This is a genomic window from Aliivibrio finisterrensis (genome assembly GCF_008933155.1).
GTDB classification, from domain to species: Bacteria; Pseudomonadota; Gammaproteobacteria; order Enterobacterales; family Vibrionaceae; genus Aliivibrio; species Aliivibrio finisterrensis.
In genome coordinates this window covers 1-41,290 of sequence record NZ_WBVP01000024.1, presented here as the reverse complement: position 1 = coordinate 41,290, position 41,290 = coordinate 1, and the positions used below count along the sequence as shown (strand labels likewise).

Genomic DNA, 41,290 nt, shown 5'->3' with positions numbered 1-41,290 from the left:
TAATGACTCACAAGAGGCAACGATTACCATTGACATCATCCCACAAAATGATGCGCCAACCGGGCAAGACTTTGCATTTGATGTGGATGAAGATTTGAGTCCTGCTGAACTCGCCTTCACGGAGTGGAACGCTATTTTTAACGATATTGACGGTGATAGCTTAGGCGGAATTACCATCACTCAGTTGGCTAGTTTAGGTGATCTGAAACTGAACAACATCACTATTACCTCCGTTCCTCAGCAGATAAGTGCGGCAGCGTTAAGTAATGGTGATTTCACTTTCACTTTCAATAACGATGAAAATGGTAGCCCTTACACCACCTTTACATTTACGGTCAATGATGGGATTGCTAACAGTGTGGAATATACGGCGACATTAAATATTCTAGCCGTCGATGATGCTCCAGTGATAACGGTCAATGTACCCGGTCAAGCTTTTGTAGAAAACGACAACGCTATGGTGGTTGACAGTAACCTCACTATTATTGATGTCGATGCATCCAATATGCAAAGTGCCACCGTCACGATACAAGGCGCAAGCAGCGCTGAGCAGTTAGCCATTCCATCATCTTCTCTACCAAATAATCTCACGCAAAACTATGATCAAGCCACGAACAGGCTTAACGTATCAGGTCAAGGTACGAGCGATGATTATCAAAGCGCGCTACGCGCACTCACTTACCAGCACACTGGCAGTGCGCTGGGCGTTAATAGTCGCGATATCACCTTCACTGTTACTGACAATACTGGACTCAATAGCACGACTAAAACAGTGAACCTGACTCTATTGGGCTTTTATGAGAACATTGCCGCCTTTGCAAATACCAATGACCCAAATCATGCCATATTTCAAACACCTATTCACGAGCACTATACTGGGGTTGGATTGCAGAAAAATACGAATGGCTATTTCGTCGACGGCAGCAATGACACAAGTAAGGTCAATACATTTTTACAAAATGAGTGGAATAACCTCAGTATTAATAATATCGCCACCCTCTCAGCGGCATTAAATGCACAACCTGATAACGATAAAGATGGTCAACCCGCCTACTTTGATGATGATGATACGCTATTCCATGTCAATAGCTCTTTTGTGCTACTACCTGATATAGACCAAACGCTACCAGTAGTAAGTTATGATTACCTTTTCTCCGCTAAGGTTCAGATCGTAGGCCAAGCGATGCGGGAAATCTTCTTCACCCTTGATCACAGTGGATCTAATTACGAATCACATATCTGGCCGAAAATGATTGCCGATGCAATAGAAGCTGAATTTAGCGGTGAAGGCGTTAATGCTTTCGATAGCAACAATGGGGCATCGTCACCAACCGTCTCTTCCACCTATCGAAATGTTATTTCCGGCGTACAGTGGATTGAACTCAGTGATATTGAGCAGTGGCAAGCCATTAATGCTTATCGTGTGGATAGCAACAATACGGTCACGGCTCCGGATGAAGCCGATTACAACATGATCAGTACGACTCAAATCGAAAGTAATCAATTGGATGAGCTTAATAATTTATTAAGAAACAACAATCCATTGGATTACGCCACTACCGTCGAGTTAATTAAAAGTTATGACATCATCTACGAGTATGCGTTAGCCACTAGCTCGCCTATTACCGCCACAAAACCCACGAAAAGTGACTACGGTAATATCGGCATCAACCAAAATTTGGATAATACCAACGCGTTTAACGACTGGCTAAACACAGCTCAACTTGTTAATACAGTCAACATTAACGCCATGATTGAAATCATCAACTTCAGTAACGGTATCCGCATTGGTGGGGTGACACCAGTACTATCCCAATACGCCGAAGCTGGCATTACTGGTACATCGTCCATTGCTCCGGCTCAGCTAACTGACATTGAGAAAGAGCTAGAAAGTTCATCACAAGAAACTTTGGCTGAAGTGCAAGCTATTTTCAACAAATACAACAGCTGGCAAGCATTAATCGATTACGCCAAGGGCGGCGGCTCGACGCCACAACCTTCAACCTATAGCGCTGTCGGTCTTACTAACTTAACGAGTAATGAAATCAGTCAGCTAAATAATTGGTTACGCGAAAAAACATTGGATACCGAGCAAAAAATCACTAGTGCTGTTAACATTGTGACGTATTTCTCAGGTAATGGTGCAAGTCCCCCTTCTGCATCAGATTATCAAAACATTGATATCAGCCAAGATGTCAGCTTAGTGCTCAGTGCGGTTAACGTTCTCACCATTACTACGTCAAATACGATTGCAGATCTCCAGACCCTCATTAATGACATTGATTTCGATAATGATGGCGTCACATTTGCCAGCGATTCAGACGATACCAACCCCTGGACAGACTATGACAGCGATGGCCTTAACGATAAAATGGAAACCGTTTTAACGGGATTTGACCCATTATTTGATAACACTAATACCATTTTAAATGATGGTAATGGCAACGGCATTGCTGATATTTGGGAACAGATGACCGATGTGTCTTCTTCTAATAGCAATAACCGAAATAAAGCAATTGGGTACTTCATTAACGGAGAACTAGCAAACAAAGCCAGTTCAGGTCCACGCACTATCAGCAATATTTCCACCAATCCAGTTTATAGTGAAAATTGGAGTTCAATTGCAGGTAATGCAACTTACGAGTTAGTCGCGTACCTCAACTTTAGTAACGAGGCAGGCACTCAGTATCTTGAAGACGGGATTTTTATTCAATCGGGAAATATGTCTCTACGCTTTGCATCTGAGGGGAAAAAGCAGTTTGCGATCCGCAGCGATGGAGCCGATGACCGTAATGAAACCACACAAACAGGTAGCGCTCACTTCTTTACTGCTACCGACAACCAATCGACTTTGTTCCCTAGTCGTCAATATTTCCACTTGGCATTGACATTCGATAGCGCTTCACAAACCTTTACCTTGTATATCAACGGTAGTGAAGTTGGCAGTGTACAAGACAGTAGCTTCACAGCCCTCAGTTCGGCTAACACCAAAATAGGTGTACATGTACAAGCAATGGTTAGTGGCATATTAACAAATTACATGGCTAATAATGTTATTAGCAGAAATATGGTTACTCATATTCAACATCACGACGCTATTTGGTCACCACAAACCATTCAATCACGAGCGGATAGCATTTTAATAGCCATTGAGGATATCAATCAAAATGGCATATGGGACACCTTTGATCTCGACGCGGACAGTGATGGTCTATTAGTTACAATCGATGATAATGATAACAATAGCTTCTCTGACAAAGATTCAGACGGGTTAAACGATCAATTTGAAACCGCTCTTAGTCTTGATTCTATTACCAATGACGATAGCAACCTGCTCACTGATGATAATGGCAGTCGTGTGGCGGTGCTTTGGGACCAAGTCAAAGTGAGCCCGAATGCCATGGCATCATGGATAAATCAAACGTGGTCGGCCGAGTCTTCAAACTTAAACCCTCGTGTTACCTTGACCCAACCTATCGCTGGGTATGATAACTATGTCTATCCAAATAGAGCGAAAACAGTTGATCTTTCCGTATTGCCAAGCGATCAAGCCAGTTACGAATTTATTGTTAAAATAACGAATGATAATTTCGCGGATCTTGTTTTGCTTGGTCACCATGACGCCACAGACACAATTAATGCGACCTCGTTGACGTTTGAAAACAGTAACTCAAACACATTAGGAGTGATACTCAACAATACAGGAGCGGTCAATCTTACTAACGTGATTGACGATGCTTCACCTTATGGCGATTTCGTGCATCTTGTTTATGTTTACGAGCAAAATGCGGACACTTATACGGTTTATGTCAATGGTCAACAGGCAACCACTGCGCAATCAACTCAACTCAGCGCCATTCGCAGTCCATCGACGCCAATAGGACTCTTTGCTAAGGATGCATCAGGTGACAGCAACATCACCCAACTTGATAGCATGGATGGCATTTATGCGTTCGCGGCTTATCCAACCGCACTCACTGAAAGTGATATCCAGACGCTTGCTAATACGGTAACCACAGTCACGCTCGATAGCGACAATGATGGTGTCTGGGACAGTTTTGACCTCAATAAACATATCCCAACGACAGCGGACATAACACTCAACACTCAAGAAGATAACAACTTAGTATTCACTGAAAATGATTTCGCTTTTTCAGATCAAGATAACGCTGATATAAGAACCTCTGTCACTATTGTGAGTCTACCAGATGCCAATCGTGGGCAATTATTCTTAGGCTCAAGTGCTGTCACAACAAATACAGTAATAAATGTGGCAAACATTGCCAATGGTGAGCTCATTTATCAGCTTGTGGCAGACAGTAATAATCAAGGGGAATTTGAGTTTAGTGTCAGTGATGGTCAAAATAATTCTATAACTGCTCGAATGACCATCACCATCACTCCAGAAAATGATGCGCCTGTGATCTCCGCCACCACGCCAACGCTAAACATTGATGAAGACACATCCTACATATATCAACCTCAAATCACCGATGTGGACAATACCGAGGCACAGTTAACCGTTACGTTAACAGGGCCGACTTGGCTAAACTGGGATGCTACTAATCAACAAGTTATTGGTACGCCAACCAATGCAGATGTCGGCGATCACACTATAAATTTAAACGTCACTGATGGTGATAAGAGTGATGATATACAATGGCTTTTAACCGTCGATAATACTAATGATGCGCCAACAGGCCAGAATGAAAGCATTACCATTAATGAAGACACCTCACCATTTACGTTTGCTGCGTCAGACTTCACGTTTAACGATGTCGACACTGGCGACTCACTTGAAAGCATTATTGTTACAAGCCTACCTAGTAAAGGTGAGCTTAAGTCCAACGGCTCATCGATAACAAGCCTTCCTTCTTCTTTTACGCTAGCTCAATTAAATAATGGTGAGTTGACATTCGTATTTGACGTGGATGAATTTGGCGCTAACTATTCTACTTTTGAATTTAAACTAAATGATGGTGAAGATGACAGTGCGGCATCCTACAAATTCACGGTTAATATTGATAATGTTGAGGACGATCTAAGCATCGACATTGTTCAAGTCAGCCCTATATTGGAAGATGATAACTCGGTTACAACGCCTTATACTTTTGCTACTTTCTCTATAGATGACAAAGGCGAAAATGACGCAAGAAACATTAGACTAACCAATAATAGTAATAGTCATTTCGTCCTTAGCGGTGACTCTCTTCAGTTGACACAAACGGGTATTAATACGATCAATAGTCAACAAACGTTGGATACCTTAACGCTCAGTGTCGATGATAGCGGTAGCGGTAAAACAATTGATAAAAACTGGGCTGTCAACATTACCAATGTCAATGATGGCCCTACAGCAAGTCCTAGAACCGTTGCCCTTAAAGAGGACGCTTCTCATGTGTTTAGTATTGGCAACTTTAGTTTTTCGGATGAGGAAAGCCCTAATTTAAGCGCTATTAAGATCACTCAACTTCCGGCTAATGGTGACTTAATACTCAACAATACAAAAATAACTCAGCTAGACCAAGAGGTGCTTTATAACGAGATTACTAATGGGCAATTGAGTTATCAACCTGTAGCAGACAGCTTCAGCTCTCAGGTATTTTCTTATCAAGTATCAGATGGTCAACAATGGTCAACAGATACGACCCTAACGTTAGACATTCAACCAGTCAACGATGAACCAGTGGCACTGGCCAGTGCCATAACCGTTGATGAAGACGTTCCTTTCACGATAAGTTATGCGAATTTTCAATTTAATGATATTGAGGGTGATGCGCTGACCAAGGTTACTATTACTCAACTACCCAATCAGGGACAACTCCAATTAGATGGCAACGCCATATCAGCGGGTGATGAAATTGCCGTTAGCGACATTAATGCCAATAAACTCACTTATCAAACCGCACTCAATGATGTAAATACCACTTCGTTGAATTTTAAAGTCTTTGACGGTACTGATTTCTCCCAAAATATTGAGACGATGACAATAACCGTCACTAATATTAACGATACTCCTGTTGCCGTTAATCATACCATTAATGTGACTGAAGACATCGAATATGCGTTTTCAACCGCTGTTATTGACCTTATGTTCACCGATGATGACAACAGTGACACTATGGAAAGTCTCATTATTGAAAGCATCCCTAATAATGGTGTAATAAAAGTCAATAATGGCAGTGGTGAAATATCAATCGATAATGCCCAGCTTCCTAAATCGATTTTACGTGGTGATATTAGCCAATTACGTTACTTAAACAACCTCAACAATACGACTCAAACCAGTTTTACTTTTAGCGTGAATGATGGAACCACCACTTCAGCAAATTCAAGTACACTCACCATCAACATTGGCCCTCAAGATGATGCACCTATTGCTGTTGACGGTCATATTGATGTTATTGAAGACACCACAAACTCTTCGTTCAGTTATCTCATCGTGCTAAGCAGCAATACCCCTACCGCAACCAGTGGGCAAATTCTCTATAGGGATCCGGACTACGATGATGACGTTAATGCGACTAGCTTATTCAACTTTACTGAAATATCATTAGAAACCTTACCCGCTCATGGCGAACTGAGCATTAATGGGGCATCTCAGCCACTGTCTATCAATGACACTGTATCAGAAAGTGATATCACGAACTTGATTTATACTCCTGGTAATAACCGAGAAGACAATACCCAGTTCACCTACAAACTAAAAAGTACCGACAAATTCTCACAAAATATCGCAACGATGGTGATAAACATTCAAGCGGTTAACGACTCACCGGATGCGCTCGCGAGTTCAATTCAAGTGGACGAAGATACCCTTTCGCCATTCACTCAGAGCCATTTTGGTTACACCGATCTTGAGAATAACGCCATGGCCAGCGTAGCACTCTATCAACCCGCCAGCGGCAATATCTATGTTGATACGAGTGGCAATTTCAATGGCACTGAAACGATCGTTAGCAGTTACCCCGTCACGATTGTAACCAATGACATTAACCAATATGCCTATAAAACAGATCAAAACCAAGATACTAATGACAGCATGTTGTTCACTGTCAATGATGGTAATAGTGACTCTTCTCAGGCGACGATGACAATTAACGTTAACCCTATCAATGACACTCCGACCATTGATGCGAATTTATCTATAACCATAAATGAGGACACACTCTATACCTTCCAAGCGAGCGATATTACTTATAGTGATCCTGAAAACGACGGGCTAGATAAAATTAAAATAACGGCATTACCTCGTGGCGAGCTGCGTTATAATAATTCGTTAGTGCAAGTCGGTAACGAAATAGACTTTACAGATATTGGTAATTTAACCTATCAAAGTAACTTGAATGATGATCAAGATACGACATTTGAATTCGAAATCATGGATGATGACTCGAGCAGTTACTCCGATGCAGCAACCATGACCATTGATGTTCAACCAGTCAATGACGCGCCGACGATCACTTTAACGCCAATCGTTGGAGGGGTCACCGAAAATAAGGTTAGCCGCCAAACGAACCTTCTGAGTTATCAAATTATCGATCCTGAAAACGATACGTTAACCGTTACTATCATCAACGACCCTAATAATTGGTTTACACTAGATTTAGTTAACCTCAGCGTGAACCCGACGTTGGCTGCAATTGCTGCCATTAATGATGACAATCAAAATCTTACTCAGCTCACTGTTGAATTAGAAGTCAATGACGGCAATCTTAGCACGAATCAGACAGCGACTATTGGCATTACGCGAACCGCTGATATGGACAACTGGTATAGTGTGATTACCTTTGCACCAATTCCTCCCGTCAACACCGTGTCGACAGTCAATTTGGCGCCTGCTAACTCTTCAGAAATCTATGGGCCTCCTCCAGCTAGTGCTGAGTATGATGTAAATTACCGCTATGTATCTAATTTACAACCAAATTCTTCTTACTTAAATCTATCTTTAACTCCAGATGGAACAAGCTCTATCACGGTCTTTGCTGAACAAGTCAGTCGATCTAACCCTGCTATCTATCGTACGTTAGAAAGTGACTTCGCTTTCTCAAGCGATCCGGTCAATCTGGTTCGTGTACTGACCCCATTATTGGACTTTGATAATCCATTAATGACCACGGACACTGTAGATTTATTGAATAAAGACAGTATCTTAACAGATATTGGTAACATAGAAGCTAATGAGCCAGTCGATATTACCTATCAATGGCAACAGCATGATGGTACGAGCTGGCAAGATTTCGGTCCAGAACTGAGTAATTACCAATCACTATCGGGACTTCAAGTTGGCAATAAATACCGTCTCCAAATCCAAGCACAAAATCAAAATACTGTTGCCACGAGTGAAAAATCCTCAGATGAATCGATCAGTGTCACTAATGCAACAACGAATTATGATATTAGCTTTGACAGCTTGGCGATTCCTCAACAAGGCATTGTCCAAAATATTCGTTCCCACTTGCGTGCATCAACTGGTCCAGCGCAATTTAGTGCACGTAACGTCATCTGGCAGCGCGTAAATCTTGATAATAGCCTTACACCATTAACCGCTAACTCTGATGGCAGCTATCTACCAACGCAATTGGATGTGGGTCTAGTATTACGTGTTACCGTCGAGTACCTAAATGGTAATACGCGCTTAATCTCAAGAACTATTATCACCTCACCTGTCGAAGCTCAAGCTAACTCTCAAGAGCTTACGACACTAGCTAACGATTTGAGTCTCTCTATCGCTCCAACATTATTGTCTACAGGTCAAGACGTTGCATTGCTAGACAGCGATATCGTTAAGATCACTGCGCAAAACGCGACCATTCAAACTGAATATCAATGGCAACACAGCGCAGATGGACAGACTTGGACACCGATTAACAGCAATGCCACTGAAGTGCGTTTTGTCACTACAACTAGTGAAGATAATCACTATTTGCGCTTACAAATAACCATGAACCTGATTAGTGACAATACCATCAGATTAAACCCACTTTATACCAATAAAACTGAAAAAATTCAGTCACATACAGGTTCGAAACTCGAAACTCTAGTTTTGGACTTTGATAGCATAAATAATACGCTGGTTCTTTCAGAACGCTCCATGATGTGGCTAGACAACTATCAAAAAGATATTTCAGCCACAAGTGCGCCAAGTTACCAATGGTATCGAATTCCAATGGAAGGTAGTTTTGCTAATAATGCCGAAGCGATCAATGGCGCAACCAATAGCAACTATTCATTAAATGCAAGCTCGGATTCTAACTTTGAGCATATGCTGGTTGTGACGGTAAATAACAACACAAGTCTTTATTCAACTCGAACTAGTGCATGGTTAAACAATAGTGATCCTACCGATACAACGGTGCGTGAACGTTATTACGATGTTGTCACCATCAATAATGGCACCACGCCACTGCAAGATGGACAAATAGTCACGGCTCTGCTATCTGGCAGCTCGCTAATCAAAGATACCATGCCACCAGGGCTCTCTTATCAGTGGCAAAGCCGACTAACGGGGTCGACTGGCACCTGGAGCGACATCGGGCAGGATAGCGCCTCTTATACGCTATCGAGCAGCGAGAGCGGGCAGGATATCCGTGTCTTAGCCGCACGCTCTGATGCAAGTGGTGCAGTATTACCTCAGCTGGTTTCTGCCGAGCGCAACGTCGCATCAACACCAAACCCATTACTGCCGTGGCAGATCAGCCTGACACAAGCCGCTGAATACGTTGTCGGTCAACCGATTTCAGCCACTCATCGCAGCACCACTGACAATGTCACCTACCAGTGGCATCAACTCTCAACGGCAGCAGATTGGACTACCGCAACGCTGATTAGCAATGCTGACGAAGCGGATTATATTCTGCGCACTGATGATATCGGCGGCTTTATCGGTGTTGTGGCGACTATTTCAGATAACAACGGTAATACTCTAAGCGCAAGACAGACTACACCATCGCCAATTAAAGCCAATAACTTTGGTTCTAACGACAGCTATTATCTTGCAGCAACGCTGTCCCCGAGCCCGATATATCAAGACAGCACCTTGTCATACGATCTGTCACTGTATAAAAACAGCCAGTTGGTTGATGACCCTCAGGGCAACGTGACATCTCAGTGGTATCTAATTGATGCACCTGAGCACACAAATAGCCCATCTTTGTGGCAACCACTCAGCAGCACAACTTTAACTAGTGCGGCGGATGGTAAATATGTCTTACTAAAACTTGAATATAATGAAGCGAACTTGACTACACCACTAGAGCTGGTGATCGTCAGTGATGACGCGGTACAAAGCCAGACGACGCCGAATGACTTCGAGACTTGGTACAGTGTCATTGAAATGACGCCGAGCAACCCAATCGATAAGAATTCTCGACCTTCACTTATTGCAGCTAATTCAAATGAAAATGTAGCTGAGAGTGACAATAGCTATAGCGTTGATTATCACTTCAGCCCAAGTGAAGCGCCTTCGAAACAATATAATGATTTAATCTCTTTGCTTGGCGATTACCCAGCAACAGACAGTTTGATAGTGTCAGCCACCCAATACAGAGGTAACGTCAGCAGAGAATTGAGCCCTCGCTCATTCACTTTCTCTTCCGATTTCGTCTACGATATTAGGCACATAATTCCGGTGCTGGATTATAATATTCCGCTGAATATAAGCGATAACATTACGTTACTGAACCAAGTGCAAGTCGAATCGCAAGTGAGTACGCTTGATGCATCAATCAGTGTTAATTATCAGTGGCAATCCAATGATGGTAATGGGTGGGTCGATGTGGGAGCCGCGTCTGCTGCTTATACCAACTTTACTTCCCCACTCACTGCAGGTGTTCAGTACCGTCTGAAACTCATCGCAACGGATGGAAATATAAGCAGCGAAAGCGTCTCAGATGTCACCACTGAGGTACAAAACAACAGCATTAGTTACAGTATTGAGTTTGATTCACTCGCTCAGCCTCAAGAAGGTATCGCCCAATCCGTTGGTGCTCGTTTACTTTCATCAGCACCACCGGCACTATTTACCGATCGTCAGGTAATATGGCAACGTGTAAACGCTGACAACAGCTTAACCATGTTAGCGACAACCGCAAACTATATTCCGACCGACAAAGATGTAAATAATGTATTACGTATTACAATTGAATATCATGATGCGAACGGTTTATTAATCAAACGCAGTGTTGATACCCAAACCGTATCCGCAAAAACAAGTTCAGCAGTATTAGATACATTAGCCAATTCGCTCACTCTGACCATCAGCCCGATCACATTAGCCACTCATTCGAAAGTGTCTCTGTTATCAACAACGGTTGCAGCGATTGATAACGGCATTGCTGCTAATGCGAACCTTGGGGTGAACTACCAATGGCAACGCAGTCAAGATGGATCGACATGGAGCGATAACGTCACAGCTGATAAAACAAGCCATATCACAACGAATACAGATAATGATCATTATTTACGTTTACAAATCACGTTAAACGATGGCTCTGCGGTACTTAATCCACGTTTCAGTAACCAGACAAATAAAGTCAAAACTAATACCGCTACCGCACTAGAAACCTTGGTACTTGATTATGACCCGAACTCAACAAGTTATCACTTATCAGAACGCTCAGCATTATGGCTCGATAAATACCTTTTAAGTAACAGCTTAACGATTCAAGACTATCAATGGTATCGTATGCCTGCCGGTGGTGATTTAATAAACAACGGCGAAGCCATTAATGCAGCAACTAGCGATAACTACGCCCTCGATCCGTCCAGTGATGTCGATTTTGAACATCAATTAGTCATATCTCTAAGTAATAATGTGGATGTGTATTCAGAGCGCACGGCTAAGTGGCAAAATAATAGTTTAGATCCAACTGAAACTAACCAGAGTGAACGTTATTACGATGTTGTCACCATCAATAATGGCACCACGCCACTGCAAGATGGACAAATAGTCACGGCTCTGCTATCTGGCAGCTCGCTAATCAAAGATACCATGCCACCAGGGCTCTCTTATCAGTGGCAAAGCCGACTAACGGGGTCGACTGGCACCTGGAGCAACATTGGGCAGGATAGCGCCTCTTATACGCTATCGAACAGCGAGAGCGGGCAGGATATCCGTGTCTTAGCCGCACGCTCTGATGCAAGTGGTGCAGTATTACCTCAGCTGGTTTCTACCGAGCGCAACGTCGCATCAACACCAAACCCATTACTGCCGTGGCAGATCAGCCTGACACAAGCCGCTGAATACATTGTCGGTCAACCGATTTCAGCCACTCATCGCAGCACCACTGACAATGTCACCTACCAGTGGCATCAACTCTCAACGGCAGCAGATTGGACTACCGCAACGCTGATTAGCAATGCTGACGAAGCGGATTATATTCTGCGCACTGATGATATCGGCGGCTTTATCGGTGTTGTGGCGACTATTTCAGATAACAACGGTAATACTCTAAGCGCAAGACAGACCACACCATCGCCAATTAAAGCCAATAACTTTGGTTCTAACGACAGCTATTATCTTGCAGCAACGCTGTCCCCGAGCCCGATATATCAAGACAGCACCTTGTCATACGATCTGTCACTGTATAAAAACAGCCAGTTGGTTGATGACCCTCAGGGCAACGTGACATCTCAGTGGTATCTAATTGATGCACCTGAGCACACAAATAGCCCATCTTTGTGGCAACCACTCAGCAGCACAACTTTAACTAGTGCGGCGGATGGTAAATATGTCTTACTAAAACTTGAATATAATGAAGCGAACTTGACTACACCACTAGAGCTGGTGATCGTCAGTGATGACGCGGTACAAAGCCAGACGACGCCGAATGACTTCGAGACTTGGTACAGTGTCATTGAAATGACGCCGAGCAACCCAATCGATAAGAATTCTCGACCTTCACTTATTGCAGCTAATTCAAATGAAAATGTAGCTGAGAGTGACAATAGCTATAGCGTTGATTATCACTTCAGCCCAAGTGAAGCGCCTTCGAAACAATATAATGATTTAATCTCTTTGCTTGGCGATTACCCAGCAACAGACAGTTTGATAGTGTCAGCCACCCAATACAGAGGTAACGTCAGCAGAGAATTGAGCCCTCGCTCATTCACTTTCTCTTCCGATTTCGTCTACGATATTAGGCACATAATTCCGGTGCTGGATTATAATATTCCGCTGAATATAAGCGATAACATTACGTTACTGAACCAAGTGCAAGTCGAATCGCAAGTGAGTACGCTTGATGCATCAATCAGTGTTAATTATCAGTGGCAATCCAATGATGGTAATGGGTGGGTCGATGTGGGAGCCGCGTCTGCTGCTTATACCAACTTTACTTCCCCACTCACTGCAGGTGTTCAGTACCGTCTGAAACTCATCGCAACGGATGGAAATATAAGCAGCGAAAGCGTCTCAGATGTCACCACTGAGGTACAAAACAACAGCATTAGTTACAGTATTGAGTTTGATTCACTCGCTCAGCCTCAAGAAGGTATAAGACAAACGCTGCGCGATAAATTAACGAGCAATACTCCACCGGCTCAGTTTACAGATCGTAATATTCGTTGGCAGCGCATCAACAACAATAACACGTTGACAGATCTTTCTGATAAAGAAAGCTTTATTCCAAGCATTGATGAGGTGGGTAACGCATTAAAAATCACCGTAGCTTACTATGGAGCAGGTAATTTACTTGCTCAACGTAGTATTCAAACCCAACCAGTGGCTGCAAAATCAGGCTCATCAACGCTTGATGACTTAGCTAATCGTCTGACATTATCCATTTCTCCAACGACATTAGCTCGTCAGGCATCGGTATCATTAAATGCAAATGATATTACCGCCATCATGAATGACACGAGCATAACAGCGAATTATCAATGGCAGCGTCGTAATGATATCAGCAACTGGAGCGCTATCACTACCAACGGAAATACGTTTAATTACACCACCGTGCAAAATGACGATAATCATTATTTACGCCTGCAATTAATACTTAGTACGACAGATAACAACGGCAATATCGTGCAATTGGCACCGCTTTACTCTAATCATACTCAACTTATCATTCCTAATGATAATGAGCCATTAGAAACATTAACACTGGATTTTGATAGCAACGCCAATACCTATACGCTCACAGATAGAGCGACTATGTGGCTTAATAAATACCAAGCTGACAATAACCTTACCTTAGATAATTACCAATGGTATCGTTTACCAATAGGTGGTGACATTGCCAATAATGGCGAGGCTATCAGTGGTGCAAATAGCTATAATTATCAGTTGGATAGCTCAAGCGATGTGAATTTTGAACATCAATTAGTGGTGACACTCGATAATGGTATTAGTGTCTATTCATCTCGTACGAAAGAGTGGAGCAATAATGGCATTGATCCAAATAAAACCAATGTAATGGACCGTTATTTCGATATTATCAGCATCACTGGCAACGCAACACCGACCTATATTGGCCAGTCATTAACTGCGGTATTCTCTGGTAGTTCTTTACAAAAAGATATAATGCCACCGAACGTAAAATATGAATGGCAAACTAGCCTAACCGGTGCAGATGGCAGTTGGGTTCCAGTAATAGGTAATGATTCTGCAAGCATTATTGCAATGAATACGGGCTATATTCGAGTAAAAGGTATTTGCTTGGATGATAATGGCGTCGCACACAAACCCGACCGATATTCAGACGCTCTAGAAGTTCAATCTGGTAGTAACCCGTTATTGCCTTGGCAAATTAATATCACACAATCAAGCGAATACATCGTAGGACAAGTTATTACAGCCTCTCATCGCACTTTAACAACTGAAAATGTGGAATATGAATGGTTTAGACTCGATAGCCCGACGGCTTGGAGTATGGCTTCTTCTAGTGGTGTGAAATCTGCCGATCACACTATCAGCGATGATGATGTTGGTTACTATATCGGTATCAAAGCGACGATAAGTGACTCGATAAACCAAGATGTCGTCGCCTTTGATGTCACTTCAAATCCGGTTCAAAAAACCAACAGTGGGAGTAACGATAGCTATACGTTAACAGCCAATTTAACTTCTACGCCACTCTATCAAGACAGTGCCCTATCTTATATATGGCAACTAGAAAAAAATGGCGATATTGTGGCTAATCCGTCAGGTACACTTAGTACCAGTTGGTATCTGATCGACGACCCGAGTCATCAATCTTCAGCGACGCTATGGCAACCAATCACTGGTAACAACTTAGCGAATGGTAGTGCTGGAAAATACTTACTGTTGTCAATCAGCTATGAAGATTCAAATGTACTTAAAAAACCTCTAACATTATCGGTCGTCAGTCAAGAAGCCATTAAAAATAGCACTCAACCTTCAGACTTTATTCTTTGGTATAGTGCGATTAAAATGGCCCCTCAAGATCCGATTGATTCAACATCAGTCCCGTATTTGATGGCAAAATCAAATAGCAACGAGACTCAAGCACCTGACCAAGGTAATACTTACACGGTGGAATACCGTTATAGTTCAAATACTCAGCCTAGCAATAGCCTCACTAGCTTGAGTGATTTATTCGACCTCTACCCTGATACAAAGTCTGTAACCGTATCGGTAAAACAAATATCACAAACCGATTCCACCATCTGGCGGACTTTTACAGAGAGCTTCTCATCAACTCAAAACCCTGCGTTCCTAGTTCGAGAGATCCAACCTGTAATACAGTTTGATGACCCATTAAATATGTCAGATACAATTGGTTTGAGTAATCCATCGGATGTATTCAATGAGGTTCAGGCATTACGAGACAACTATCCCGTTACGGTTAAATATCAATGGCAATATTTTGATCAATCGTCTTCCAATCAGTGGCAACCTGTCGGTCCTGAGCTTGACGATTACAATGATTTAATGTCGTTGACCAGTGGCTATCAATATCGTCTGTGTTTATTATCAGAAAATCTCGATACCAATACCAGCGCTAAAGTTGGCTCCAATGTGACATCTGTAGTACAAACGAACAGCCTCAATTTCGACATCGAGTTTGATAATTTGGCAGAGCCACAAGTGGGTATCAAACAAAGAATAGATACTCGTTTAATTTCATCTATGCCTCCAGCGTTATTTACCGAACGTAAAGTGTATTGGGATCGAATTGGTATCAATGGCTTAACGGATTTGGCCAATACTGATAGTTACACACCTCAACCCAACGATGAAGGCTATTCACTACGCATTACTGTCGAATATCATGATGATGCAGGGCTTATTGTAAAAAGTAGCATCGATACTAAGCCTGTGAGTGCGGCTTCAGGCTCTGATACTTTAGACGACTTAGCCAATACACTAACCCTCAACATCAGCCCTGTAACATTAAGCACTCAAGCAGAAGTGGCATTAAATATCACTGATATTGCTGCTATCGACCGTGCTATTGCAGCCAATAATATGACGGCAGAATATCAATGGCAGTACAGCCTTGATACTAATATTTGGAGCAATATCGTCGATGCAAATAGTGCTCGATATACAACAGACAACACAGATGAAAACCGCTATCTTCGTTTGCAATTGACATTAACTGATGGCAATTCTCAACTCAATCCGCTTGTGTCTAATCAAACCGAACAAGTGAAAAACAATACTACAGCCTCTCTAGAGACTTTAACACTCGCCTTTGATACAACAAACTTATCCTATGATCTGTCTGAGCGTGCAACGCTATGGCTCACTAAATATCAAGATGACAACGCGATTAGTATTCAAGGATATCAGTGGTATCGTATTCCCGCCGGTGGTGATTTAGCTAACAACGGGGAACCCATTAATGCTGCAACCAACGTTAACTACACCCTCGATCCTACTAGTGATGAGAATTTTGAACATCAACTGGTTGTGACACTTGATAACAGTGTGGTTATTTATTCTGAACGAACAGAGGCATGGAAAAATAATGGCGAAGATCCATCCGAAATCAATCAGGTCAATCGTTTCTTTGACAGCGTTAAGATAGTCGGCGGTAACACGCCTCTCAATAGTACCAATACGATTACTGCCGAACTGTATGGTAGTAGTTTACAAAAAGATCAACGACCTACAAACCTTAGCTACACTTGGCAAAGTCGTCTTACAGGTACGCAAGGAGATTGGAGTAATATTGGCTTGAATAATCCAAGCTATACACTAGCAAATAGTGATCAAGGCATGGATATTCGTGTACTGGTCGATAGCCAAGATAACAATGGTAATCCACTGCCACAGCTGATCGCACCAGCACGCAGCGTTGACAGCAGTAACAACCCACTCACACCATGGCAAGTCAATTTGACTCAAACAAGTGAATATATTGTTGGGCAGCCAATTACGGCTAGTCACCGAGATGTCGTTTTGGATGAGAATGTCACCTACCAGTGGCATAGAATGAGTACTGCTGATACAAGTAATGCTGTAGCGATTTCTAATGCTACGAAGGCAGATTATATTCTCTCCGAAGACGATATTGGTTACTTTATCGCTGTCACCGCCACAGTCTCCGATGCTACTGGGGCTCAAATTAGTGCACAAATGAGTATCACAAGTCCAGTCAAAGCAAGCAACAGTAACAGTTCTGATAGTTATTACCTATCAGCAACACTGTCTCCATCGATGCTATATCAAGATAGTCACTTAGAATATGACATGCAGTTATATAAAAACGGAGAGATTGTCGGCGCACCTTCTGGCGACATCACTGCTGAGTGGTATTTGGTTTCTTCATTGAGTGACAAAGATATATCGTCAAATTGGCAAGCCATGCCGAACACTATTTTAACCGACAACGCTGTTGGGAAATATGTTTTATTGTCAATAAATTACAACGAAGACAGCTTAACTAACCCACTATCTTTAGTTGTGCTAAGTAACACCGTTGTAAGCAGCGAGACAACGCCAACGACCTTCTCTGAGTGGTTCAGTACTATTGATATGTCTCCACGAGATCCAGTAGATACCACATCAACCGCCTTCCTTTCAGCTAAGGATGATCAAGAAACGTTGGCTCCAAATCTTGGTAACAGTTACACAGTAGATTACACATTCTACTCAGATAAAGCCCCAAGTGACGCAAGAAACAATTTATCTGATTTGTTAATTTCATATCCAAATACCAACTCAGTTAAGGTTAAGGCAAAACAGATCTCCCAAACAAACTCTGATGATACTCGAACATTTGAAGCAAGCTTTAACTACAACCCAGAGCCGGCTTTGTTTATTCGTAATATTATTCCTCATCTTTCGTTTGACCAACCTTTAACGCCAAACGATACCATTTCGCTCAGCAACCAAGCAGTAGTCGTTAACGATGTTGAAGCACTCATGCAAAACTACCCAGTTTCAGTTACGTATCAGTGGCAATTTAATGATGATAGTGGTTGGAAAAACTTAGGGAGTGAGAGTCAAAGTTACCAAGACCTTACTTCTGGGCTTACTGTAGGACATCATTACCGTCTGAGCATAAAGGCCACCAATAACGATAATAATCAGATACATGAGAGTCTTTCTGCGAGCACGCCTAAAGTACAAAATAGCATCATTAATTATGATATTTCTATCGCAGATATTGCTCAACCTCAAGTAGGTCTGGCTATCAGCTTAAAATCAAGTTTGCTCTCATCTGAACCGCCAGCAATGTTTACAGAACGTCAAATTATTTGGCAAAGAGTAGCACTTAATGGCACTGTCACTAACCTTATACAAGGTGACCGCTATATACCATCTTCTAATGACCTTGGTTCGATGCTCCGTATTGCAGTGATGTATTACGATAACGATACGCTGATTATCCAACGTACTATTGATACAGATATCGTCATCATTGCACCGCAATCAAATACATTGATTGACTTGTCTAATAAATTATCGCTCACTTTATCTGAGACAACCCTTTCAACCGGTATGCTTGTTTCGTTAACAGAAAGTGATCTGGCACAGCTTAATGCTCAAAGTTTGATAACAGCAAATTATCAGTGGCAGTCTAGTGTCGATGGTGAGTCTTGGGCTGATATTGACATGGCTAACATGGCCACCTATCAAGTTAGCACTGAAGATGTCGGCAAAAAACTTCGCTTGCAACTTATATTAAGCGAAGGCGTAGACGACCTCAGTCCTAATTATTCTGACTCGTCGAATGCCATTATCAATAATCCAAATACACTACCAACCGAAACATTAGCTATTCACTTCACTCCTGAAGATAACAGCTATGAGATCAGCAATACATCGAAACAATGGTTAGAGAATTATCTAGCACAGACATTCAGTAACGTAAGTGCTTATCAATGGTATCGTATTCCTGTTAATGGTTCATGGCAGAGCAATGGTATCGCTATTAATAGCGCTGTAGCCTCTCGCTATACGCTCAATGAAGATGACACAGACTTTACTCATCAATTACAAATTACGCTAGATAATGGCGCTCGCTTATTTAGTAGTATTACCGCTGTATGGTCTGGTAACAGTGACCAACAAGCAACCGACGAGCATGCCAATACCATGGATAGAGCGCGTTACTTTGATACTGTTTTAATCCAAGGAGGCGCAAGTACAGCAACAACAGATCAAACACTTAATACACAATTGGTCGGTAGTAAACTCTCATTCGATTTGTTACCTCCGGTAATCAATTATCAATGGCAACACAGTAGCGATGGTATTTCATGGGCAAATATCAGTGGGGAAATCAATGCGTACTACACCGTTCAAACTGCTGACCAATACTTACGTGTTATCGTTAATCGACAAGATGATTTTGGTGAATTAACACCAGATCTTTTCTCGAATGTCATTCAAATAGATGCCACTCAATCACCATGGGCGATCTCAATTCTGCCTTATGCTGTCCAGCCTATAATTGCAACTCAACTTAAGGTTGCACATCGTTCTGTTGATAATTCTGAAAAGGTATCTTATCAGTGGTATCGCTTGCCTAAGCTGGGTAAATGGGCGCTAGCACAACCTATTAATGGTGCGAACCAAGCCCAATATCACATCACAGCTGATGATCTTAATTACTACGTAGGCGTTGAAGCGACACTAAACAGTGATACTCAAACTCGTGTCGCGCGACAAGTATTATCCGATTTCGTATCACCACAAGACAATCAACTGGATAAACTTAAAGTGCATATCGAAATGCCAAACCCTATTTACCTAGATACGCCTCTAACGGCAGACATTACTTTTTCTCAAGATGGTGAGCTATTGTCATCGAGTGATTATGTGGTTAGCAAAACATGGTACGTGTTAGATGATCCTAATGACATACACAATTCAAATCGCTGGATTTCTACAGACAGCGGTGTAAGTGATAAATATGTGTTATTACATCTCGTCTACCAAGATGGTGATAGCTTAGTCAGTCAATATGCATTGAGTGAGGCAGCAGTCCAATCCGATACGAATAAAGCGTCAATGGAATCTTGGTATAGTAAACTCGTACTGGCCCCTAATAAGCCTGTAGTTCGAAGTTCTCGAACCGCACTTATTAGCTCATCACCACTCGAAAATAACGGACAAGAGTCAGGGCTATTTACACTTGAACTTCAATATCTTGACGCAAGTGATCCTAATAGAGTCTATTCATCACTCCAAGATTTAGTAACAAATGTAGCCTCACTTGGTTGGGTTCAGGTGAAAGCAGTGCAAACCAGCGTGATAGATGCTTCGATATATAGAGTGCTCTACAGTGACCGATACTATATGAGCCAGTTATTGACAGGAGAGCCTTTACCGCCTGTGGTTAACAAAAATAATGCCCCTATTGCGCTTGATGACAGTGTGAAAGTTGAACCATCAACAACAATTACACTTTCGCCACTAGACAATGATTACGACACTGATGAAGGCGATCAAATTACTCTTGTTAGTGCTAAGAGTAAATTTGGTAACATCGCGATAGTGGATAATAAAATACAATATACTTTACCAACTAATTTACCTGCCTCGTGGTATATCGAGTACGTAATTGCTGATCAGCATGGTTCAAGCAATAAAGGACTCATAAAGTTAGAATCAGATAGCCTTCAAACAGACAAGCCAGAGTTTGAAGAGCTCCCTAGTCTCGATTTAAAAGCAACCGGATTATTTAATCGTATAGAGATATTCTCTCCAAAAGCAACTGACATTAACGGTGTTCCGATCCCAGTTTCATTATATGATGGCACACTATTGCTTCGTTCTGGCTCTCATGTGATTTATTGGCAGGCTGTTGATGCAGCAAGGAACACAACTCAAATCGTTAGTCAGCAAGTTAATATTACCCCTTACGCCGAATTTATCCCGATGTCTACTACCTATGAAGGCACAACTGCTCAGATTAGAATTAAACTCAGTGGCTCAGCGCCAAGCTATCCGGTTACGATACCCGTTATAGTTAGCACCGAAAGTACGAGTGATAATAACGATCATTCTGTATCACTCTTAAATACCAATGACGTCGTTATCACATCGGGGACAGAAGGTATTCTTGAAATTGATATTTATGAAGACAACCTTAACGAAGGTGAAGAAACGTTGCACCTTAGTTTCGCAAGTAATGTTCATACCGGACCATTATCAGAAGCAGTCCTTACTATATCTGAAGATAAGCAGCCAATAACGCTAAATGCTAATTTTTATAACGCAGATAATAATATTGTATCTATAGCCACTCCGGCTTCACTATCTGACTTAAATATCATCATTAACAGCAATGTACCATTAGATGATGATAATAGCGTGATCATCGATTGGTACTATAGTGGGCCAAATATCTCAGAAGAAAGTGCGGGACAGACGAGCAATTATGAACCTCTCATCTTGCCAGAGCTTAAAGAGACAGGTCGTTACGACTTTACATTTACCGCATACCCGTTAGGCTTAGAACAACAACCTATCGTCGGCAAAACATCGCTACGGATAGTCGAAGAAGTCGAGCTAAGCCTAGACATGGATACAGATAACGATGGTCTAACTGATGCCGAAGAAGGATTTGCCGATTTCGATAACGACATGATACCGAATTATCTCGATCCTATTGATGATTGTGAACTACAAAGCAATGCTGTTAATACCAGTTTAAGTTTGATCTTTGAGTCAACACCAGGTGATTGCCTCATACTAGGCCAACTATCTAATAAAATTGACGCAAGCTCACCTTATATTAATGCAAGCACACTGTCTGGTATTATTCCTGATGACTCAACTAACCCTAATTATTCATCCGAAAATGTGTTCAACTTTACGGTTCGTAATCAAAACTCACAAAGCAGTATTGTAGTTATTCCGCTGTTAGAACCTTTGTCGTCAGGCAGCATTTTACGTAAATACACGGACCAAGAAGGCTGGTTTGACTTTGACGAAAGCGAAGATGGCAGTAATCTTAAGTACGCAAGAGGGGAACTTGGCAATTGTCCTCCTCCTCATTCTTCTCTTTATCAAGAAGAGATTGTAGTCGGTGGTTATTGTATTGAAATGACTATCAAAGATGGTGGGCGACACGATGGAGATAATAACCATGATGATAATATTGACGACCCAAGTTACGTTTACAGTTCTATTCCTAGCTTAAATATCGATCCTTTTGATTATGTTATTACTTATAATCCTGACAATATTCCTCTAAATTTCTCTGTAGATATTGATCTTTGTGACTATATCGCTGTGACTGATTGTGAATCACTTCAAGTCGTTAGCATCACATCTAAGTATGTAACGACTAACATTACTGCTAACAGTGGCACTCGTATTGATTTACAAATTCCGAGTTGGTATCGCTCTGCACAGGCATTAACGTTTACCGTCCAATTAGATGGTGCGGTTGGTACAGTTGATATGAATATTAATTATTCAGCAGAAATATCAGCAACACAGCCTGAATCTAGTGGTGCATCAGGTGGTAGTATAACAATATACTCAATATTACTATTAATGCTGTTGTGCATTCGATTAATTTCACCTCGAATTCGAATTCGAATTCGAATTCGTTTCTCGAGGTGATATTCACTTACAATGGATGAATAAGAATATCGACTTGACTAATGGTTACATTCCACCAAGGTTTGATTGATGGGTTGGAATAGAAAACTAATATATTTAGGCTGATTTAAGTTATGGTTTTTAATTACAACCCCCATTGTCCCCAGAGTGTAGGTATGGATTTTATGCTCTACTCCGATAATTGTAGCCTCATAACCAACCCGTTTTTGTATTAGGTTCTCCCAATATCGATAATGAGATATTACTTTCTCAATTGTAATATCATCAGTTGCCATCTCATGAGTAAAGTGCCATTTAATTCTTATGTGATAATCTCTTATACCCACCACTTTCATCATTTTCAGTAAGAATGCGACGACTTTTACATTATGCGTTCGAATTAAGTGACCTTTGGCTCCAACACAATAATGAAGTGTATTTGTTACCTGTTGGAAATCAATTTTGGCGTTAAGTAACGATCCTGACCCTATCGATTGATCAAACTGCTGAACAAAAAACGTGAGCTGTTTGTTTTGATATTGATTTAACTTAGTTATACCGCAGAACTCCGGAAGTGTACTTTTTGATCGTTTAGTATAAATTTCTTTGTGATCTTCTAATCTAAAAGCAATTCGACTTATAGCTCTTTCAGTTACTTTGGATAATTCAGCTGATTGATTTATAGAGTAACTATAAGATAATAATGAGATACATTTTAAAATATCAGCCATCTTCAAAGTATCCGACTTTACTTCTCCCTCTTCTTTATTGAGGATGAATTGAAGCGAACTTTCTAAATCTGGTCTACGCTTTCCAATTAATTCAACTGGTAGCGTATCGTGATAAAGCGCTAATGGATTACCTTTCCGTATCGGTCTCATACTTTCGTTATCGAGTTTAATTGTATAATCAATATTATGCTGTAGAAAATTCAGAGGAGATTCATTTCTCTTCATATTACGTAAATAAATATGAAGAGAAGTTAGGTGCACGTATGAACTGAATGTGGTTTCTATAGCAGAATGTCCAAGTAAACGTGACAAAAAAACGTTTTTTCGCGTGTAAGTCTGTATACCAAGGCGATGAAATAGTTGTGCTTTCCTCTGGAGTGAAAAAAATTATTCCATAGAGGCGCAAAAGCGTGGGTTGCTTTATATTACCACCCCCTTCCCCAAGTTTGGGGCGCTCGCACTTCGTGCCAGCTATTTTCGGCGCACCTTGTTTACAAAAAGCGCAAACAAAGTGCGTCAACCATCGGCACTAAACGGAGCAATCTATATTTTTTTAGTGACACTTTCGTTGTCACTAAAAGATAAATACGCCATAATTGTGACACTTTCATTTAGTAAGGTGTCACTATTAAAATGGTTTATGTCATGAATAGGTTTGAAATCCAGCGTTATATCGAGCAGCAATGCCACCCTGTGTCTATTTCCGACATTATTAGTGATCATCCAGATTTAATTCGTCGTACGCTTCAGCGCTGGCTTAACATACTGATTGAAGATAAACAGATAGAAGTCATTGGTGACGGTCGTTCTCGTAAATACATTGCGCGTATTGTTAGAGAAGTGGCTATCAATTCAACCGATAATGAGTATGATAGTTTTCCAAAATCGATCCCACTCTCACCAGATAGCCATGACATTCTTAATTATTTAGATAAGCCTATTTTTGAGCGTGAACCCGTTGGTTATGCTCGTGATTTTTTAAATGATTATACTCCAAATAAAACATACTACCTTTCTGAGCCTATTCGCCGTCAGTTACATCGCATGGGAAAAACCATCTATGCAACGCAACCTGCGGGCACGTATGGAAGAGACATCTACAACCGCTTATTAATCGACTTATCTTGGGCATCAAGCCACCTTGAGGGCAATACCTATAGTCGATTAGACACTGTTGAGTTAATTGAGCATGGCCAGTTTGCACAAGGAAAAGACATCATCGAGACACAGATGATTTTAAATCATAAATCAGCGATTGAATTGCTGATTGATAATGTCGATACCGTTGAGTTCAATCGTTTTACAATATTGAATTTGCACAGTGCGCTTTCAGAAAACTTATTATCCAACCCGTTTGATGAAGGACGAGTGCGTAGTCATGTTGTTGAAATCGGCGGGAGTGTCTATAAACCGATGTCATCTGAAGAGGTGCTCTCTATTCAACTAGAAGCGGTACTCAATAAAGCCAATCAAATCATCGATCCATTTGAACAATCATTTTTTATTATGGTGCATTTACCTTACCTGCAACCCTTTGCTGACATTAATAAACGCACTTCTCGTTTGGCTGCAAATATTCCGTTGCTTAAAGCCAACGTATGTCCTCTTACATTTTTAGATGTACCGGAAGAAGCCTACAGCAAAGCGGTACTTGGTGTGTACGAAATGAATAGAATTGAGCTGCTTCGTGATCTGTATTTATGGGCGTACGAGCGCTCAACAAAAGAATACCTAGCCGTTAAACAAGAGCTAGTAAAGCCAGATCAACAACGCTTGCAATATCGAGCAAAGATAAAGGAGATTGTTAAACAAGTCATACTGACGCCTGAATCTCAACCCCTTGATATCATTGAATCGTTTATTCGCAATGAAGAAGACACGGATAAGCAAAACATTATTGCCCTTGCATTAGAAGAGTTAAGACGAATCCACGAGGGAGTACTGGCTAGATACGGTCTAAGGCCGTCTCAGTTAGAAAAGTGGCGTCAATTGCATGGATAATGTGCAACATCCAAAGCAATAAGGCCAGTGTGCAAATCATTCCAGTTTGTTCTGGTTTACTTGCTGCCATTTCCCACGCTACACACGTAATGGATCTTGACAATAATCCATCAACGTCCGTACCCAAATATTCCGTCAAAACCCGCAATAACGCTGGGTTGGTATTTTTTAGAATATAGCGAGTGAAGTCCCCTTGCGCTCGAAGATAAGTGATTAATTTATATCGAGGTAAGGCCACCACAGCGGTAATGCCGTTCACTTAAGGGTGAACGGCATTCTTGTTTCTGGCATATCGTTTAGGTCTTGGTTTTACCATTACGACCTAGCGATCGAATTATTTCATATTGAGTATTTTTTTTAAGGGGAATAAGCCAGTGACGCTCTGAGCCTGTCATCTGCCATTTATGTAGTAATCCTAATGAATAGAACCCTTTATCGAACATAGTTACGCTATGGTCAGGCCCGAATTCAACTGAACTAGTTGAAGCTGCTTATTCTTTGAACTTAGATGAAATGAGATTACTCTTTTTAGCGATGAGTAAAATTGATAGCTTAAAATCAGAGCTTAAAGAAATTGAGATATTACCATCTGAATTTGTACGTCTTTTTAATGTTGATTCTAAGAATGTTTATCGTTCTTTACGAGTTGCCGTAAAAGGTATCGGAAGGAAACCATTAGTCTTACCTGTCGCTGACTCAAGTAGAGTAAGAGAATTGTTTTGGTTATCTTCTAATGAGTACGATAATGCAGATTACGGCACCTCAATAAAAATGACATTTAACCCAGAACTTGCACCATATCTAGTCGATATTAAATAAAATTTCACATCTATTAAATTTGAAGAAGCTGCGAAGTTAACGTCCCCGTTCTCATATCGTTTGTACCAATGGTTTAATGAAGCTAAGAATTTAAATTCTTCAAAAGAAAATGGAACTATAAAAGTGTCTTTAGATCTGGAATGGATGAAAAAGCAATCTGGATTAGAGGGTAAATATGAAAGATGGGATGTATTTAAAGCTAAAGTAATAAATCCAGCGGTTGAGCAAATTAATGCAAAAACAGATATTTCTGTTATCTGGAAACCAGTAAAAAATGGAAGAAAAGTAGATGCTATCCAGTTTAATTATGTTCTTGAAAAAGATGAATCATGCATGAAACCGCTTCGCCCTCGTCTTTTTCGTCGACCGAAAGTTCTGAAAGGCTCACATGAAGAAGGTGTTTGGATGCGTAAGAACTTAGCTTTACTTCTTGAGTATGAAGTACAGTTGAAGCAGTACGATAATAAAGAAAAATTAACGTTAGCTGATTTACGTAAAATTGCAGACTACGCATCTATTTGTGACAAAATTACAGAAGACCGTGTTAGAAATGAAATAGCATTACGAACTAAGAAGTTATAACTACTTAAAATCACCATCAAATTCAAGTTTTAGCTCTGAATTGGTACGTACCAATTACCCATGCACAAGAAGATAAATAGGGCGTGACGCAGTAACAAAAAGGCCGCCATTAGGCGACCTTTGCGATTCGTATTTCGGCTGTTATGTTCAATTAAAATAATTAGGGTCGTACATTGAAAAGCCTAACGTGATGCTGTCACGTTATTGTATTCGAAAGACTTACAGCGTGGAAGTCGCAACCGAGGGTTGTCTTATCTTAAGTGGATATCTTTTCGTGTGTTGGCTTCTGGAGTTAAGCCCTGTTGAACAGTGTTATGCCTTTGTACCAACTATAATCAACAACTAAAAGACCTATTTCATGTTTACTTTGGCAAAGTAAGTCAAAACAAGAGACTCTCAGCAAATCAAGGAGTTTCTATAACTGATTCACATACCACTCAAATTAAGGTATGCTGTACTTTAATTAATTTAGAGGAATCAAAATGAAAAGCACAGTAATTAAAATATGCCAAAAATGTAACACTCCCAAGACCCTTTCTGATTATCATAGAAATAGAACAAAAAAAGATGGGCACAATGGAATATGTAAATCTTGTCAATCTGATGTGGATTTCATAAGTAAAAAGTTGAGGTAATTAATAATGGATAAGCCTTCAGGGTTAAAGATTCGTAATTCTATTTTCAATATGGGTCAAATTGCTTCATGTGACATTTCTGAAGATACAATTTTTCTTTCACAAGACTTTCTTAGGAGTCAAAATGGAAAGCGGCATTATGTGATTGTAAGAGAAAAGGCTCAGCCATACACGGATTACAACTGTGTTGTACCCACAGAGGAGTTTAACAGGATAAAAAATGTACTTGAGCAATATTTTTTGTAAAAAGGCAATTTGATGCAGGGATGCTGAACCTTCGATTTAAATTACAGACACAAAAAAGCCGGTGACCTTGCGATCTCCGGCTTTTAGGAAGTATTCTAGTGCTCACTTAAGAACTGTACTAGCAATAACTTATTAGCGTAATCATTCTAGTACAGGTGGGCTAGGTTTGTCACTACCCACTGAATACCATTCAACGACAATAAATCATTCTTAAGTCAGCGCAGCACTTTCAGACGGTGTATTGATGACTCATTTGACCGACATACTTTACAGAGAACTTTTCAATAAGCTCCTACTAAAGTAATCACGAATTAGTGACGAGATGAAACGAGTTTTAGCTCATGGTATTGGAACTGCACCACAGTAGTTAGCCCCATGCGGTTTGGTCAGCCGAAGAAAATAGACGCTAATGGGCTTTGATAAGCCAATAGATGAGGTCGCAAAGCTCCTTGTTTATTCTTTCCATGAGCAACGTCTAAGATGACCTTATGCTTAAAATTCAGTTTCCACCCAAACCAAATGATGTTCTACCACTCAAAAATCGGTGTTCATTATTCCTATTATGTTAAATCCATAAGTTAGCCTATAAAAACCATGCTTTCGCAGCCTTAGAAGCTCACAGTGCCGCTTTTTAGGTGTAAACCACACCGATATACCCCTAAACACGGTTGAAACTTTATGACGCTTTCTGGGCAATTTACAGGGCAATAAAATCTCGCCCCCGTTCACTCAATAATCACCATGTAACGTATGTTTCTACCCTTTTCTTAGATCTGCTTATGCGACAAACTACTCTTTGCGTGACTCTGTTAGTTCAACAATGTATAATTATCGAACAATGCCAATACTTCCTCTTTCTTTATATTCTCGATTTAATTTATCAAAAATATAAACAAATGTAGCTCGCTGAACTTTAAACGCTCGATTACTTTTTAAGTAAAGTAATACGAAGAAGATAAAATTCAGACAGATATTCACTGTGTAAATGAACAGAACGAAGCTGCAATCAGCTTGCTAAATAGAGATTGCATTTACAAAATCTAGCTGCGAACTAGTCATCTAAAAGAAAAAGATGCTTCAGCACTTTGCGACTTGCGCTCGTAATTTAACTTCAGCAAAGCTATATGAAGATAATCTAATTTTCAAATAGCAAACAAATCGAAACAAAATCACTGCAACTTGTGAGCATCATGCACACATTAGATCTAAGTCGTTTTTCTTAAATAGATATAAATAAGCTAATTTAGTTTGCATTCAAACGCTCTAGTGCGTTGTTATTCTTAAATCAAATTCTGCTTTATTTCATTCTATTTAACTAAACTAACAGTCTTCTTTTGCTTTGATCTTTAAGTCGTCTAATTTAATAAAAAATTAGACGGACTTAAAGAAATTCCACATAACTACTTTTAATCTAAACTTAAGCTCTGCTTTTGTGCTGATTTCAAGAAGTTTCTGGTCGAAATGAATGTTTAGGACTCCGCAGCATCGCAAAATGTGCGATGTCACACGCCAACGGATGAGACATAGTAAAACTCGCAACAATCGCCTGGATGCAATAAGCCTTTAAAGCGAACGGAAGTGCAACCAAAAATGCACGTAATCTCTTAACAACACGTCAATGACGCGCAGCGAGTGCAAAAATGAACAGAAACATGAATGCTAGAAATTTCGGATTACGCTCAAGCAATATGAGTAGAGCGTTAGTAACGGCATATCAAATGAAGGAGAACGGAGACAATTCAAAGAATCAATGCAAGACAGCTCTTAACGATTTCGCAAAACATTTAAAAGAAGACCAGGGCATCAACGATCTTAAAAAAGTTGAGAAATCTCACGTTCTTAGTTATGCAAACGAGCTGAATAATAAATTTGAAAATGACCAAATAAGTGCATCTTCTGCTCAGAACTACTTAAGCAAAGTAAATGTCGCTTTAGAAAACGCTCGTTTAGATCGTGATTGTAGAGTTGACGGAGTTAGAGAAGCCGGCTTACCGAAACGCACAGGCATTGCAACATACGATCATAGCGTTGATAAAGAGTCACATGAAACAGCACTATCTCAAGTTCCAGATCGACTCTCAGTTCAATTAGAACTACAAAGGGAGTTAGGTTTACGATTTAAAGAATCGTCTTTAATTGATGCAAAAAACACATTAGATCATGCAGTAAAAAATGGGATCATCAGAGTAGAAAATGGAACAAAAGGCGGAAAGTTAAGAGAGTTCAAGGTTAGTAGTGATAAGCAACTTACAGCTCTTAAGAATGCAGCAGCGATACAGTGTAACGACAGAAGTCTGATACCAAGTGATATGAAATGGAGTCAGTATCAATCTCAATGCTACCGTGAGATACAACAAACTAATATTAAATTTCATGGCGAAAGACACAATTATGCAAACGATAGATATGAAAAAATTTCAGGAGTAAAAAGCCCTGTTCGATCACAAGAAAAACACGGTAAATCACATCTTCAATATATCGCAAATGAGAAAAATATCACGTTAGCTGATGCCAAAATTCTAGATCACAATACTAGATTACAGATATCTAACGAACTTGGACACGAGCGCGTATCGATCACAAATAATTATCTTGGATAGCACTATGCATAATCAATTACAGTTTCAGATAAGACAAATAATGAGTTCATACACAAGTAAGGGTAAAAAATCAGCTTACAAAAAAAAACAAATGACTCGTTTAGTTGCGATCTTAGATGAAATTATGACAAAAGAAGGAGAACCGAGACTATCAGCAATTGGAAAAGCTCAGATCATTAGGTACTGGAAACGAACAACGAATGAAAGTGATAAAACAAGAAGAGAAAAGTATTCAATTTTGAATAAATTTTTCTTGTTATATAACGTAAAAGTGACAGTACCAGAGCCAAGAAATTGTGACATCTCACTCAAAACTGAAGATTTAAATTAACTTAAATTAGTAAATAAAATCAAATTAAACGAAGTTTATTTGTTTTGTTTTGTTTTGTTTTGTTTTGTTTTGTTTTGTTTTGTTTTGTTTTGTTTCTTGTTTCTATTTTAAGCGACTTAAAATATTGATATTTATATGTTTTAAAGCTTAAAACCCACCAAATTAACGGTTAAAACCCACCAAAATTACGGTTGAATAACTTTGGTTTCACCTTTATTGTTTACACCTATTTTTTAATTTGGTGTAAGTTGTGTCGTTAACAATTGTGCCCGAATTCAACTGCGAAGTGCGACACTCGCCAATATCAAGCAGCCAATACCATTTCTTTAAAGACAATCGCTGGTTGCTTGAAGTCTAAACACTTTTTCGGTCGATAATTTATTCGTGATACAGCGAATTCAATATCACTATCTGTGACCGTTGTTAAGTCGGTTCCTTTCTTTACATATTGTCTTAAAAGTCCGTTAGCATTTTCATTCGCTCCACGCTCCCAAGAACTATAAGGGTGGGCAAAGTACACATCAGCTTCTAACGCCTTTGCGATGGTTTCATGACCTGCAAACTCTCTCCCGTTATCTGCCGTGATGGTATGAACATGCTCCTTATAAGGCATGAGCAGTTCTATGGTGGCTTTAGTGACATCATCTGCTGACTTCGATGGTACTTTCTTGACTACGTAAAATCGTGTTTTACGCTCTAAAATTGTCACCATAGCGCCAGTACCATGTTTGCCTAATACCGTGTCAATTTCCCAATCACCCAATCGCTCCTTACTGTCAACGATGCTAGGCCTATCATCGATAGATACAGCATTCTTGATCGCTGGTGCTTTCTCTTTTCTACCGCGGCGATACCGCTTATGACCTTGTCTTAAGTGGCGATATAACTTGCCTCCCAATCGTTTATCCTGCGCAACAAATCGGTAGATCCATTCATGGCTAACAGTGGCACCGATTTTAGTTAACACACTGGAAACCTGCTCGGGACTCCAATCCGCTTCTAAAAGGAGGCGGATAAAATCAACCCGCTCCTGAGGTATTCTGTATTTACGCGCTGATGTGCGTTTTTTGATTGATAATACCTGAGCTTCGTTTGGGCAATAATGACTGCCTTTGCTGCCGCGTTTAAGCTCTCGATATACCGTAGAGCGATGGCACTGAACGGTTTTAGCTATTTCAGAAACCGAAATTCCCCGTTCCAAAAGAGCAGAAATCTGGTATTTTCTGCCCTCGGTCAACTGCTGATAATTCATGATAGTACTGCTTGTTTCTTTGGCGAGAAGAGCATACCACTTTCAGCAGTTGGCTTCCTCTTCTACACCTTTCCATGAATGTCGCACTTATTATCTGAAATCAGGGCATTACAGAAAATACGCTAGCTTTATTTATATGGTTCTATAATTATGTATAAATTACACGCTTAATTTATACATAAGTACCTACAAAGAGGTCATGACTCCAACCTGTTGACTAAAGATAATACTCACGCTAAATAAACGTTCCAATAACCTTGTCGTTCATTTCTTCACTTTTAGAAAACCCGATTGTTTTATGCACTAATTACTTGATAGATAGGTTATCTCTTTTTCTGCTATTCTAAAATATTAGTCTAATAGTCGCCTTACTTTGCTGATCCATAGTACCTCCGATTAAAAAGGTACTATGGCAAAGCATGCTTAATATTGATATGTGTGGTTAGTTAAGCGCTTACGAGAAAACAAGGCTCGCTGTGTAAGATTATGATGTGTTGCCCCTTTTGATGAAAAGCCAGTGAACAGTAAATCACTTCATAACTTTGCTTATCCAACGGCAGATGCAACACAACTGACTTCCGTAGCTACCTCGCTTGCTAAAACATTATTTCAGCCAGGTGTTAATTATTACAAAGTAGGCGTTGATTTGCTGGACTTGAGCAATGGGAAGCATGAGCAATTTGATATGCTGAACCTTACCCCAAATAATACGGAATTAATGATGCTAGAACTTACACCAGAAAGATTTATTGAGGCTGCGTGGGATATCAATATAGGTATTCTCTCTGCTGAAAAAGAATGTTTAAGATCTGATTTTATTGCAAGAGCGACAACTTTAGCTCAAGCTGAAGGGATCAATGTATTGTATTTAGATTTTTCACGGTATGAGTCAATTGAAGAAGTGCTTGCCAGCTCTGAGAATGACGCTTTCTTTGAAGCTATTCGCTCTATCTCAAAGCCGACATTATTATGGTTCGATAATTGCGATATGTTAGCCCCACTGGACTGCAGTTTTACCTATCACTTACGATCCATTTTAACTACTAGAGTAGATGGATTGGTTCAATCTATGTTTATCGCAAACTACGATTCTTTACAGTTATTATTCAGAAATAGAAGAGCGGCCTTTTATCGTAGTTCAATGCATATAACCGATTGGAAACGTTAGTAATACCCTAAAACAACCCCCATTGTCCCCAGAAATATAATTATTGATTTTATACAATAGGTTCCTTGATTAATGGTGTGATTTTTTCAATCTGGTTTAGCTAGGAACGAGTATCGGCACATCGCCAATAAATGATTTCATCAATGTACTCATAGATTTTCAGTACATGCTGATGATAAAAAATAGGTTCGTGATGGGCACAACGGTTTCTGAAGTTTCGGATCAAAGTTGAACGCTCTCTCAGCTCTTGCCTTAGTTCTTCAGCTGTTTCATATGGGGAGTGGGGAAATGCCTTTTCGAGAAAGTTTCTATGCTTCCAAAGACGCACATCTTGTTTCTTAGTCAGTAGATGTTCAAACCAATAAAACTTTAATTCAGGGATAACTTGATTTGCATCTCGGTAATGTTTTTGCTTTTTAACCGTAGATTCTAACTCTGCTTTTTCATAACGTTTCAAAGTGTAGTTGAATTGAGGATCAACTGGCCAATCTTTACCATATCGATTTTCAATCGCCTCACTCACCAGGTTACGTAAAAACACTTCAAAAACATGAAGGGGAAGTAAGTAATGGCTTGATACCGTTGCATTCCATTCATATAGTTTTAGTGCCAATTGTTCATCTTCATTACCGGTATGTTTCTTACTGGCATACAGATAAGTACTAAATCGAGAAGTCGAAAGCGTGTTTATGATCTTGGTATTATCCATCTAGCAATCTCTACAACCGTTGAATTTGACGCCCGAATCAAAAAGGCTTACTATTATAAATGAGAGCTTCGGCACATCACTGCTTTGCAGACTACCGAAGACAAAAGTTAAGGGAAAAGCCACGTCTTTTATACGTGGCTTTTTTCGTTTTAGCTATCTGCAATAACGATTTCCGCGTAGTGTTCTTTTTCACAAACCTAAGTAATATCATAACTAGGTCTTTCGCAATATAGAAAGAGAGAACTATCAATCGACAATGCTTTTAAATATCATTTGTAGTAAATACCTATATAGAACTTGTCGTGGGGTTATGATATCGGGCAGTTTTTTAGATTGAGGAGGTTTAACGATATCAAGCCATACCCATTGTTTATTTAAAGTGTGGCGATAGAAAAACTGTAAGCCATTGCGGTCGAGTTTAACGGTGCTCCACGAGTGAGTGCTAATTAAACTGGCGAAGAAGTTTTTTAAATCAGTCGTGCTTAATGTATCGGGAGAGCGGTCAAAGAACTTGCTAATCCGGCGTACCGCTCGAGAATAGGCATCAATGGTAGCAGGTCGTTTACCTTGCAGAGTTAAGTTGGTAAGGTGTAATTCATACAGGCGATGATATCGCTCTAGTTCAGTTGGGCTCATGGTATTTGCTCCTGTTATCCGCCATCGAAATGATGGAGGTACAGAGAGTATGGACGATACAGGTTTTACTCTGCCGCGAAGCGGCTTCGTTCAACAAGCAATTTAAGAGTGATTCCCAACGCTTGGCATTTTCGGTGCTAATCGTTGGGTTGTATCATAAATATAATATTGGAACAGTTCCTCAAAAATATGGCGAAATTCAGCGTTAATTTTTGCTAGAGACTCTGCCATTTAAGCCTCTATCGTATATGGGGCTCTGTCGCATCTATATTGCAATTTTTCTAAAAATGAGCTCTCAAAGCTCAATGTTTATCATTTTGTATCCTTATTTATGAATTTTTCTGGTTTCCATACCCAAAAGATGTGATCCTCCAGCTGTTCGTTATTACGTTTCTTACAAATTAAGCTACCGTGATATTGACGACTATTTACTGAACGAGGACAGATTATTGGGGATGATTCGTTGCCAGTATGGGAGCGCTTTTACGCGCTCGCTGCATAATCGTGCCTGGAATTCGGCACGTTGTACTTAAGAAAAACGTTGCGACAGAGCCCAACATGTTGAGATCTGCCATCGCGTTAATCGGACTGATTAACGCGATTAAATATTACAAGTTATTGATTATCAGTGAATAATCATGTCTTTCTTTTAGCGCTCGGTATAAGCGCTTAGAAAAATAATTGAGGTGAAAGGCTTTCACACTGAATAAATGAGGGACCTTTTTTATCGCGGTTCTTGCTGATTGGGTGGAGGATAAATCGAGAGATAATGAACGAAAATAATAGCGGATCTCGCTCAGTTCTTTCTTTGAACTCGACTCTAATCTTGACAATAATCCATCAACGTCCGTCCCCCAATACTCCGTCAAAACCCGCAATAACGCTGGATTGGTATTTTTTAGCATATAGCGAGTGAAGTACCCTTGCGCTCGAAGATAAGTGATTAATTTCTGTCGAGGTAAGGCCACAACATCATGGTATTTATTGTTGCTGATGCCCTTTCGAGTGCGGGCCGTTCTGGCTGTTTTCTTTGTGCTACCCATTGCTTTTGCGTGTTGATAGATCTGATCGTAAGCCAGGTTAGTATTCGAATAATGGCGCTGTAAAAAATGGTGCAACGAAGAATGCTGATTAATAAGCGCAGACACGCCTCCTAACTCGTCAACGATGTAGTCGATGAGCGCGTTTGGCGCCATGGCCAAAAATTGAGCATATTCGGGCTTTTGGTACACAGAGCAGGCCTCAAGTGTCGGGAATGGCCCAATATCTTCGCCAAATTCTTGTGTTAATAAAGTAATGACGTCGTTAAAAAAGTGGGCTTCGGGTTGATTGCTATTGATAAAAAACACCTCAAAATCTTCATTGTCGCGGTAGGCAATGGCTTTTTTGAGATTACGACGGTGGTAAGCGACGGAAGCGGAGTCTCTTTTCTCATGATCATTTCGAGCGACTTCAATGCCGAACAACGGGGTATTGGCTTCATCGTGGATCACAAAATCAATCGAATACGGCTTCTTTTTACCGAGCGCATTAGAGGCATAGTCGTAAGTAAAAGTGAAGTGTAATTGAGTTAATAAGCGATAAACCAGCACCTCTGGGAATGACTGAAGCGTGACAGTGTCACTCACTACGTACCGTTGAGTCCGCAAATAGGTAGGATACGCTGCCATTATTGCATTCTGAATGTGTCGGTGTTGATGCTTATCGAGCGCAATGATCGTTTTTGCCAGGGTGTCATTTTGTCGTTTCATCTCTCCAAAACAGCGGTAGTCAGCGGCTAACTCAACGAACTCACTCTCACTTAAGTCACTGTACTTAAAGGTAAAAAGGTGACGCTCCGGATCTACTGTTGAGGGGTAATGAATGGAAAGAAAGTGGGTTAGCGGTCGCGCTAGTGCAATTTTAAATTCTGCGTGTTGAGCACGACGGTTGAACTGCTTTTGTGTGAAATCGTGCTCTGGAAAGACGTGTTGAAGTAACGCAGATGCAGACAACTTACCACCACAAAAAATGGATCTTATGGCGGTGTCATCAATAATATCGGTCGTGAGTGAATCGCAAGTGCGCGAAATGCACTCAGCAAGTGTGGGTAGTTTGATCATGTGACCTCCTGATAGGTAATATTCTCACCACCAAAAGGTACTAATCTTTGGGTGGCGAGCTAAATAAGGTTAGTACTACCGTTATCAGGAACGGCCGACGCAAGGTCGCCTTACTCAGCTCACCATTGTTTGGGTGTGCAAGAGCACATAGCAGACATTTCTGCCTGCTATTCCTGATAATAGAGGGGTACTAATCCCACATTCTGGATGTGCCAGAATGCGTTAATAATAATGGCGACCACGAAAAGAGTCAAGTTTTTCATGTATGGATGAACAGTGTCACGATTTTCTATTGCGTTCCCGTTAGTATAAAAAATAGTGTGATATAATTACACTTATATCACACAACCTGAGTAGGGACGTCGTCATGGCAAATACCATCCACCTTCCGCTAATTAAGCAGTCAGAGGTGACCCTGTCACACTTGAAGAAACACGATGAAATCCATCAACAGTGGGCACAACAGCAACAACACCTCAGTCGCTTTAAACTCAACTTTCCCGATCTGAGTCACAGCTTCGATCCCGACTGGCCAGAGTTGCCTAACAGCTTGCTTCATCTGGCTGACTTTGAAGAAAACCGAGGGGGGTTGAGTACTAACACCTTAAAAATGCTGGCCTTTGTGGTGAGAAAATGGGATGAGCATTGCAAAGATCTCTCGGTGTACAGTTTTCCTATTCATGCCCCGGTATTGTTAGCCTGGTTCAAATCAATGAAGTTAGATCAGGAAAACAAAATAAACACCTTAAAACAATACCGAGCGCAATTAAGCCTATTTCATAAGATCATGAATGCAACGGACAGCACCAAACTGCCTGTCGTTGCTCATTTTTTTAGTTCATTAGCCAAAGATGAAATGGAATTGACCGGAACTCAAACCATAGAATTACAAGCCAAACCCTTTCATAAGCACCATCTCACTTGCTTAATGGACATATGGGGTAACGAGAAAATAGCGATTCAATACCGAGATCTGACAGTATTAACCCTCGCTTACGGCACCTTATTGCGTGAAGGAGAAATAGGGAAAATACGTAAAAAACACATTAAGATCTTAGATTGTGGCGATATAAATATCGAACGTGTCACCTCAAAAACGACTATCAGCCCAGAGCCAAAGCGATTAACCGGTCGGTTTTCAGCCATTGTAAAACGCTATCTTTACGTGTATTGCCAGGGGCTTAGTGAAGAGGAGTTCATTTTTTGTTGGTTAACCGTAAAAGGAGATCGACCCGCAGGTTACCGCCAGACGCCCATGTCAGGAATGACGATTGATCGCATTTACCAACGTGCGCATAAACTCCTGCTCGACAGAGGTGACGTTGTCACTAGTGGCGGAGCGCATCGAAAAGTGTGGAGTGGACACTCTAGTCGAGTCGGTGCATTACAGGACGGTTATAAAGCGGGTTTAAGTTTAACGCAACTGATCCAACTAGGGGATTGGAAGAGTAACGAGATGGTATTGAGATACTTGCGCGGTTTAAGCAATGATAATAGTCCAAATTTATTGCTTCAAGATTAATCATCGAGGATGTTCGTATAAATTTTTATCCATTCTAATATTTCAATTAATTCGTAATTTTGTTTTACGACTAAAAGATCTGGGCTGCACGTTGATGTGATTTTCAATCCATTATCTGATTTTATTTTCAACGTGAAAATTATCAATATTTAAGTTATTGATATTATAGGAAATGAAAGGACTTAGATTCCGGATAACTTCTTTATAGGTACTTAATGTTGTATTACGTGCGTCAGAACACTTTTTTATGTTAATAAGGCTTAGTGAACACTTACTAAGCTAAAGATATTAGCCTTCAGCATAGTAAGTATTGATATTTAAGGTTTTTTTAACCTACTCTTTATTCCAAACACCTTATACCATCTCAGCTTCTGTCTATTCTACGTTCTCGCCATGCCATTATTACGCTTAGCCATAGCAACCATAATACCCAGCAATCTAATGCTCCTCCTCTGACCTGTTTGTAAGAGTTCAGCTCAACGCTCGATTGTGACGGAGAATTGTTGAGTACAACTGGGACATTGACTACCCCTTGGCCATCAGTGATGGTCAAGTTTAGCAACACACTGTCGACCCATGATGGTAGTATCACTGTGATTTCATGATCTGTGATTTGAACTTCACCACCATACTCAACGCTGCTGTTTATCACCGATAAATCTTGGCAATTCGTTGAAATGTAGTCACAAAGATTAAACTGCAATTTGATCCTAGTTTCATCGTGAAATGGCAACCTAGTGGCATCTACCGTAAAGCCGGGGATCACTAAATTATTTTGCGGGTAGGCCATATAACCCGGATCATCCACTTGCCCGTTATGCTCTTTATCATCATCGTGTCTGCCACCATCTTTAATGGTCACTTCTAGACAATACGCCCCAATGATTGGCGTTTCAACATAGTCATCTGATCCTGGCGGCGGACAGAACCCAAGCTCACCTAAAGCGTATCGTAAATTATCGTACGTGTCACTTTCATCAAAAGTAAACCATCCTTCACGCTCGGTGTATTTCCGATAAATACTGTTTTCAGTCAATGGTTTTATTAGCGGCAGAACAATCGTAACACTGTCGCCAAACACCTCTGTAATGGTGAAGTTATTGACATCATTCTCTGTGTATATCTCTATATTTTCATTATCAGGTGGTAATAACTCATCACCATTATCTGTCGTGCTTGAGTGTAGATCATGACTGACATATGGACTGTAAGTACCTACCTTCTCCGATAACTTGCCAAGTTGTATGCAACTGCCCGGTGATGATTGCAGCACAAATCCGCCTCCTTGGGCTTTTTCGTTGTCAATAATTTGCAGTTCACACGCATGGATAGCATCAAGATAATCTGGGATTAAGTCTTGGTCACTATCGGTAAAACCTTCTAGTTTATCCGGGATCCCGTCCATATCAGAGTCTTGCTGCGCACTCAAATTACTGGTTTTCATAACTCGTAATGTGGTTTGACCTGTCAGTGGTGCCAAACTACTACCTAAGACCTGCGCTTCATAACTGAAGTGATAACGCCCAGGCTCAAGGCTTTCACCTAATTCGATCTGACCTTCATCGACCGTTTCGCCTAATCTCACTTTAGAATCATCACGTTGTATATACCAGGTAAAAGCTACTTGCATCGATTCTTGGGGCTTGAAGATCTCTGCTTTCAACGCAAGTTTATTAGTAAATTCTGGGTACGTGAGTGAGCGAATCTTCCCTTGTGAATCCACAATATTAGCCTTGATAGACGGCATGGGTTCAGTTTCCAATATGGCTAGAGATAACTTCTCGAATGGGCCTTGGTTAACCTCCTCTCCAAAAATCAACGTTAAGGTTTCATCGCCTTCGCTCACCTCATCGCCAACAACCGTAAACCAAGTTTCACCGTTAAGGCCAGAGTTAATGGTGATGATGTGTTCAGCATCGAGTGAATGATCACTTAAGTCACTGCTGCTTTGGCTAGCGTCAATGATCACGGGAATAGAAACAGGATAAACTGGTGATGGGCCACTGAGGTGTACTTTGATCTTCGCCTGTCCACCTTCATAAACTTGTTCCCTTTGCTCAAAATCCACAAGTGGGAACACTCGGTATAGCTGACCGACGGTCTGCGTGGCTTGAGTGATTGGATCAGTAGCTTGCCAATAGACAACATGATTACCAGCCCTTAAGCGAGGAGTATCATCTTGCAACGATACCGGCACTGGATTACCCAGTACATCGCGGGCCGTGGGTGATAAACCCGTGATACTGGTAAACAATCCCGTGGCTTGAATATCTTGTGGCGTTACATCATCAAAAACAGGTTTAGTGATATTGATGTTATTGGCCAATAGTAGCAGTTGATCCGTTTGCGTTTCTCCGTTCTCGTTGACCCACTCATATTCTAGATACATTTGCTGGGGCATCTCATTGGACGCTTGGTAGAGCAAAGTATTATCCACAATAGAGGTATTACCAATAGAGGTATGGGTACTCAATAACGTCCCGCCATTGCTAAGAGTTATCGGGATAAATCGGACTAACTCATTATTATCAATAGTGTAAGTATCATTACTTATTATCTCTACCCCAACAATGTCTTTATCATCCAAAGTGTCTGGTAAGCCATCCCCGTCAATATCGATGGAATGGTTAATGTCTTCAGGGAAGGAATCGATATGATTGTCAACCCCATCCCCATCCATATCCTTATCCCACTCATTGGCAATGCCGTCACCATCAATATCGTCATTACTACTCAATAAAATAGCGTCACTGATCTGAATATATTTCACCGTGGTTTGTCCGATTTCACTATACTCTAATTCGAGGATCAGATAGCGCCCTGCTTGATTTTGCATCCGGTTGGACGATAAACTTTCCCACGTCTCTGGCGCATCGCGTTGGGTAGGAGTGTCCACTAGATACCAGTTTGCGATGATGTTGCCGCTGTTACCACTATCTATTGCGCCGTTTCGCAGAAGCTGTGCCTGGAATTGTGGCACG

General features: G+C 40.7%; 14 protein-coding genes and 3 pseudogenes. 9 read left to right on the top strand and 8 right to left on the bottom strand.

The genetic code is table 11. From position 1 onward, the window contains the following. Positions 1-94 precede the first annotated feature (94 nt). Positions 95-22,996, top strand: coding sequence for a cadherin-like domain-containing protein (locus F8B77_RS15740; RefSeq protein WP_425277994.1), 22,902 nt, complete (start codon positions 95-97; stop codon positions 22,994-22,996). 38 nt (positions 22,997-23,034) lie between these two features. On the opposite strand, the gene F8B77_RS15735 is transcribed toward F8B77_RS15740, so the two are convergent. After that, the gene (locus F8B77_RS15735; protein ID WP_151656473.1) at positions 23,035-23,931 is read right to left on the bottom strand and encodes a hypothetical protein; all 897 of its coding nucleotides are present in this window, start codon (positions 23,929-23,931) and stop codon (positions 23,035-23,037) included. A gap of 420 nt (positions 23,932-24,351) precedes the next feature. Here F8B77_RS15735 and F8B77_RS15730 point away from each other — a divergent pair, with 420 nt between their 5' ends. Further along, a complete protein-coding gene (locus F8B77_RS15730; protein ID WP_151656470.1) occupies positions 24,352-25,707 on the top strand; it encodes a Fic family protein in 1,356 nt (451 codons plus the stop codon). A gap of 317 nt (positions 25,708-26,024) precedes the next feature. On the opposite strand, the pseudogene F8B77_RS15725 reads toward F8B77_RS15730, so the two are convergent. After that, positions 26,025-26,168 (bottom strand): annotated as a pseudogene (locus F8B77_RS15725) (IS4 family transposase); the annotation flags it as partial. Between the two features lie 52 nt (positions 26,169-26,220). On the opposite strand from F8B77_RS15725, the gene F8B77_RS18070 reads away from it, so the two are divergent. The 5 genes from F8B77_RS18070 (at position 26,221) to F8B77_RS15700 (ending at position 30,920) form a co-directional block, all read left to right on the top strand. Continuing rightward, the gene (locus F8B77_RS18070) at positions 26,221-26,526 is read left to right on the top strand and encodes a replication initiation protein (protein ID WP_341872505.1); all 306 of its coding nucleotides are present in this window, start codon (positions 26,221-26,223) and stop codon (positions 26,524-26,526) included. A 123-nt stretch (positions 26,527-26,649) separates the two neighbouring features. Continuing rightward, complete coding sequence (locus tag F8B77_RS18065; RefSeq protein WP_341872504.1) at positions 26,650-27,108, top strand: hypothetical protein; 459 nt, start codon at positions 26,650-26,652, stop codon at positions 27,106-27,108. Positions 27,109-27,749: 641 nt separating this feature from the next. Continuing rightward, entirely contained in the window at positions 27,750-27,989 is a 240-nt protein-coding gene (locus F8B77_RS15710) for a hypothetical protein (protein ID WP_151656464.1), read from the top strand. A 1,652-nt stretch (positions 27,990-29,641) separates the two neighbouring features. Then, on the top strand, positions 29,642-30,589 hold the full coding sequence (locus F8B77_RS15705) for an integrase domain-containing protein (RefSeq protein ID WP_167512837.1): 948 nt from the start codon (positions 29,642-29,644) through the stop codon (positions 30,587-30,589). A gap of 4 nt (positions 30,590-30,593) precedes the next feature. Then, positions 30,594-30,920: a hypothetical protein gene (locus tag F8B77_RS15700; RefSeq protein ID WP_151656460.1), complete on the top strand. Its 327-nt coding sequence runs from the start codon at positions 30,594-30,596 to the stop codon at positions 30,918-30,920. Positions 30,921-31,224: 304 nt separating this feature from the next. Here F8B77_RS15700 and F8B77_RS15695 read toward each other — a convergent pair whose 3' ends face one another. Beyond that, on the bottom strand, positions 31,225-32,172 hold the full coding sequence (locus F8B77_RS15695; RefSeq protein ID WP_151656458.1) for an IS30 family transposase: 948 nt from the start codon (positions 32,170-32,172) through the stop codon (positions 31,225-31,227). Between the two features lie 235 nt (positions 32,173-32,407). Next, positions 32,408-32,479: pseudogene (locus F8B77_RS15690) on the bottom strand (IS1 family transposase); the annotation flags it as partial. Positions 32,480-32,689: 210 nt separating this feature from the next. On the opposite strand from F8B77_RS15690, the gene F8B77_RS15685 reads away from it, so the two are divergent. After that, entirely contained in the window at positions 32,690-33,340 is a 651-nt protein-coding gene (locus F8B77_RS15685; RefSeq protein ID WP_151656456.1) for a hypothetical protein, read from the top strand. Positions 33,341-33,440: 100 nt separating this feature from the next. Here F8B77_RS15685 and F8B77_RS15680 read toward each other — a convergent pair whose 3' ends face one another. From F8B77_RS15680 to F8B77_RS15670, 3 genes and pseudogenes are all read right to left on the bottom strand, one after another. Then, entirely contained in the window at positions 33,441-34,049 is a 609-nt protein-coding gene (locus F8B77_RS15680) for an Abi family protein (RefSeq protein WP_151656454.1), read from the bottom strand. 294 nt (positions 34,050-34,343) lie between these two features. Continuing rightward, a pseudogene (locus tag F8B77_RS15675) lies at positions 34,344-34,685 on the bottom strand (site-specific integrase); the annotation flags it as partial. Positions 34,686-35,293: 608 nt separating this feature from the next. Continuing rightward, positions 35,294-36,787, bottom strand: coding sequence for a hypothetical protein (locus tag F8B77_RS15670; RefSeq protein ID WP_151656452.1), 1,494 nt, complete (start codon positions 36,785-36,787; stop codon positions 35,294-35,296). Between the two features lie 409 nt (positions 36,788-37,196). Here F8B77_RS15670 and F8B77_RS15665 point away from each other — a divergent pair, with 409 nt between their 5' ends. After that, entirely contained in the window at positions 37,197-38,309 is a 1,113-nt protein-coding gene (locus F8B77_RS15665; protein WP_244298270.1) for a tyrosine-type recombinase/integrase, read from the top strand. A gap of 364 nt (positions 38,310-38,673) precedes the next feature. Here the strand turns inward: F8B77_RS15665 and F8B77_RS15660 are convergent, their stop codons facing one another. Next, on the bottom strand, positions 38,674-41,205 hold the full coding sequence (locus F8B77_RS15660) for a thrombospondin type 3 repeat-containing protein (RefSeq protein ID WP_151656448.1): 2,532 nt from the start codon (positions 41,203-41,205) through the stop codon (positions 38,674-38,676). Between the last annotated feature and the right edge of the window lie 85 nt (positions 41,206-41,290).

Bases quoted from the DNA above. Each gene is read 5' to 3' on its own strand.
- F8B77_RS15705 (WP_167512837.1), top strand. From the start codon at position 29,642: ATGAATGCTAGAAATTTCGGATTACGCTCAAGCAATATGAGTAGAGCG.
- F8B77_RS15735 (WP_151656473.1), bottom strand. From the start codon at position 23,931: ATGAAGAGAAATGAATCTCCTCTGAATTTTCTACAGCATAATATTGAT.
- F8B77_RS18070 (WP_341872505.1), top strand. From the start codon at position 26,221: ATGAGATTACTCTTTTTAGCGATGAGTAAAATTGATAGCTTAAAATCA.
- F8B77_RS15670 (WP_151656452.1), bottom strand. From the start codon at position 36,787: ATGATCAAACTACCCACACTTGCTGAGTGCATTTCGCGCACTTGCGAT.
- F8B77_RS15695 (WP_151656458.1), bottom strand. From the start codon at position 32,172: ATGAATTATCAGCAGTTGACCGAGGGCAGAAAATACCAGATTTCTGCT.
- F8B77_RS15730 (WP_151656470.1), top strand. From the start codon at position 24,352: ATGAATAGGTTTGAAATCCAGCGTTATATCGAGCAGCAATGCCACCCT.
- F8B77_RS15710 (WP_151656464.1), top strand. From the start codon at position 27,750: ATGGATAAGCCTTCAGGGTTAAAGATTCGTAATTCTATTTTCAATATG.
- F8B77_RS15680 (WP_151656454.1), bottom strand. From the start codon at position 34,049: ATGGATAATACCAAGATCATAAACACGCTTTCGACTTCTCGATTTAGT.
- F8B77_RS15700 (WP_151656460.1), top strand. From the start codon at position 30,594: ATGCATAATCAATTACAGTTTCAGATAAGACAAATAATGAGTTCATAC.